The organism is Allobosea sp. P2_A10, from assembly GCF_056405115.1.
Genome location: NZ_JBFUCS010000015.1, coordinates 55,527 through 110,205 on the forward strand (window position 1 = coordinate 55,527; position 54,679 = coordinate 110,205).

Consider the following 54,679-nt stretch of genomic DNA (forward strand, 5'->3'; position numbering starts at 1 on the left):
CTGGCAAGGTGAGAGCCTTGGGCGTCAAAAGGGCGTGGACCATCTGCTGCGGCGGAGTGCCGCCTATATACGGCAAGGCGGGCTCCGGCCAACAGAAAGCGCGGGCAGGCTTGCCTTCGCCAGCCCGCCATGGCCGCAGCGCATGACCCGGCGTCGCCACGGGCTTTGACGCGGGCAGCATCAGCGTGCATGAGCCCGGCATGGTCCCGCTCACGCTCCCGCACCGGCTCATCCTCATCCGCCATGGCGAGACGGACTGGAATCGCGAGGGCCGCCTGCAGGGCGGGCAGGACATTCCGCTGAATGCGCTCGGCCGCGCTCAGGCCGCCGAGGCCGCCGGCCGCCTGCGCGATCTCGTGCCGGACTTCGCCGGCCTGTCCTATATCGGCTCGCCGATGCAGCGGGCGTGCGAGACCATGGACATCCTGCGCACGACCCTCGGCCTGCCACTGGGCGGCTACACCATAGACGAGCGCCTGCGCGAGCTGACCTTCGGTGCCTGGGAAGGCATGACCTGGCGTGAGGTTCGCAAGGCCGAGCGCGAGCAGGCGCAGGCGCGCGAGCGCGACAAATGGGGCTTCGTTCCGCCCGGCGGCGGCGAGAGCTACAGCATGCTGGCGCAGCGAATCAGGCCGGTGCTCGAGGAGCTGCGGCGGGAGACCGTGATCGTCAGCCATGGCGGCGTGGCGCGCGCGGTGCTGGCGCTTGTCGGCGCGGTTTCGCCGCAGAAGGCGTCCCTGGCCGAGATCTGGCAGGGCAAGATGCTGGTCGTCGTCGGCCATAAGGCCGACTGGGTCTGACGCCCGCCGCGTCGTTCATCGCGGGTTCAGTCGTGCTTTTGCATGAGGTTCATGTTAGCGGGACGACGTGCGGCGGCGTCTTGCTCGGCCGGGGGGCACAGCCGGAAAAGCGCATCGGGGGGTGTGCCTTTTTCGCGAATCTTAAAGGTGCGTCCTGAGAATGCGGGCTGCGCGGCTGCGGGACCATGACAGTCCCGGCCCGCGCAACCGTCTTTCGGGGCGCAGCGGGGCACGATGAACGACATCTCGATCCTGTCGGCCAAAGCGGCCGTGGCGGCTGCGAGCCCGCTGGCGGCGCTGGCCGGCGACAAGCGTCCCGACCTGATTCGAGACGAGGTTCTGGGCGAGATCTTCGCCGCGACCGTGGCGACGCGCGGACAGCATCCCGCTCTGGTCGATGGCGCTCGCAGCCTGAGCTATGACGCGGTCTGGGCTGCAGCCGGCACGCAGGCGCGCGGTCTGGCGCTGGCCGGCGTCGGTCCGGGCGACATGGTCGGCCTGTGGATGCCGCGTGGCATCGATCTCCTGATCGCCCAGATCGCGATCGCGCGCGCGGGCGCCGCCTGGGTGCCGTTCGACGCCGAGGCCCCGGTCGACAGGATCGCGATCTGCCTGAAGGACGCCGACGCCAAGGGCATCGTCACGGCTAGCAGTTGGCGCGGCAGGGCGGAAGGCACGGGCCGGACCGTCTGGACCCCCGACGATCTCGCGGCGCGCGACGACGGCGTCGCCATGCCGGCGCGCGCGGCGGGCCTGACCAAGGACCATCCGGCCTATCTGATCTACACCTCCGGCTCGACGGGCACGCCCAAGGCGATCGTCATCAGCCACCGCAACATCTGCCATTTCCTGCGCTCGGGTAACGCCTTCTACGAGATCGGCCCCGACGACGTCGTCTTTCAGGGCGCGTCGGTGGCCTTCGATCTGTCGATGGAGGAGATCTGGACGCCCTATCTCGTCGGCGGCACGCTTTATGTCGCCTCGCCCGAAACCATGGGCGACGCCGAGAAGCTGCCGGCGCTTTTGACGCAGGCCGGCGTCACCGTCATCGACACCGTGCCGACGCTGCTCGGCATCCTGCCGGCCGACGTGCCCTCGCTCAGGCTGATCCTGCTCGGCGGCGAGGCGCTGCCGCCGGCGATCGTGCAGAAATGGTCGCGGCCCGGGCGGCGCATCCTCAACACCTACGGGCCGACCGAAGCGACGGTGGTCGCAACCGCAGCCGAAGTGCTGCCCGGCGAGACCGTGACGATCGGCAAGCCGATCGCGAACTACACGGCCTATATCGTCAGCGAATCGATGAAACTCGTCGGTCCCGGCGAGCAGGGCGAATTGCTGATCGGCGGCCCCGGCGTCGCCAAAGGCTATCACGGCCGCCCGGAGCTGACGGCGGAGAAGTTCATCGCCAATCCGTTCGGCGACATCGACGACCCCGTACTCTACCGCTCGGGCGACGCGGTCAGCCTCGACGGCGCCGGCAACATCGTCTTCCACGGCCGCATCGACGACCAGATCAAGATCCGCGGCTTCCGGGTCGAGCTCGGCGAGATCGAATCCAAGCTCGCCGGCGAACCCGGGGTCAGCCAGGCGGCGGTGGTGCTGCGCACCGATGACGAGATCGAGCGGCTCGTCGCCTTCGTCGTGGCGGAACCCGGCATCGCGGTTGATGGCGCGGCGCTGCGGGCGTCGCTGCGTGACCAGTTGCCGCCCTATATGGTGCCTGCGCATTTCGAGGCCGTCGGTTCGCTGCCGCGCATGGTTTCGGGCAAGGTCGACCGCAAGATGCTGAAGGCCGCGCCGCTGACCGCGCCGGCCGCCGCAGGCGAGCAGGAGCCGCCGCGCAACGCGACCGAGGCCGCGCTGCTGGAGGCCGCCAAGCGGGTGCTCGGCGCGCAGACCCTGCCATTGGAAGCGGATTTCTTCGTCGATCTCGGCGGCCATTCGCTGCTGGCGGCGCGCTTTATCTCGATCGTGCGCGAAACGCCGGCCTATGCCGGCATCACGCTCCAGGACGTCTATGGCGCGCGCAGCTTGCGCGGCATGGCGGCGCTGCTCGACGGGCGCGGGGTCGCCGAGGCGCTGGACCTTTCCTTCACGCCGCCGCCCTTCATGCGCCGCTTCCTGTGCGGGCTGGCGCAGGCCGCCGTGCTGCCGATCATCATCAGCCTGTCGACGGCGCAGTGGCTCGGCATCTTCGTCACCTATCTGCTGATCTCCGGCGAGGACCTGTCGCTGGGCATGCAGATCCTGACGCTGCTCGGCGTCTACATGGCTTTGATGATCGCCACCGGGCTGATCTCGATCGCGCTGAAATGGATCGTGCTCGGGCGTACCAAACCCGGAATCTATCCGCTCTGGGGCGTTTATTATTTCCGCTGGTGGTTCGCCTCCCGCGTCGCCGGCCTCGTCCACATCAAATGGTTCCAGGGCACGCCGGTGATGCGGTTCTACTGGCGCCTGCTCGGCGCCAGGGTCGGACGCGACGTGCTGATCTCCGACTATGAGGCCGGCGCGGTCGACCTGATCACGATCGGGGAGGGCAGCACACTCGGCTCCAAGACCACCTTCGCCAATGGCGAGGCGATCGGCGACAAGTTCATCCTCGGGCCGATCACGCTCGGCCGGGACGTCTATGGCGGCTCCTCGGCCGTGTTCGGGCATGGCTGCGTCGTTGGCGACCATGCCGAAATCGGCGACCTGACCGCGCTGCCGCCGGGCACGATCGTCGGCGAGGCCGAAATCTGGGACGGCACGCCCGCCCGCAAGATCGGCATGGTCGACCTTACGGCGCTGCCGGAGCAGTCGCAGGCCAGCGCGCGCCGACGCTTCGCGATGACCTGCTTCTACATCCTGATGCTGTTCGTGCTGCCGCCGATCAGCCTTCTGCCGATCTTCCCGGCCTTCTGGCTGTTCGACAAGATCGACGACTGGATCTCGACCTGGTCCGACATCAGCTATCTCTGGTACCTGCCGATCCTGACCTGGCCGACCGCGATGGGGCTCGTCGCCTTCACCGTGTTTTTGATGGCGGGGCTGCGCTGGGCGATCCTGCCGCGCGTCACCACCGGCTCATGGTCGATCCATTCGAGCTTCTACGCCCGCAAATGGACGGTGGCGCTGGCGACCGAGGTGACGCTGGAGACGCTGTCCTCGCTGTTTGCCACGATCTACATGCGCGCCTGGTACCGGATCATGGGTGCAAGGATCGGCCATGGCGCCGAAATCTCGACCAACCTGTCGGGCCGCTACGATCTGACGGCGATCGGCGCGGGCAACTTCATCGCCGACGAGGTCGTGTTCGGCGACGAGGATCTCCGGCGCGGCTATATGCGCCTCGACATGACCCGCACCGGCAACCAGGTCTTCGTCGGCAACGACGCCGTCGTGCCGCCGGGCGCGGTCATTCCAGACCGGGTGCTGATCGGCATCAAGTCGAAGCCGCCGGCCAACGAGATGATGCAGGCCGGCGACACCTGGTTCGGCTCGCCGCCGATCAAGCTGCCGACCCGGCAGAAGGTCGATCTCGGGGCCGACTGGACCTATCTGCCATCGGCGGGCAAGCGCTGGGGCCGCGCCGTGTTCGAGGCGTTCCATACCTCGTTTCCGGCGATGCTGTTCATCTCCTTCGGCACGCTGGCGGTCGATCTCGTGCTGCAGCAGAAGATCGTCGATCGCGACTGGACCGGCCTCGTCCTGGCCTTCATCGCCGCCAGCGTCGTCATTGCGGTCGTGCAGGCGCTGATCTGCGCCGCGATCAAATGGCTGCTGATGGGCGTCTACAAGCCGGTGATGAAACCGATGTGGTCGTTCTGGGCGATGCGCACCGAGGCTGTCGCGGTGCTCTACTGGGGGCTCGGCGGCAAGGTGCTGTTCGACTATCTGCGCGGAACGCCATTCCTGCCCTGGTGCCTGAAGCTGTTCGGAGCGAAGTTCGGCCGCGGCTGCTGGCTCGATTCGACCGATATCACCGAGTTCGACTGCGTGCGGATGGGCGATTTCTGCTCGATCAACGCTCATTCGGCCCTGCAGACGCATCTCTACGAGGACCGCGTCATGAAGGTCGGGCGCGTCACGCTGGGCAACGGCGTCTGCGTCGGCGCGGGCGCGACCGTGCTCTACGACACCCATGTCGGCGACTTCGCCCAGATCGGCCTGCTCACCGTGATCATGAAGGGCGAGAACCTGCCGGCGCATACGCGCTGGGAAGGTGCCCCGGCGGTGCCGGCGAAGGCCCATTGAAGGCCGTCAGAGCAGGATCGTGCTGACGCCGAGTTTCGTGGCGGCGTCGGCCATTTGCTTGTCGCGGGTGCAAAGGGTCGCGAAGGCTGTGCTTGCGAGGGCGAGGTGCAATGCGTCGCCGGCTCTCAGCCCGGTCTCGCTGAGTTGGGCGAGACGAGATGCAAGTCGAAAATGGTCGGTTGAAACTTGCAGAACCTCCGCTGAATCGAGCGCCATTCTTGAAAATTGAGCCATCGCCTGGCGAACCTGGTCGGCACTGATTTTGTCGGCGCGCAGTTTCATCGAGAGTGCAGCGGAGAATTCTGTCGCAACCCACTCCGAAATGGCAATTTCGTCAGAGGCGCGCTCCTCGAGCCAGAACTGGACAGCTCGTGTTGTCGGCTCGGGCGTCATCGCCGTCACCAGCAAAGACGTGTCCAGATAGAGCATCAGTATTTGGCGTCGTCGCGCAGACGGCGCATGAACTCGCCGCCATCTTCGTCCTGCATCGGCATGGAGGCGGTCAGTCGCCTGAGCGCATCGACGTCGAGCGGCTTTTTGGTCTTGGCGGCGGTCAGATGTGCGACGGCCTTGCCGTGACGCGTGATGCAGACGGTCTCACCCGCCTCCGCTGCTTCGACCAATGCGCTGAGGTTTGCCTTGGCTTCCGCCATCGCTACCGTTTTCATCGCTACCTCCTGACTAGAATTCTAGTCATAATATGCGCCGCCTTGTTCGCCTTGCCAAGAGCAGTGCATCGGCCTGGTGGGGTTTCGCATCCGGGCAATGCAGCCTAAAGAACGCGGAGAAAACGCCTCGGGCCCACCCATGTCCCACAACACATTCGGCCATCTCTTCCGCGTCACCACCTTCGGCGAGAGCCATGGGCCGGCGATCGGCTGCGTCGTCGATGGCTGCCCGCCGCTGCTGCCGCTGGTCGAGGCCGATATCCAGGGCGATCTCGACCGCCGGCGGCCGGGCCAGTCGCGTTTTACGACGCAGCGGCAGGAACCCGACCAGGTCCGCATCGTCTCGGGCGTCTTTCCGCGCGAGAGCGACGGCGTCCAGGTCACGACGGGGACGTCGATCGGGCTGATGATCGACAATGTCGACCAGCGCTCGAAGGACTACTCCGAGATCAAGGACAAGTACCGGCCCGGCCATGCCGACTTCACCTATGACGTGAAATACGGCATCCGCGACTATCGCGGCGGCGGGCGCTCCTCGGCGCGCGAGACGGCGATGCGGGTGGCGGCCGGCGCGATCGCGCGCAAGATCATCCCCGGCATGGTGGTGCGCGGCGCGCTGGTGCAGATGGGGCCGCACAAGATCGACCGCGCCAACTGGGACTGGGATGAGGTCGGCAACAACCCGTTCTTCTGCCCCGACGCCAAGGCCGCTGCCCTGTTCGAGGGCTATCTCGATGGCATCAGGAAATCGGGCTCCTCGATCGGGGCTGTTCTGGAGATCGTCGCCGAGGGCGTGCCGGCGGGCTTGGGCGCGCCGATCTACGGCAAGCTCGATGCCGAGATCGCGGCTGCGCTGATGAGCATCAACGCGGTCAAGGGCGTCGAGATCGGCGAAGGTTTTGGTGCGGCCGAGCTCTCGGGCGAGGAGAACGCCGACGAGATGCGCGCCGGCAACGATGGCGCGCCGCTGTTTCTCTCGAACCATGCCGGCGGCATTCTCGGCGGCATCTCGACCGGGCAGCCGATCGTGGCGCGCTTTGCCGTGAAGCCGACCTCGTCGATTTTGGCGACACGCGCCACCGTCACCCGCACCGGCGGCGAGGCCGAGATGTTCACCAAGGGCCGGCACGACCCCTGCGTCGGCATCCGCGCCGTGCCTGTCGGCGAGGCGATGGTGGCTTGTGTGCTCGCGGACCAGTATCTGCGCCATCGCGCGCAGATTGGTCTGGTCGAGCCGCGCTGGCCATTTCAGACATAGCCCCTGTCTTCGTCGATCGCGATGCGCTATATGATACACATAGGGCATATCACGGGAGTGAGCGATGCGGGCCTTGATCGACATGAATGATGCTCAGGTCGAAGCCCTCGACAGCATTGCCAAACGAATGGGGCAATCGCGTGCTGCATTGATTAGGGCAGCGATTGACACTTACCTCGAGCGTCATCATCGCGAACAGGTCGAGAGTGGTTTCGGTTTGTGGGGTCAGCGCAAGGTCGATGGTCTGGCTTACCAGGAGAAAGCGCGTCGCGAATGGTAGGCGCGCTGTTCGACACCAATATCCTGATCGACCACCTGAACGCTGTTCCACAGGCCCGTGAGGAAATCGAGCGCTTCGACAGCCGGGCGGTCAGCATCATCACCTGGATGGAAGTGATGATCGGAGCGGATGCCGATCTCGTCGAGCCGACACGGCGTTTCCTGGAAGGCTTTGACGTCATCGCTCTCGATGACGAGATCGCCAGCCGTGCGGTGTCGCTGCGGCGAGCGCATCGCATCAAGCTGCCCGATGCGGTGATCTGGGCCACGGCGCAGATCGGCGGACGAATACTCGTGACCCGGAATACGAAAGATTTTCCGACTGATGACCCCGGGATAAGAGCGCCTTACGTCCTCTGACAAGACGCCGGCCCGAACGGCGGAAACGCACTTATGCGCCATTCAGCCATAGTGAAAATTGTTGGCTTCTTCATTGCAACTGAAATCTGCCAGTATTAGCTTGCCTGCATGAAGCTCGACGCTTGGCTCACGCAGAACAAGACCGGCCGCAGCGCCTTTGCGCGGCTGGTCGGCCTGTCGCCGGCCAGCGTCACGGCTCTCTGCAACGACCAGAGCGCCTGGATCTCGCGCGAAAGCGCCGAGCGCATCGCCGCCGCGACGGGCGGCGCCGTCACCCCCAATGATTTTCTCGGCCTCGTCGGGCCGCGCGAGGCTGTCATGTCCAGCAATGTCACCAAGACCATCGAGGCTTTCGCGCGGGGCGAGATCGTCATCGTCACCGATGACGACGATCGCGAGAACGAGGGCGACCTGATCGTCGCCGCCTCGCTGTGCACGCCGGAGAAAATGGCCTTCATCATCCGCAACACCTGCGGCATCGTCTGTGCGCCGCTGACGTCGGGCGAGGCGCGACGGTTGCGGCTCGATCCAATGGTCTCGTCGAACGATGCGCCGCTCGGCACCGCCTTCACCGTGACGGTCGACGTCAAGCATGGGCTGACCACCGGCATCTCGGCCGAGCAGCGCTGCAACACCGTGCGTGCGCTCGCCAACGGCAATATGGGCGCGACCGATTTCGTGCGGCCGGGCCATGTCTTCCCGCTGATCGCCAAGGATGGCGGCGTGCTGATGCGTTCGGGCCATACCGAGGCCGCGGTCGATCTGTGCAAGCTCGCCGAACTGCCGCAGGTCGGGGTGATCTGCGAACTCGCCAATGACGACGGCACGGTGATGAAGGGCGCGCAGATCACGGCCTTCGCAAGCAAGCACGGGCTGCAGCAGATCACGGTCGCCGATCTGATCGCTTATCGGCAGGCGCGCGAGAAGCTGGTCGAGCGGGTGCATTCCTTCCCGGTCAAGACCGCCTTCGGCGAGATGACCGGCCATGTCTATGTGACGCCGTTCGAGGACACCCAGCACTTCGCCTTCGTCATGGGCAAGATCGGCGATGGCGAAAAGGTGCCGGCACGGCTGCACCGGGCCGATGTCGTCTCGGATGTGCTCGGCGGAGGCGGCTCGATCCAGTGCGCGCTGAAGCGCTTCCAGCAGGACGGCAAGGGCGTGCTGATCTATCTGCGCGACGGGACGGCCGGCGTGCCGCTCAAGAGCGTCGAGGAGGGTTCCGACGCCCAGCGCACGCAGCAATGGCGCGAGGTCGGCCTGGGCGCGCAGATTCTGCGCGATCTCGGCGTCGGCTCGATCGTGAACCTCGCCTCGTCGCCGCGCGCCTTCGTCGGGCTCTCTGGCTTCGGCATCGAGATTGCGGCGACGGAGCCGCTGGAGTGAGCGGCTGCCGAGGTGCTTCTCACCTGAGCATCGGATTTGTCCGAAAAGTGCATTCCACTTTCCGGCCCGATGCTACTGCATCGGCGAGAAGAAGGCCGGCTTGATGATCTTGTTCTCCATCTTCTCGATATAGGCGCGCGTCTTCGGGATGAAGGCGAGCCATTCAGGGTCGGCCGCGAGCTGGTCACGCCGCTCCTCGCGCTGCTGGTAGCTGTCATAGCGCCAGATCATCATGACCTGATTGAGCTCGCCGACATCCGAATAGAACCACGCGGTCGTGGGGCCGAGCGAGCGGCAGTGAATGGCGAAGCCTTCGTCGTGATAGAGGCGCAGATAATCCTGCAGCAGGCCGACGCGGATCGTGTAGGTCCGCATTTCAAAGATCGCCATCGTCAGCCTCTCATCAGCGCCGTGACATGGGCCGCAGCCGAGCGCGACAGGCCGTCGAGATCGTAGCCGCCCTCCAGCACCGAGACTAGCCGGCCCTGGCAGCGCCTGTCAGCAATCGCCATCAACTGCTGCGTCGCCCAGGCGAAATCGGCTTCCTTCAGATTGAGATTGGCGAGCGGGTCGCGCCAATGCGCGTCGAAACCGGCCGAGATGATGATGAGGTCGGGCGCGAAGGCTTCGATGCGCGGCAGCAGCGCGGTTCCGAACGCGTCGCGGAATTCGTCGGAGCCGTCGCCGGCGCGCAAGGGCGCGTTGACGATGGTGCCGTGCTGGCCGCGCTCGGAGGCCGCGCCCGTGCCGGGATAGAGCGGCATCTCATGGGTCGAGGCGTAGAGCACGCTGGCATCGTCCCAGAAGATCTCCTGCGTGCCATTGCCGTGATGCACGTCCCAGTCGATCACGGCGACACGGCCTGCGCCATGGACGGTCTGGGCATGGCGGGCGGCGATTGCCGCGCTGTTGAAAAAGCAGAAGCCCATCGCCTTGACGCTCTCGGCATGGTGGCCGGGCGGACGGGTGGCGCAGAAGGCATTGGCCGCGCGGCCCTGCATGACCTCGTCGACGGCGTGCGTCGCGGCCCCGACCCCGCGCAAGGCGGCCTCGACCGTGCCCGGCGACATCAGCGTGTCCGCATCGATCTGGACGAGACCTAAATCAGGCGAGGCGGCGACGATCGCCTCGGCGAAAGCGCGCGGATGGCACAAGGCCACCTGATCGAGCGTGCCGAGCGGCGCGCTCATTCGACTCAGGGCCGCGAAACGCTCATCCTCCAGCGCGCGCTCGATGGCGCGCAGGCGCTCGGCGCGCTCTGGATGGCCGGGCGGGGTTTCATGTTGCAGGCTCGCCGGGTGGGTGATCAGCAGGGTCGTCAAGGGATTTCGCCTCGCTTGGGGTGCCCCGGGCCTGGAGGCGTGACCGCTTTGCCACGGTCGACAGGGAAGCGCCCGATTCCGCCATCATCAACGGAACCGGATTGCGCCATATTTGTTTCGGGCCTAGAGGTTTCGCGTCGCGGAAGTTGCGCTACCGGGCCTTGCCGACACGAAGCGTTAACTCCCGATTCATCATAAAGGTGGCCTTAGGGCAACTGGTGGACGTCATGAAACAGACCGCGATCATAGCTCTGGCCCTGTCGACCCTCCTGGGCGCCTGCCAGTACAAAGCCGTGAACGCGCCCGCGCTGTCGGCCCGCGATGCCGAATATATTGCGCTGGTTCCGAAGTTCGACACCTACCTGCCTTACCTGCCCTACGAGATCGCCGATCCGACCGGACAGGCGCCGGGCACGATCTACATCGATACCAAAGAGAAGTTCCTCTACTACGTCCTGCCGAACAAGAAGGCGGTCCGCTACGGCGTCGCCACCGGCGACGAGGCTTTCGGCTGGACTGGAGAGGCCGTGATCCAGCGCAAGGCCGAGTGGCCGCGCTGGACGCCTCCCGCCGAGATGATCAAGCGTTGGCCGCATCTCGCCCCGCGCGCCGGCGGCATGGAAGGCGGCCCGGAAAATCCGCTCGGAGCGCGCGCGCTCTATCTCTACCAGAACGGCCAGGACACGCTTTACCGCATCCACGGCACCAACGAGCCGGAGACGATCGGCCGCTCGGCCTCGTCGGGCTGCATCCGCATGCGCAATATCGATGTGATCGAGTTGTTCAACCGGGTGCCGGTCGGAACGAAGGTCGTCGTGGTCTGAGACCACGACGCCATGGTCGGGCTTGAGCCGACCATCTCATCGCCGAGCAATCTGCGGTTTCACACGTCCTGAGATGGCCGGGGGAAACCCGAGCGTGACCGATAGACCGTGCGTCTTTTGCTCGCAAACACGGCGTCATCCCGGACAAGCCGCGCAGGCGGCGCAGATCCGGGGTCCGTCATATGGTTCCGTCAGCCCAGTTCCACGAGCACGATCTCGGGCGGGACCCCGAGCCTGACCGGCACCTTGCTCGTCCCGATTCCTCCGGACACGATCAGGTCGCGCCCGTTCTCGCGGACATGGCCATAGGCGTAGCGGTTGCCATAGCGCGACGGCACGACTGGGGACCAGCCGAACAGTCTGATCTGTCCGCCATGGGTATGGCCCGACAGGGTCAGCGCGACGCGTGCCGGCATCCGCGCGAAGGCGTCCGGCTCGTGGGCCATCATGATCGCCGGGGCGCCGTCATCGGCGATCTGGGCCATGGTCCCCGCGAGATCGTCGACGCCGTAGCGCCTGCGCTGCCTCAGCGTCTCGAAGGCGATCTGGTCGCCCAGGCCCGCAAGCCAGAGCGGACCCGCGGCCGTGTCGAGCTTCACGGCCCGGTTCTCCAGCATCGGAATACCTGCAGCTTCGAGCGCTCGCCCGACCGCCGTCGGGCCGCCCTGGGCCGCGAGCGCCGGCTCGTCATGCCACCAGTCATGGTTGCCGAGGATCGCGAAGACGCCGTCGCGGGGGCGCAGCCTCGCCAGTTCGCCCGCCCATTCGGCCATGGCCGGATCGTTGGGCGCGCGGTCCCGGCTCGCGACGAAATCACCCAGCAGCAAGGTGAGGTCGGGCTGCAGTGCGTTTGTCTGCGCGACGATCTCCGCCGTGCGCGCGATGGTCATATAGGGGCCGCCGATATGCAGATCGGACAAAATCGCCAGCCTGAGCTTTCGCCCTGCCGGCCAGTCCTTCGGGGTCAGGCCATAACGGGTGACGCGCTGATGGGCGGGCTCCCACCCGGCGGCATAGCCGCCCGTGCCGAAGCCGGCCAAAAAAAGACCGGCGAGAGCCTGCGTGACTCTGCGCCGGTCAATCATTTTGGGTCTCGAAACGAAGGCTCAAGCGATCAGTCGTCGAAGTCGTTGCGAAGGACACCGGCAAGCCGGGATGGTTTATCCTTCGCGCTCTCATCCAACGCGACGGGAGCACGTCTTGTTCCAGCAGCAACCGCGGCAATTGCGATCGGACGGAACCACGAGGCATAGGCGTCCTTGGCCGAGGCATCGTGGAAACTCGCGGGGTTGATCGTCTTGCGACGGGGGCTGAGTACGGACATGGCTCCTGACATCTCGATCGTGGAAAATCCAGCACTACAAGCCGATGGTTCCTGGCCACCGACGACGATCAAGATGCAGGGCAATCCTGCCCGTCCAAGGGCGCGATCGTGATGTCTTCATGTCGATTTGTGTACGGCCGTAACCGGCCGCCACAATTCATCGACGAGGCGCGCTCAGGCCGCGAGCAGGCCTTCGGCCGTGGCCCAGTCGAGCGTCTTGTTCAGGGCACGCTCATAACGGTCGAACATTTCCTCGATCTGCGCCTCCGTGATGATCAACGGCGGGCAGAAGGCGACGCGGTCGCCCATGGCCCGGGTGATCAGGCCTTCCTCCTGCGCGAAGGAGACCGACTTGGCGCCGACGCCCTTCTTGGTCTCGAACGGAGCCTTCGTCAGTTTGTCCTTGACGAGTTCGACGCCACCGATCAGGCCGACGCCGCGCGCCTCGCCGACGAGCGGGTGCTCGGCCAACCTGTCAAGGCGCTTCAGGAAGGTCGGAGCGACCTTGCGGACATGCTCGACGATCTTGTCGCGCTGGTAGATTTCCAGCGTCTTGACCGCGACCGCGCAGCCGACCGGATGGCCGGCATAAGTGTTGCCGTGGCCGAAGACGCCGATCTTGCGGCTCTGGTCGACCAGGACCTCATAGACGCGCTCGTTCATCATCACGGCGCTGAGCGGGAAATAGGCCGAGGTGATCTGCTTGGCGCAGGAGATGGTGTCGGCGGCCATGCCGTAGGTCGTGGTGCCGAACATGTTGCCGGTACGGCCAAAGCCGGTGATGACCTCGTCGGCGATCAGGAGGATGTCGTATTTCTCCAGAACCGCGTTGATCTTCTCGAAATAGCCGTCCGGCGGGATGATCGCGCCGCCCGCGCCCATTACAGGCTCGGCGATGAAGGCGGCGACGGTGTCGGGCCCCTCGCGCAGGATCATCTCCTCCAGCTCGGCGGCCATGCGAGAGGAGAAATCCTGCTCGGTCTCGCCGGGCTCGGCGAAGCGGTAGTGATGCGGGCAGGAGGTGTGCAGGATGCCGGGCAGCGGCAGGTCGAAATCGATGTGGTTGTTGGGCAGGCCGGTCAGCGAGGCCGAGGCGACGGTGACGCCGTGATAGCCCTTGAGCCGCGAGATGATCTTCTTCTTCCGCGGCCGGCCGAGCGCATTGTTCATGTACCAGACGATCTTGACCTGGGTGTCGTTGGCGTCGGAGCCCGAGGCTCCGAAGAAGACCTTGGAGATCGGAACCGGCGCGATCTCCTTCAGCTTCTCGGCGAGCTCGATCGCCGGATCATGGCTCTTGCCGCCGAAGATGTGGGTGAAGGGCAGCTTCTTCATCTGCTCATACGCGGCCTCGACCAGCTCGTCGTTCGAGTAGCCGAGCGAGGTGCACCAGAGGCCCGCCATCGCCTCGATGTATTCCCTGCCGCTGGAATCATAGACGAAGATGCCCTTGCCGCTCTCCAGCACGAACGGGCCAACCTCGCGATGCACGGCGAGATTGGTGTAGGGGTGGACGAGGGTCTCGATGTCGCGGACGGCGAGGTTGGACAGCATCGCTCAGGCTCCCGGTCTTTATGAAATCCTGATGCGACCATAGCCCGGCCGCAACGCAAAAGCTGAGCGATTTTCCTGCAACGCAGCGCAGACTCTGCTGCGTGTCGGCCTGCCGCCGTCAGGATGTTGAGGCAAGGCCCGGCGGGGCGCGATATCCTGCGCCGAGGCGCTCCAGCATCGCCGCGACGGCGATCGCTGTACGGTCCTCGCCCACGCCCGCGACGATCTGCACGCCGAGCGGCAGCCCCGCCTGCGACAGCCAGACCGGGGCGCTCAATGCCGGCAGATCGGCGCCGGTCGCCAGCGAAGCCCAGAGCAGGAAATCGAGGTAGGGGCGGGGTTCGCCGTTCACGATCAGCCGCCGTGCATGGATGTCTGGGCCGTGATCGTGCGGAATCGCGGCGACGGGGGCGGGCGGGCAGAGCAGCACGTCATGGTGTTGGAAAAAGCTCGCCCAGCGTCGCTTCAGCGCCAGCCTCCGCTGCGAGACCTGCTGGTAGAGCCCCGGCGTCATACGGGCGCCGCGCGCCTGCAGCGACTGATGCGACAAATCGTTGGTGCTGTAGCTGGAGGCTTGCGCCTGGATGCGGGCGCGCACCTTCGGCGGCAGGCCATAGGCGACGACGGCGTGGTTCAGCAGCGCATAGACCTCGAACGCCTCCTCGAAGCGCAGCGAGGGGCGGGCCGTCTCGTCGACGATCGCGCCGGCGGCCCGCAGCAGTTCCGCAGCCTCCCGCACTGCCGCCGAGACCTCGGCATCGACCGGCGCAAACGGATCGTCGGCCCAGAGCGCGACGCGCAGGCCTTTTGGCGAGACGCATCGCGGCGCGGTCAGGGCCGAGCCGGGCATCGCGGCGTCGCGCGGGCCGGCCAGCACCGGCAGGATCAGGTCGAGATCCCCGGCCGCGCGCGTGATCGGGCCGGCCACCATCAGATCGACATTGCGCGGGGTGCGGCGCTCGGGCGGCGGCGGGATCGAACCCCAGGTCGAGACCAGCCCCCAGCTCGTCTTCAGGCCCAGCACGCCGCAGGCATGGGCCGGCCAGCGGATCGAGCCGCCGAGATCGGAGCCGAGCTCGAAGGCGGCCATGCCGGTCGCAACCACTGTGGCCGCGCCGCCAGACGAGCCGCCGGGCGAGAAGGCCGCGTTCCACGGGTTGTTGGTCACGCCATGGGCGGGATTGTAGCTCTGGAAATCGCCGGAGAAGACCGGGACGTTGGTCTTGCCGATGATGACCACGCCGGCCGCCCGCAGCCGGGCCACGGCGGCCGCGTCCTCGTCGGGCAGGCGCGCGCGATAGGCCGGCAGACCGCCCGAGGAGGGCAGGCCGGCGACGTCGAAGGCGTCCTTGATCGTGATCGGCAGCCCTTCGAGCGGGCGCGCGGTGCCGTTTACGAGCCTTGCGTCGGACGCCTGCGCCATCATGCGCGCGGCGTCGCGATCCTGCGCGACGATGGCGTTGAGGCCGGGGTTGAGCGCGTCGATGCGGGCAAACGTCGCTTCGAGCAGTTCGCTTGCGGAGAATTTGCGCGCCAGCAGCGCTGCGCGCAGGCTCGTCGCCGAGGCGGTGAGGTCGATCGTCATTCTGCGTCGACGGCCCGCGCCAGATCGCGCCAGGCGAGCACGAGGCGGTCGAGTTCGGCGAGATCTCGGCCGGGCAGCCGGCCAAGCGTCTGCGCGACGAAATCGCGCTGGGCGGCGATGCCGGCCTCGGCCAGCCTTCGCCCTTCCGGCGTCAGGTGCATCGCATAGGAGCGCCGGTCCCCGGCGATGGCGCGCCGCTCGACCAGGCCGGCCTGAACGAGGCGGTCAGCGAGACCCGACACATTACCCTTGGTGACATAGAGCCGCTCGGCCAGTTCGCTCTGGCTGATGCCCTCGCGCTCGGTCAGGGTCGAGAGCAGGTCGAATTGCGGGATCGAGAGGCCGAGCGCCCGGATGCGCGAGGTCATCTGGCCGAGCATGCGCTGGTGCAGCCGCATGAAGCGGAACCAGACGCGGTCGGGCTCGGCGGTGTCGCCGCCGGGGGCAGGTAGGGAGGCTGACACGGGCTTCTGGCTCTCCGGCGCGATAGATACGACCTAAACCATTCGTCTGGTTCAGGCGAGCCCCGCTTTCATCCGCGCGCCGCTTGGCGCTATCGTGCCGGCAACAAGACTTGAAAAGACATATGGAGAGAGACGCCCATGCTCGGCTTGATGCAGGACTGGCCGCTGCTGCTGCACCGGATCATCGACCATGCCGCGATCCAGCATGGCGGGCGCGAAGTCGTCAGCCGCGCGGTCGAGGACGGCTCGCTCAGGCGCACGACCTATGCCCAGGTCCGCCAGCGCGCCCTCAAGGCCGCCAAGCGGCTGGAGCGCGAGGGCGTCAAGGCCGGCGACCGGATTGCGACGCTGGCCTGGAACAGCGAGCGCCATCTCGAGCTCTGGTACGGCATCACCGGGATCGGTGCGATCACGCACACGGTCAATCCGCGACTCTTTCCCGAGCAGATCGCCTGGATCATGGATCATGCCGGCGACAAGATGCTGTTCCTCGACCTGACCTTCGTGAAGCTCGCCGAGCAGTTGCAGGACAAGCTGCCGAGCGTCGAGCGCTACGTCATCCTGACCGACGCCTTCCATATGCCCGACACCTCGCTGAAGGGCGCGATCCCCTATGAGGACTGGCTCGCCGAGGCCGATGACGATTTCGCCTGGGCCGCGTTCGACGAGAACACCGCGGCAGGGCTGTGCTACACCTCGGGCACCACCGGCGGCCCCAAGGGCGTGCTCTATTCGCACCGCTCGAACGTGCTGCACGCGCTCGCCTGCGCCGCGCCCGATTTCCTGAGCATCTCCTCGCGCGACACGGTCCTGCCCGTCGTGCCGCTGTTCCATGCCAACAGCTGGTCGCTGGCCTATTCCGCGCCGATGACCGGGGCCAAGCTCGTTATGCCCGGCGCGAAGCTCGACGGACCGTCGCTGATGGAATTGCTGGAAGGAGAGGGCGTGACGCTGACGGCCGCCGTGCCGACGGTCTGGCTCGGCCTGCTGCACCATCTGGAGACGACAGGTGCGCCGCTGACGAGCCTGAAGCGCGTCATGATCGGCGGCTCGGCCTGTCCACGCGCGATGACCGAGACCTTCGAGCGCAAATACGGCGTCACGGTCTCGCATGCCTGGGGCATGACCGAGATGAGCCCGGTCGGCTCGTTCTGCTCGGTCAAACCGCCTTACGCCCATCTCGAAGGCGAGGCGCTGCTCGACCTCAAGATGAAGCAGGGCCACCCGCCCTTCACCGTCGAGTTCCGCCTGACCGACGATGCAGGCGACGACACGCCTTGGGACGGCAAGACCTTCGGCCGCCTCAAGGTCAGCGGTCCGGCGGTCTCAAAGGCCTATTTCCGGCGCGAAGACGAGAACATTCTCGACGACAAGGGCTTCTTCGACACCGGCGATGTCGGCACCATCGACGAGCACGGCTATTTCCAGGTCACCGACCGCTCCAAGGACGTGATCAAGTCCGGCGGCGAATGGATTTCCTCGATCGATCTGGAGAACCTCGCCGTCGGTCACCCCGATGTCGCCGAGGCCGCCGTGATCGGCGTCGCCCATCCGAAATGGGACGAGCGGCCGCTGCTGGTGATCGTGCCCAAGCCAGGCAGGACGCCCGGCAAGGACGAGATGCTCGCCTTCATGACCGGCAAGATCGCGAAATGGTGGTTGCCCGACGATGTCGTGCTGGTCGAGGCGATCCCCCATACCGCCACCGGCAAGATCCAGAAGATGGCGCTGCGCGAGATGTTCAAGGATTATCGGCTGCCGGGGTGAGAAAGCCTCAGGGGCACGGGCCCTTGCGCTGGCCCTTCGTGACCATCACCCGCTTCGGCGCATCCTCGATGAGCATCGTCGTGGAGCCTTCATAGCTCGCGCCGGCATAGGTCATGACCGAGGTCAGGCTGGTGCCGTCGCAATCGGTCACGATGGTGACGCGCTGCCCTTCGACCTTGAGGTCCTTCAGCGTGCATTTGTTTTTGGCGTTCTCGGCATCGAGAAAAGCCTTGATCTCGGCCAGCGTGCCATTGGCGCTGCGGCCGTCCTGCGCGGTCACGCAGATGTCATTGGCGGGGCCGACCGGCGTTGCGCCGATCGTGGTCGTCACTGCCCAGAGCCCGGGTTGAAGCCGCTCCTGAGCCTGCGCGACGCTCCAGGCTGCAAGGAAACCGAACATCACGATCGCTGCGCGCTTCATCCGACAGGTCCTTCTATCGACTTATGGCGATACTCTAGGGCCGGCCCGACGGCTTGGCGAGGTCGATGGCCGTTCCGCCCTTGCCTTCCAGCAACCGTAGAGTCACCTAGACGGCCATGCATCGTCGTCTCGTCTTCGAGGAGCCTGTCTCGCGCGCCGCGCTCTGGAGCCGGCGGCTGGCGTGGTTTGCGCTGGCGGTGCTGCTGCTGGCCGCGCTGGTGTTCCGGACTTCCGAACCGAGTTTGCAGGGGCTGGCGCCGATCGCCGGAGCCTATGCCTTCGTGCTGCTGGCGCTGCTGCTGGCGGTCGCGGCGTTCCTGCGGATATGGCAGTCGGGCCATCGCGGCGTCGGCATGGCCGCGCAGGCCTTCCTGCTCTGCGTGCTGATGCTGCTGCCGGTCGGTTACGGCGTGTTCAAGGCGGTGACGCTGCCGGCGCTGACCGAGGTCTCGACCGATATCGACGACCCTCCCGCCTTCAGCCGTTCGCGCGTCGCGCTCGATGCGCGCAGGGGCCGCGTGCCGCCAGATGTGCCGGCCGAGCGCCGGCGGGTGCAGCGTCAGGCCTATCCCAAGGCGGTGCCGATCGTGCTGGAGATTCCAGCCGAGCTGGCCTTCGATATCGCGCGCAAGGCCGCGCTCAATCGCGGCTGGCAGGTGCTGGAATCGTCGCGGCCGGGCGGGCGCACCGGGGCGGGGCGGATCGAGGCCGTGGCCCGCACGCGCGTGCTGCGCTTTGCCGACGACATCACGATCCGGATCAGGCCGCGCGTCGATGGCAGCCGGATCGACATCCGCTCGGCCTCGCGCATCGGCGGGCATGATTTCGGCGCTAACGCGGCGCGGATCGCAGGCTTCGCCGAAGAGGTCGAACTGCTGAACGAGGCGCGCTGAGATTCGGGTTGTCGAACTGCTCCCGTTCGGCCGTCATCCTGGACAAGCGGGCAAGCCGCGCAGATCCGGGATCCATCGTAGAGCACAGTCGTTCCCTTACGGTGGATCCCGGCGCTCCGCTGCGCTGCGGCCAGGATGACGGCGCTGCTTGCGAGCGGAATAGCAAGCGTCAGATGCGCCGGTAGCGACTTGCCAGTTGCGGCAACGGTTCGTCGCAGGCCACGACGCCGCGCAGGACAAGGTCCTCCAGCTGCGCCAGCACCGAGAGCGCGGCCGCGCCATGCAGCGCCGGGGCCAGCCCCTGATAGATCGCCGGCACCATCGCGGCGATGGTCTCGTCGCCGGCCGCGAGACGGTTGAGGATCGCCGCCTCGCGCTGGCGGCGGTGCTGGACCAGCCCGCGCAGGAAAGCCTGGGGCGAGGTCACCGGGCCGCCATGGCCGGGCCGATAGAGCGCATGCTCCATGCCGCGCAGCTTCTCGACCGAGGCCATATAGGCCGCCATCGAGCCGTCGGGCGGCGCGACGATCGTGGTCGACCAGGCCATGACATGGTCGCCTGAGAACAATGTCGCCTCCTCGGCCAGGGTGAAGGCGAGGTGATTGGCGGTGTGGCCGGGCGTCGCGACGGCGCGCAGGCTCCAGCCGGGGCCCGACACCGCGTCGCCGTCGGCCATCTCCTGCTCGGGCGCATAGTCGCGGTCGGCGGCGGCGTCGAGCCGGTTGGTCTCGCCCTCAGCCAGTTCGCGGCTGGCGCGGTGGGGGCCGCAGCCGACCACGGTTGCGCCCGTCGCGGCCTTGAGCGCGGGCACGGCCGGCGAATGGTCGCGATGGGTGTGCGTCACCACGATATGGCTGACGGTTTCGCCCCTCACGGCCTCGACGAGGCGCGCGACATGGGCCGGGTCATCGGGGCCGGGGTCGATGATCGCCACCGTGCCGCGCCCGACGATGTAGCTGCAGGTGCCGGTGAAGGTCATCGGCCCGCCATTGCCGGCGATGACGCACCGGACCAGCGGCGACAGCTGCGCGATCTCGCCTGGCTGCGTCGTCGCGCTCCTGTCGAATTCGATCTCGTCGCTCATGCGTGGCCTCGTGTTCGGGTCTGCCCGTTTGCGCAGCTTGTGGGGCTTTGCCGCATTTCCTATAGACGGGGAAGATGGTCGCGCGCAGCGATCCTCCCGAACAGGACGAACGCGAATGGCCGAGATGCTCCCCCTTCAAGCCCCCACGCTTGCACACGCCGCGCTGCCGGCCGTATCGGGGCCTCGCGCCGCGATGCTGCGCAATGTCGCGCTCGCCGTCGCCGGCAGCCTGCTGATGATCGCCGCCGCCAAGATCAAGGTGCCGTTCTGGCCCGTGCCGATGACGCTGCAGACGCTGGCGGTTCTCGCCATTGGCGCGGCCTATGGCTCGCGGCTGGGCTCCGCGACGGTCGCGCTCTACATCGCCTATGGCCTCGCCGGCCTGCCTGTGTTCACCAATACGCCGCCGGTCGCGGCCGGGCTGTTCTATCTGATGGGGCCGACCGGAGGCTTCCTCGTCGGTTTCGTGCTGGCGGCATACGTTGCGGGCTGGGCGGCTTCGCGCGGAGCTTCGCTGCTGCGGCTGGCTTTGGGGCTGATCGCGGCCGATGCGCTGATCTTTGGCCTGGGCTTTGCCTGGCTGGCGCTTGGCGCGCAGATGACGGGCGGCGCGACCGGCGTCGGCTTCGCCAAGGCCTTCGCCTTCGGCGTGCAGCCCTTCCTGCTCGGCGACGCCCTCAAGCTCGCCCTGACGGGCTGCGCCGTCGCGGCCGGCTGGTCGCTGATCGAGCGTCGCGCCTGAGGTTTTCGCAGGCCTGACAGGCACGCATTCAAGACTAAAAAAGCCGGGGGAAACCCCGGCTTTTTCATGCCTCGCCGGTCAACCCGGCAAATGCGCGGCTCAGCCTGCAGGCTTGGTGTCGGTGCAGCTCTTGGGCAGTCCGAAGGGGCGCAGCGTATCGCCGCATTTGTCGCAGGCCGACAGCATGGTCGCCAGGCCGAGGATGGCGAGAAGAGACAAGGCGCGTTTCATGGTCGGTTGCGACTCCTGATTGTCGAAGCAAGCTTACAGGCGGCATTCGCCCTTCGCCATGGCTGAAATGGCGATGTCCGCGTCGCTGCCGAGAGGCTGAAAATTATGCGAGGCGCGGCAACCGGGAACCGCCAACCTCTTGAAACCAATGGTCGGAGTGGCAGGATTTGAACCTGCGACCCCTACGTCCCGAACGTAGTGCGCTACCAGACTGCGCTACACTCCGATCAACTGGTGGCCGGCTTATAGCCAGCGCCGCGCTGGTGCGCAACAGCGCGCTTGGCTTGCCGCGACGAATTCCTGCCGCCCCCCATTTCCAGCCGGCTGCCGGATTCCCGCGCCTCCCGCCGGAGCAGGTTGCACAAGGTCGCCACGCGTTCTAGAAGGCGCGGCGCATTGGGGCGTCGCCAAGTGGTAAGGCAGCGGTTTTTGATACCGCCATTCGGAGGTTCGAACCCTCCCGCCCCAGCCACGCATTCCGCCTGAACCGTAGATTTGGTCAGTCCGACATTTCTCGCGGTAGTGTCGGGGGGTGGCGGGCGAGGCCGGTCTGGCGACGCGCGACGGGCGGCTAAACCAGGGTGCTCAGCCGCTTTCTGCGTGACGGTCTGGGCCGCCCCTTTTTTCAGTTCCGCGGGAATATCGCCGAGACCGGTTCGCAGGCTTGTCGCCGCAGACAGGTTCGACAGATCGGCCGGACAACAAAATGCCCGCCACAAGCGGCGGGCTGGTTCACGTCCTGTCGCAAGCGTCAGTGAACGAGGATGCGGCTGTCCTCGCTCGCCCAGTCATGGGGCAGGGCAGCGGTCAGCCGGCTGATGGTGAGGTTGGCTGGTGCGGTGCCGTCGGCAATGGCGCGAATGATTTTTGGGGAGAGGCACGCCAGGGGCAGCAGCTTGCGGATATTGCGTTCGCCGACGCCTTCGCGAAGCGCGATCTCGTCGGTCGATGCCATCGAACGGTCGATGAGCCGGGTCATCCAACGCCTTGCCCTTGCAATCATCGCCAGGATCGCCTCGGCCGAGTCGTGATCGAGCCGGGGCTTTTGCGTGGACTGATGCGCGATGCCCTTGCGGCGGCCCTGAGGCTGCCAGGCGAAGGGAACGCTGATCGTGCTGGGCTCGCCGATATCATCGGCAGTTTTCAGCTCGATCAGGAGAGAATTGCGGTGCAGCGTGACGCGCTCGATCCGGTTTGGGATCGGAGCTGCCGCTGACACGGCAGCCTCGATCTCCGGCGCGGAGATTCGGGCAATCGAGCCGGCCCGCGCCTTGCGATATTGGATCAGCGCTTGCGAGACATAGTAGCGATAGCGCGCACCCTTCTTGCGGGAATGGCTCGGGGTCATCCGGTTGCCGGCATCGTCATGCAGGGGGCAATTCCGCTGAAAATCAACCGCCCAGCTTGAATGAATAGGTCGCGCCCAGGCCGAAGCTGACCTGGTCGCGCTGCCCGAGCACGCGGACGATGGGTGAGTGATCGGCGTCGCTCAGTAGGCGCTCATATTTGGTATAAACCGTGGTCTTCCATGTCGGTGACCATTGATAGTCGAGCGCCACGCCGACGCCGGCCGACTTGACGCCGCCCGTCGCCTTGAACGGCGTCAGCCGGCTATTGGCAAGCGCCTCGCCGGGCGAGACATCGAAGTTCCGACGCATGAAAGCTGTGTCGCCGAGCGCAAGACGCGGGCCGCCGGACAGCGTGAAGGCATCGAATTTTTCGACCCAGTCGGCCGAAAAATCCGCGACGACGCCGTGATGACCATGAAATCCCTGCCGGATCTCGACGCGCGTGCGCAAACGGTTCTGGATCGGCCAGAATTCGGCGAAGGCGCCGGCCTCGATCGTCCAGGGAACATCCCTCAAGCCGGTAAGCTTGCGATCGGTGCCGCTATAGCGGCCCGCGCGAAGGCTGGCCACCGGCCCGAAGCTGAAAACCTTGTTGTCGAAGACGGCATAGTCGAGACCGTCATCGGGAGCGCTGAAACCGGCCTCCTCGTTGGCGCGACGCCAGCTCAGCGACGGCAGGCCCGAGAAACCGGCCTTGCCGGCGCCGTCGTATTTGGGGCCGATCTGTCCCGACCCGCCCAGGGAAACGACCCAGGCGGAGGCCGGTTCAGCCGAAAGCAGCGCCGGGGCCGGCTCGGCCGCCATGGCGCCGCCAAACGCATGCACGCTTCCGATCAGGGCAAGGGCCGTCTTCGAACGCAACAACAGCGGAACTCCATCCAGCCTCATGCGCGATCCTTGGCACGATCGGCGCGATGCGCCAATGCCTCTTGCGCGAAACCGCTATTCCGAAGCAAGCCGGCCGACCTTGATGCCAAGCTTCTTGATGCGGTGCCACAGGCTCCGATCGGCGACACCGAGCAGTTGCGCGGCCTGAACCTGCTTACCGTTCGTGCGCCGGAGCGCTTCGAGGATAAAGCGCTTCTCGATGCGTCTGAGTTCGGCGTCGAGATCGGATGGCAGTGTGTCGCGCTCACGCAGGCGCGTCGTCGCCTCGAACAGGTCGCGCGGCAGATCGGGGACGTCGATGATCGGAGAGCGTGCGACGATGACCGCGCGTTCGACGCAGTTCTGCAGCTCGCGGATATTGCCGGGCCACGAATAGTTCGCCATTGCCGAGAGCGCCCCGGGCGTAAAGCCAGTCACACGCTTCCCGACGCTTTCGGCCAGAACGCCGAGGAAGTGGCCAGCGAGAATCGCGATGTCCTCGCTGCGCTCGCGCAGGGCCGGAAGCTGGATCGGGAAGACGTTGACGCGATAGAACAAGTCCTCGCGGAACTGGCCTGCGGTGACGGCCTGACGCAGGTCGCGATGCGTCGCGGCGATGATGCGGACATCCACCGTCTGGCTCTGATTGCCGCCGACCGGCTCGAAGCTGCGCTCCTGAATCGCGCGCAGAAGCTTGGCCTGGATCGCGACAGGCATGTCGCCGATCTCGTCGAGGAACAGCGTGCCGCCGTCCGCGGCGCCGAAACGGCCGATCCGGTTGGCGAGCGCGCCGGTGAACGCCCCCTTCACGTGACCGAAGAGTTCGCTCTCCAGCAGCGCTTCGGGGATCGCCGCGCAGTTTACGGCGACGAAGGGGCGCTTGCGCCTGGGGCTGTTGAAATGGATCGCCCTGGCAACGACTTCCTTGCCCGTGCCGCTCTCGCCGCTGAGCATCACGGTCGCCCGCGTCTCGCAGACCTCGGTGACCTGTTCGATCACTTTTCGGAACGGCAGGCTGCTACCGATCAGGTTCTCGAAGCTGTAGCGGCCTTCGAGCTCGCTGCGCAGACGGTCGTTGTCGCGCATCACCTCGTTGAGACGCAGCGCCCTGCCGATGGTCGCAGCGACGTCCTCGATCTCGAACGGCTTGGCGATATAGTCGAATGCACCTTCCTTGACGAGCTCGACCGCGTCTCGGACCGTAGCGAAGGCGGTGATGATCACCACCGGGATTTCCGGCCAGCGCTGGCGCACCTCGCCCATGAGCGCGCGGCCATCCATGCCCGGCAGCCGCAGGTCGGTCAGGACGAGATCGACCTGTTCCTGATCGAGAAGCGAGAGCGCCCCTTTGGCGCTGTCGGCGGCAAGGGCGCGATAGCCGAGATCCTGCAGCGCAGCCGTCAGGACGTCCGCGAGCCGGACCTCATCGTCGACGACCAGGATCGTCGGAGTCATGTCGTGCCTTCGGTGCGGACGCGGGGAAGCGTCAAGGTGAAGGCCGCGCCTTCGCCTTCGACGCTGGTGCAGCAGACCGTGCCGCCATGAGCGACAGCAACCGACTGGACCTTGGCAAGACCAAGGCCGGTGCCCTTGGTCTTGGTGGTGAAGAACGGGTTGAAGATCTGCGCGATGACCCTGGCGGGGATGCCGCCGCCATCGTCGGCGACCGTCAGGACCGCTTCGCCTCCGGTAGCGGCGAGCCTAACCGCGATGCGGCCGCCTTGCGGCATGGCGTCCATGGCGTTGAGCACCAGATTGAGGCAGGCCTGATGCAGCTGGTCGGGATCGCCCGAGATCATGACGCCCGAGACCTCTTCCACGACGTCCAGGGCGATCTCGCGTCTTGCCAGTTCGGGTGCGGCCAGGAAGCCGACCCGGTCGACCACCGAACGCAGCGGGAAGACGGTCTTGCTCGGCTCCTTGGGCTGGGCGAAATCGAGAAAGTCGCGCACCAGCGTCTCGATCCGGCGGACCTCGTCGATGACGTAACCCAGCATGCGATCTTCAGACGGGCCGAGCTTGGCGCGATTACGCACGACCTCGGTCGAAGTCTTGATGATGCCGAGCGGATTGCGGACCTCGTGGGCGATCACCATCGCCGCCTGGCCTAGCGCCGAAAGGCGATCGCGGCGGCGCAACTCCTCCTCCAGGGCGTGAACCTTCTCCAGCTGCTCGGCCATCACGTTGAAGCCCGTGGCCAGCTCGGCGATCTCGCGGCCGCCGCGCGCGGGCACGCGCTGATGGTACTCCCCGGCGGTGATCGCGCGGACGCCGCGCGTAACGGCCTGCAACGGCCGCACCAATATGCCCGACATGGCTGCCCCGACGAGGATGGAGAGGGCGCTGCCGAACAGGAATATCCCGACAAAAAGGCGCCAGCGACCGATCTGCTCGAAGAATCCCTCCCGGGCGGCCAGGCCGATGAAGGCGACCGCGACGAGATCCCCATCGACGCCGCGAAAGCCGGTATAGACGGCGCGATAGCCGCCATCATCGGCCTGCCGGTCGAAGATCGTCTCGACGCCGGCCGCGAGCTTGTCGCGGATGTCTTGCGGCACGGGCCGCGGCGGCGTCGCCCCCGGATGGGTCAGCAGGATCGGCGAAAAGCCGTTGCCGGTGTCGGCGAACAACCGGACATCCAGCGAAGTCACCACCTTGATGCCCCCGAGATAGGTATCGTCGAGCCAGGTCCCGACGAGGATATGCGCCTTGCGGCCCCGAACCTTAACAGTCTGGACGGCGCCGGCCATGATGTAGTGCTGGCCCTCGGTGGCGATCTGGAAGATGCCGCGGCGCGTCTCCACCGGCATTTTCCCGGTTATCGTGAACGGCCTGGATTCGTAGAGCTTTTCTTCATTGTCGGTGTAGATCGCGATGAGGTCGTAGCCGACCGAGGCCAGGATCGCGAGATCCTTCTCGATGATGGCGGGGTGCCTCAGTTCGTCATCCGTCGCGCTGTCGAGCCGCTGTGCGATCACGCTGGCGACGCGCTGGGCCTCCTGCGTCGCCTCGCGCACCTCGAGCTTGAAGAAGCGCGAGGTCTCGCCCAGCCATTGCTCGACATTGCTCTCGAAGGCGTTCGAGATCAGCCGCGCAGCGACATAGGCCGATGCCAGCATCGCCGGCACGCTGACGAGCAGGAAGCCGATGACGAGCCGCAACCTGAGCGTGGTCATGCGAACCCGCATCACGCTGGCCTCGCGATCACGGAGCGTGCCTCACGGGCGCCTCGTCCAGATGTCGTCATCGCAGATCAACCCGCCCATGACGCAGCCCTTCACCGATAGCGTCGTCTTCGACCGCAACTCAAGCGTCGTCTTGTAGCTACGTCCATCCTCGGGATTGTAGCCCTCGCCGCTCAGGGTCGCAGCCCCCTGATCGGGCCTGAAGCCCGAGAGCACGCGCAGGCCCATCAGGGAGCGGTTGCGCAAAGCCGGATCGGGATTCGACTTGTCGGCGCGCGGCTCCTTCAGCCAGACGATCGCGCCGCACAGGGCCGGGCCGCAGCGTGCGATCTCGATCTCCGATTCGCCGTCGGAATCGCGCCAGCGCCCGATGATGTCGGAGATCGGGTCGGCGCGCACCGGCCCGACGATCGCGGCAAACGCGAGCGAGGCGGCCAAAAGCATGCGAAGGGTCATCTCACTCTTTCTCCTGCGAGCCGAGCGCCACGACGCCGGCGACGATCAGGGCGATGCCGCAGGCGCGCGTCAGGTCGATGCGCTCCCCCAGAACCGCCCAGGCGAGCAATGGCACCGTGACATAGGCCAGCCCCGTCATCGGAAAGGCGCGGCTGAGCGGCATCATGCGCAGGATCGCCATCCAGACGACGAAGGTCCCGGCATAGCCGAGCGCGGCGAGCCAGACGCCGGGCAGGGTCAGCGCGCGGGCGATCATGCCCAAGCCGAAATCGAGATCGCCGAGCTGATCGGCGCCCCATTTGAAGGCGAGCTGCGTGAAGGTGTCGAGCGCGATGAAGGCGCCCCAGACCGCGAGCGTCCGCCAGGGAAAGGCCTTCTGCGCAATTTGGATCTGGCTCATGCGGCGCTCCGCTCTTGTGCGGCGCGATACGCCCTGAGCTCGGGATCCAGACGATCGAAAGCGAGCAGCGGGCTGATCGATTTCAGCGCCCAGTTGAAAACCGGCTGGCGGTGTCGGAAGAAGATCGCCGACGGCACGAGCCGGCTGCCGAAGCGCAATTTCGAGGCATAGGCCGTCTGCCCGCTCTGCAGCTGCGCGATGCCGTTGGCGAGACAGAAGCGGACATTGGCCATCCAGCTGACGGCGTAGAGATTGTGCTCGCGCGCCAGCGGGTAGCGCATGCCCAGAAACTTGTCGATCAAGCGACCGGGCTCGATCAGCAGCAGGTTGAAGGCGGCGAGCGTATCGCCGACCCAGTAGAGCGCGAACACGGCGGCATCGCCGAGCGCCTGCGAGACCGCGGCGAAATAGCCCGGCGGCAGCACCTCGAGATCGCCATAGTCGAGGCCGCTCTGCGCCCGCGTCGATTCGTAGAGCGCCGCGATCTCGTCCTCGATGCCGGCGATCGAGCAGCACATCTCGATGCGAACGTCCTTCGCTTTGGCGAGCTTGCGACGGATATCCTTGCGCGTCGCCGGCGACAGCGACGACAGATAGTCGGCCTCGTTGGCGAACGGCAGGTCGAGCACCGCGACCGGCAGGCTGCCGAGCCTTGCGAAACCATCCCCGGCCAGGCTTTCGCCAAAAGCCTGCGCGTCCGACGGCGACAGATCCTTCCAGGCGACGAGATGAGCACCGACGGCGCGCCCGCGTTCGGCCAGCGTCGCGCGCATGATGTCGAAGGTCGCGCGCCGCTCCGGCACGGAGAGACGCGGCGCGAAGCCGAGATGGCAGCGTTCGGCATAGGGCGAGCCGATGCAAAGCACCTTCAGCACCGCGAGGCCGGGCAGGCGCCGGGCGAGCTGCTCAGCGACGGCGCGCAGCCTGCCCTGCAGCGGCGTGTCGAGCCGGTAGTCCAGCTGGAAGAACGGCGCGACCGCGACCATGCCGGCCTCGTCCGCGACGCAGGCCGCGCCGATCCTGACGCCGATTCCGCTGGCGGCTGCCATTGCCTCGCAGGCGGCGTAATAGGCGTGGCTTTCGGCGTCGTCGGCGAAGCAGGCGTCCCAGCCGCGCGGCTCGATGTCGACGATGCTGGCGGCGACGATGCCGCGCAGCCCGGTCATTCGGCCGCGACGGCGTAGACGGTGCCGTTCTCCCGGGCGCCTGCCGCGAGCCGCCGCGCCAGCCCGAGCGAGCGGTCGATGACGACGTCGCGCTGCCGGTCGATGGTGACGAGATGGTAGCTGTCGTCGAGCACGACGGTGTCGACGAGGCCGCCGAGGCCGCGCTGGATATGGATCGCGTTGGAGAGACCCGCGACATCGTCGTGACGGGCATGGACGATCAGGGCGGGCTGCATGATTGCGCCCATGTTGCGCTTCACCTCGGCGATCAGCCGCCACATCTCGCGCAGCGCGCCCGACGGGGTGCCCAACAGGCCAGCCTCGGCGCTTTCGCCGCGCCCCATCGCGTGCACGATCATGGCGCGGATGCGCTCGTCCTTGATGCCGAAAGGATGGCGCTCGACGAAACGAAAGCGCCGGCCGATCGGCGTGTCGATCAGGAGCTTGAGCAGGAAGGAATACCAGGGGATCGACCAGCCATCATACCAGAGCGTGGGCGCATAGAGCGCCAAACCCTGGACATCTGCCGGACGCCTGCCGGCGATGTGCATCGCCATGACCGCGCCCATCGAGAGGCCGCCGACGATGACCGTGTCGCAATGGGTCCGGAGCTGGTCGAGCGCCGTCTCGACGCTTGCCGCCCAGTCCATCCAGGTCGTGGCTAGCAGATCGTCTTCGCTGCCGCAATGGCCGGCGAGCTGCGGGCAATGCACGGTATGGCCGGCGCGGTGCAACGCCCTGGCGACGAGGCGCAGCTCAACCGGCGTACCGCCGAGGCCGTGAATCAACAGGAACCCGGTCCGGTCACCGGAGAATCGAAGGCTGTGATCGGCGGGCGGCACGGGCGTTCCTCAGGTGGTGCGGGCGACGACGACAACGCCCAGCGTGATCAGGAGCGCACCCAGCCATTGCCGGCGGCCGACCGGCTCCTTGAGGAAGAGGGTGCTGGCGAGTGTCACGCCCAGAAAATTCAGGCTGGCGATGGGAAACGCGACGGAGAGCGGGACTTCAGCCAGGATGCGCAGCCAAACGAATATCTCGACGACATAGATCATGACGCCGCCGGCAATCCAGGCCGAGCCGAACAGGGCTTTCGCCATGTCGCGCATCCGCGCCTCGGGCAGAGCGTCGGCGCCGCGCTTCAGGCAGATCTGGCCGCCGACGTCGCAAAGGACGGACACCGCGAACCACAATGCAAGCGACGGGCTCATCTCAGAACCTTCTCGAAGCATTCGAGCAGGGCCGCGTTGACCCGTGCGTTCACGGCGAGATCGTCGGGGGTTGGCGAGGGTCGGTCCGGATGGTCGAAATAGGCCAGCGTCGCCCGCAGCGGATCGGAGAAGACAGCCGACGAATAGTCGCCGCAAACGTCGATGCCGACGATCTCGCAACCGGCCGCCAGCCGCTCGACCGCACTGAGCAGACGTGGGAGCGGCATGTCGCCCTGGTCCCAGTTGGTCGTGGCGTCAGCCCGATCCAGCACGTCCTTGTCGATGGTGATCCAGATCGCTTTGGTGGGCAGCCCGTCGATCAACTCGTCGAGAAAATCGTCCCAGCGCTCATCGGCGAGGTTGCGCCAGTGCAGATGGCCGCCTTCCTGCCGGTGGCAGGCGCCGTCGCGATAGCGGCCCCAGATCCGCGAGGGCGCGTGCCGCCAGGGATAGAGTTCGATGCGTCCCTCCGACAGGGCCGGCAGATTGGCGAATTGCAACTCGGGCCGGACGAGGTCGTCGCTGCACGGCCCAAGCGTCACGACGCGCCGGACATGGGGCAGTTCAAGCGCCCGGTTGACCCAGGCGCCGCAGTTGAAGGTCGGCGGGAAGCGCACCCAGTCCGGGTGGTTGTCGAAATGGATGACGCTGACATCGCGGTCGAGACCGGCGAGCAGGCCGGCCGTGACGTGGTGGAAGTCGCCGGAGCCATAGAAGGTCACGCAGGGTTCGTCGTCGGGCGCCGCGTTTTCGCGCAGACGCCCGACGAAGATGTCCATGGCCTTGCGGGTCGCGAGGATCCGCAGGGAGGACGCAAGATCAGTGGCATCGATGCGGGCGGCGGCTCCCGCATCGATGCGCCGGCGCAGCGGCTCCTGAGCCGCGACGCTGCCGTCGAGATCGATCACGCGCAGATGCACCATCGATCTCCCGGGCAATCAGGCTTTGGCGACGCGGGTGAACAGCTGGTCAAGCAGCGTGATCGCCAAGTCGATCTCGGCATGGCTCATGGTCAGGGCCGGTGCGAGCGTGATGACGTTCTTGTGGTAGCCGCCGATGTCGAGCACGAGGCCATAACGCTTTCCGCCCACCACGAGATCGGCCTTCATGCCTTCGTCGCACATCAGATCGACGAGGCGCTTGGACGGCGTGTAGCTGTCATGGGGCTCACAGATCTCGATGCGCAGGGCCATGCCGAGCCCGTCGACGTCGCCGACGATGGCGTGGCGGCGCTTCAGCTCCTCCAGCCCTTCCAGGAAATAGGCACCCTTCTCCATCACCATGGTCTCGTAGTCGTCCTCGGCCATCATCTTCATGGCCTCCAGTGCGACGGCGGTGCCCAGCGGATTGGCGTTGAAAGTCGAATGCGTCGAGCCCGGCGGGAAGATCGTCGGATTGATCAGCTTTTCCTTGGCCCAGACGCCAGACAGCGGGTTCAACCCGTTGGTCACGGCCTTGCCGAAGACGATGATGTCGGGCGTGACGCCGAAATGCTCGATCGACCAGAGTTTCCCGGTCCGGTAGAAGCCCATCTGGATCTCGTCGACCACCATCAGGATGCCGTGGTCGTCGAGTACTTTCTTCAGCCCGATGAAGAAGTTCTTCGGCGGGATGACGTAGCCGCCGGTGCCCTGCAGCGGCTCGACATAGAAGGCGGCATATTCCGCCTGACCCGTCTTGGGATCCCAGACGCCGTTGTATTCGCTCTCGAAGAGACGGGCGAACTGCTGCACGCAATGCTCGCCATACTCCTCCTTGCTCATGCCCTTGGGGCCCCGGAAATGGTAGGGGAAGGGAATGAAATGGGCGCGCTCGCCGAAATGGCCGAAGCGGCGGCGATACCGGTATGACGAGGTGATCGCGGACGCGCCCAGCGTGCGGCCGTGATAGCCGCCCTCGAAGGCGAACATCAGGCTCTTGCCGTTACTGGCGTTGCGCACGAGCTTGAGCGAATCCTCGACGGCCTGGGCGCCGCCGACATTGAAGTGGACGCGGCCCTTCTCGCCGAACTTGGCTTCGGCATCCTGCGCGATGAGCGCGGCGAGTTCGATCTTCTCGCGATGCAGATACTGGCTGGCGACCTGCGGCAGCGTGTCGATCTGGCGCTTGAGCGCGTTGTTCAGGCGGCGGTTGGCGTAGCCGAAATTGACGGCCGAGTACCACATCTGCAGGTCGAGGAAGCGGTTGCCCTCGTCGTCGAACATGAACGAGCCTTCGCAGCCCGAGAAGATCTTCGGGAACTGCGTGTAGTGGACCGTGTCGCCATGGGAGCAATACTGCGCTTCGAGCGCGAGCAGGCGGGCCTGTTCGTCCTTGTGGCTCGATTGGGGCTTCGCCGCGATCTCGGCCCGCGGGGCCCGGGCCGACAGAACGAGGGTGGTGCCGTCATCCATTGATCATGTCCTTGGTCTCGAGACGCGTCGCGACGGGGACACCCGCGCGAAGCAGATCCTCCAGAAGGCTCACGGCCTCGGAGAAATCGGTGAAAGGCTGATGAGGCAGGCCGTTGTCGCGGCAATGTGCGATCAGGCCCGCCTTGGCGAAGACGCGGTCGGCCTGCGCGGCGACGCAATGGTCGGATTTGCCATCACCGACCAGCAGGGTCAGAGGGCGATGCAGGCTGCTTGCGACGGCGCATTTGCAGGTGCCGCTCGCGCAGTCGCCGCTTGCGGCGGCGTGGGGCGAGGACAGCAGCCAGCGGTCGCCACCCACCGGTTCGAGGTGGTTGGCGACGATCGGCAGGTGACCGAGGCCGACCCGCTTGAGCACCTGCCTGATCGTCAGGTCGAGGCCGTCCGAGACGACGGTGAGCGGAACGTCGTAGCGCGCGCAGAGACGCACGAAGGACAGGAAGCCCCAATCGATCTCGATGCCGGCGATAAAGGCTTCGAGATCGTCAGGCGTGACGCGCAGCAACTCGACCTGACGCCGCATGCATTCGCTCGACCCGATGCGGCCGGCAATCCAGTCTTGCTCGATTTCCTGCCATTCAGGCAGCGCGAACCGTTCGAGAATCTGGTCGGTGGTATCGCGGCGCGTGATCGTGCCGTCGAAGTCGACGATAGCCTGCCATTCCATTCCAGAAGCCCGATCCGCCATTGTCACGGAAGCACGGATGGCAAGGCACGTGCCAGCAGACAACGTATTGAAAAATCTCGCTATTTCTGAATTCTACCCTCCTGCGTGGCACAATTTCCTGAAGGTTCCATCAAAATTTGGAGGTCGTTTGTCGAGGGTTGACCGGTCCTGCGCCTGCGCGCGAGGCGTTCACCAATGAAGCAGCAAGACCCGAATTTCGCGGTTATCGGCAGGATAGACCCCTGCCGGCCCGTATTTCCGGCCATTTCGGCCGAATTTCTGATAGCGCCCCGGCGCAGGACCCATGCCCGCCCCGATCTGGCACGGTTCCTGCGATTTCCGCTTCGCCGCGCGGCTCGCGCGGCTGGCCCGGAACACAGTCGATGTATCGCCTCCTTCAAGCCGTGCTTTCGCAGCTCGTCTCTCGCGGCGCGCTCGACGTGACGATGCCGGATGGCCGCAGTTTCTGGTGCGGGGACGGCGCGGGAGAGCCCGTTTCGATCCGTTTCACCGATCGAAGAGCGGTCCTGGCGTTCCTTCTCGATCCCGAGATGAAACTCGGCGAGCTGTTCATGGACGGCCGCCTCGTCGTCCAGCGAGGAACGATCCACGGCTTCCTCGCGCTCATCCTGGCCGGCGCTCGCGATCAGGCTCCCAGCTGGTGGGAGGGGGCGCTCGACTGGTGTCGCTATCTGTTGCGCCACCTCACCACGCTCAATACGCGCAGCCGCTCACGCGACAACGTCGCCCATCACTATGATCTCGACGACCGGCTATATGCGCTCTTCCTGGATCAGGACTGGCAATATTCCTGCGCCTATTTCGAGACACCCGACCAAGGCCTCGACGCAGCGCAGCTTGCAAAGAAGCGCCATATCGCCGCCAAGCTCGTCATCGAGCCGCGGCATCGCGTCCTTGATATCGGCAGCGGCTGGGGCGGCATGTGCCTCTACCTCACCGAGATCGCCCGGGCGCATGAAACACTTGGCGTGACGCTCTCCAGGGAGCAACTCGACGTCGCCAACCGCAGGGCTCAGGCTGCCGGCGCCCAAGACCGCGCGCGCTTCGCCCTGCAGGATTACCGCGACGTGACGGGCGTGTTCGACCGCATCGTCTCGGTTGGCATGTTCGAGCATATCGGCCCGCGCTTCTTCTCCGTGTTCTTCGAGACCTGCCGGCGCCTGCTGCACGAGGACGGTGTGATGCTGCTCCACACGATCGGCTGCTCGGACGGCCCCAACCACCCCAACCCCTGGCTCAACCGTTATATTTTTCCGGGCGGCTACCTGCCGGCCCTGTCGGAGATTCTCCCGGCGGCTGAGAAGGCCGGCCTGATCGTCACCGATATCGAAGTGCTGCGGCTTCATTATGCGAAAACGCTGCAGGCCTGGCGCGAGCGTTTCATGGCGCGCCGGGCAGAGGCTGCAGCACTGTATGACGAACGCTTCTGCCGGATGTGGGAGTTCTATCTGGCGATGAGCCAGGCTGCGTTCGAGCATCAGGACGTTGTCGTCTTCCAGCTCCAGATCGTGCGCAGGCAGGATGCCGTACCGCTTACGCGCGACTACCTGCAGCGCGAAGAGGAGCGGCTGCGCGAGGCCGAATCGCGTGGGGAAAGGGTCGTCGCACCACCGTTTCGCGCCTCACAGTCGGAGATGGCGCCGTAGCCCCATTGCGCCCGGCTGTCGGCTGCATTCGTAGAATGCGCCGGATTATGCGACGGAATGCTCATGCGTGTCCTCCTGGTCGAAGACAATCGAGAGCTGGCGGAATGGCTGGGGCGGCTGCTCCGGAAGAGCCGCTACATCGTCGATGCGGTTCATGACGGCGCTGATGCCGATGCCGTGCTGACGACGCAGAACTATGATCTCGTGATCCTCGACATGGCCTTGCCGGAGATGGGTGGGCTCGACGTGCTCAAGCGCTTCCGTGCCCGCAAGGGGCTGACGCCGGTCATCATCCTGACGGCCAACGACGCGATCACAAGCCGCATCGCCGGGCTCGACGCCGGCGCCGACGACTATCTCGTCAAGCCCTTCGACCCCCTGGAACTGGAAGCGCGCATGCGCGCCCAACTGCGGCGGCGACAGAGCGAAAAATCGCTGACCATCGCGTTTGGAGAGCTTGCACTCGAAACAAGCCAGCGCCTGTTTCATCTCGCGGGCGAACCGCTTTCTCTGACCCAACGCGAGTACGCGATGCTGGAATCGCTCATGCTGGCCAATGGGCGGATCGTCTCAAAGGTCGCGCTGACCGAGACAGTGTTCGGCTTTGAGGAGGACGCGAGCAGCAACGCGATCGAGATCCACATCCATCGGCTGCGGAAGAAGCTCGAAGGCAGCGCTGTCGGCATCGGGACGTTGCGCGGGCTGGGTTATGCGTTGAGGAAGCTCGATGGCTAGAAGCCTGCGCCTGGAATTGCTCGGCTGGGTGTTGCTGCCTCTGGCGGGCGTCGTCGGGTTCAACGCCTGGACGACCCGCACCAACGCCATGGCGACGGCGGATCTCATCACGGACAGGACGCTGCTGGCGGCGGCGCGCGTCATCGCCGAACAGGTGAAGGAGACCGATGGCAGCGTCGAGGCGCTGATCCCGCCTTCCGCACTCGAGATGTTCGCCTCGCCGGATCGCGACCGCGTGATTTACCGGGTGATGTCGCCGGCCGGCGAACTCATCGCCGGTTTTCCCGACGTGGCGATCCCTCCCCAGCCGCCGCGCGACCTTCAGCCCGTGTTCTTCGCGGATGTCTTCCGGACCGAAGAGATCCGGGCTGTGGCGATCGCCCAGCCGGTTGTCTCCAGGACCGCCGGCGGCAACGCGCTTGTCGTCATCGCCACGACCCTGCGGGGCCGCGACCGGCTCGTCGCCGGCCTCTGGTACGCCTCGCTGCGCGATCAGGCTCTTCTGGTCGGCATCGCGGCCATTCTCGCCTTGCTGGGGCTTCAGCGCGGACTCGCCCCACTGCTCGCCTTGCGCAAGGAACTGCGGGACCGCGAGCCCGGCTCTCTCCAACCGATCGAGCCGGGCCGACTCCAGAGCGAACTTCGCCCGCTGATCGAGGCGTTGAATCACGCTTTCGACCGCGTCCACGCCTACATCGCCCTGCAGCGGCGCTTCGTGGCGAACGCCTCGCATCAGATGCGGACGCCGCTGGCGGTGCTGAAGACGCAATCGACGGTCGGGCTTCGCGAAGCTGGGAGCGGGCCGAAAGACGAATCCCTCCGTGCGATCGACCGTGGCTTGGATGCGGTCAGCCGGCTAGTCAACCAGTTGCTGACGCTGGCGCGGGCCGAGCCCGGCGGCGATGCCCTGCGGAAGGAGGCGGTCGATTTCGGCGCCCTGACGCGCGCGGCCCTGGAGGGGCTGTCGCCACTCGCCTTTGAGCGCGACATCGACCTCGTCTTCGATGATGGGGGCGCGGCGGTGTTGATGAGCGGTCATGCCACCCTGCTGCGCGAGATGGTGACGAATCTCGTCGACAACGCGCTGCGCTACACGCCACGCGGCGGCTCGATCTGGGTTGCGCTTGCGAAAGAGGACGGCGGGTCTCGGCTCGTCGTCGAGGACAACGGGCCCGGCATCCCCAACGATGAAATGGAAAAGGTGTTCGAGCGCTTCTACCGCTTGCCCGGCAGCCCCGCCGACGGCACGGGGCTCGGCCTGCCGATCGTCCGCGAGATCGTAGCCGCCCATGGCGGCAGGATCACGCTGTCCAGGCGGGTCGGCGGCACCGGCCTGCGCGTCGACGTCAGGCTGGATGGTGCTGCCGTCGAATGACTGCCGACCAGACGCGAAAGCCCGCCACGTCGCGTGGCGGGCTTCGGCAGACGACAATAGTCGCCTATTGGGCGTCGTGCAGCGGAGCAGGGCGCCATTTGGCCAGGCTGCTTTCGAGCCGCGTCATCAGGAATTCGGCCAGGAGCGCGACGACCATGATGATGACGATGGCCGCATACATGCCAGCCGAGTCGAACGAGCCCTTCGCGATGTTGATCAGCAGGCCGATGCCATAGCGCGCACCGACGAACTCTCCGACGATCGCGCCGACGATGGCGAAGCCGAAGCTGACGTGCAGAGACGCGAAGATCCAGCTCATCGCCGAAGGCACGACCACGGATCGGGTCAGCTGCCAGTTCTTCGCGCCCAGGATCTGCGCATTGGCGATCAGGTTGCGGTCGGCCTCGCGCACGCCCTGGAAGGCGTTGGCGAAGACGACGAAGAACACCATCACGAACGACAGGGCGACTTTCGAGGCGAGGCCCAGTCCGAAGATCATGATGAAGATCGGCGCCAGCACGACGCGCGGGATCGAGTTGATCACCTTGATGTAGATCGAGAAGATGTCCGCCAGCATGCGGTTGCGCCCGAGCGCGATGCCGACGACGATCCCGGCGACCGAGCCGGTGACGAAGCCGATCAGCGATTCCTCCATCGTGACCCAGAGATGGAACCACAAGGGGCCTTCCGAGGTGCCTTCTGTCGTCCATTCGACGAGGCGCTCCCAGATCGCAAGCGGGCTCGAGAAGAAGAACGGGTCGATCACCTCGGTACGCGAAGCCAGCTCCCAACCGCCGAGGAAGGCGAGCAGGATGGCCCAGCGCCAGAACAGGACCATGTGCTTGCGATGGCGGTTGGCGCGGGCGGCGGCGGCCTCGATCTCCGCGTCCGAGGTTCCGGCGCGAAAGACGGCCGGTGATATGATGGCTGTGTCGGTCATGTCCGCCTCCTCACGCTGCGCGGGCTTCGTCGCGGGCGGCGCCGCGCGTGACTTCGTCGCGCAGGTCGTCCCAGATGGTCTTGGACAGGGCGATGAAATCGTCCTGATAGCGGATGTCGGCGACGACGCGCGGGCGCGGCAGCTCGACCGGATAGACCGACTTCACCGTCGCCGGTCCCGAGGTCAGCACATAGACCTTGTCGGCGAGCGCGATCGCCTCTTCGAGATCATGCGTGACGAAGACGACGGAGGCCTTGGCCTCCGACCAGAGATCGAGCAGCACGTCGTGCATCAGCACGCGGGTCTGGACGTCGAGCGCCGAGAAGGGCTCGTCCATCAGCAGGATCTGCGGCTCGTTGATGAAGGTCTGCGCCAGCGAGACGCGCTTGCGCATGCCACCCGAAAGCTGGTGGGGATATTTGGTCTCGTGACCGGTGAGATGGACGCGGGCGAGCCATGTCTTGGCCCTGGCATACGCCTCTTCGCGCGGCATGCCGCGGAAGAGCGGACCGGCCACGACATTGTCGATGACGTTGCGCCAGGGGAACAGCGCGTCGGTCTGGAAGGCGAAGCCGATGCGCGGGTCGATGCCGTCGACGGGGCCGCCGAACAGGCGGACCTCACCGCTCGAAGGACGGGCGAGGCCGGTGACGAGGTTCAGCGTCGTCGACTTGCCGCAGCCGGTAGGGCCGACGACGGCGACGAACTCGCCCCGCGCCACACTCATGTTGAAGTCGCGGATGGCCGTCATCGACTTGCCGTCTGGCGTGATGAACCGGCGGCTGACATTGATCAGCTCGATCGCAGGCGTTTCCTGAGCGTCCGATACGGACATGGCTCCTCCTTCGCCGGAGTGCCGGCGTTTGCTGGTTTCACAGATTGAGGAAGGCGGGGAGCAGGCGACGACCCCGGGGCCGCCGCCCGGGATTCACTGGCTCGGCTTGGCGTTCTTCACGAACTCTGTCGTGTAGGTCTTCGACAGGTCGATCTGCTTGCCCTTGATGTTCTTCGAGAAGCCGGAGAGGACGGCGAGCACCGTCTCGGGGCCGCCCTGGGGCATCACGCCGTCATTGGTGAACATCGCCTTGCCGTCGGCCAAGGCCTTGATATAGCTGTCCTTGTTGCCGGCGTAGTAATCCTTCGGCATCTTGTCCGCGATCTCGGCGGCGCTGTGGGTGTCGATGTATTTCAGCGTCTTGACGAAGGCGTTGGCGAGCTTCTGGACCAGCGGCTTGTTCTTCTCGACCCAGGCCGTCTGCATGTAGAGCGAGGCGGCCGGATAGGTCCCGCCCAGCGCTTCCTTGGTCTTCTCGACCGTGCGCATGTCGACGAGGATGCGGGCCTCGCCGGTGGCGAGCAGGCGCGAGATCGTCGGTTCCGTGGTCATGCCGGCCTGGATCTTGTCCTGCTGCATGGCCGCGATGAAAGTCGTGCCGGCGCCAACCGGGAGCGTGGTGTAATCGGCCGGCTTCACGCCCTGCTTCAGCATCAGATACTGGCTGAGGAAGTTGGTCGAGGAACCCAGCCCGGTGACGCCGAGGTTCTTGCCCTTGAGGTCGGCCATCGACTTTACGTCGGGATATTTCGACGAGACGAGTTCGACCTCGCCCGGAGCCTGGCTGAACTGGACCACGGACATGACGTATTTGCCCTTGGCCTGCAGGTCGACGCAGTGGTCGTAGAAGCCTACGACGGCCTGGACGGCGCCGGCCAGCATTTCATTCTCGGCATCGACGCCGGCTGCCTCGTTCAGGAGCTCGACCTCGAGACCCTCGTCCTTGAAATAGCCGAGGCTTTCGGTGAGCTTGGCGGGAAGGTAGATCTGCTTCTCGTAGCCGCCGACCATGATGGTGACCTTGTCGGCGGCCAAAGCCGAGCCGGCCGCTGCGAGAAGCGCGGCGAAAGCGATGGATGTGCTGAGAATGCGAGCGCGCATTGGCGTCTCTCCTTGACGTGACGTTTCCCGAGGCGCGTCATTTCTGCCTTATCTGGCGGATTGCATGACGTGCGAACGGGGCAGCGATAGCCCTCCAACCTTTCGCGAAACTTTCAGCGACGGGAGGGAGTACGGCAGGCGGCGCGCATGACGACATGACTCGCAGATCGTTCTCTCACACTGGCCGTTCCAGAACGGAATGTCCGCTCCGGGGCAGGGAGCCAGGTTCGGCAATTGTGATGGGTTTCGGATGCCGGCCCCGTGCGGCGGGTTTGGACCGGGCTGAGGGCCGGCGTCGTAAAGCCTCCAGTGGAGGAAGCCGCGGCCCCGGGGCCGTACGCTATGGGGATTTCGCGGCGCGGCGTGGTCTGCGGGATCGTGCGATGCGCAGGTCGGCGGGCGCGGCGGCTCGCCGCGCGGGACATCAATGCGCCGCCATGGTCCGCCGACAGCGTCAAATCTCATTGAAGCGCGGCCAGGCGACTATCGATCGTTCCCGCCCAGCCATGGCTGAAACCGTGGGCTGCCATAGGGATAATAGTCGGTCAGCGTGAGGTTCTCGTAGGGCAGGGCGTCGAGATGGACCGTGCCCATGAACGGTTTCGGCGGCTCCACCAGCAGGATCGTCTTCGCAAAGCCGCTGTCGTCGAAGCCCCGGCGAAAATGCGCGCGTGACTTGATCGCGATCACGTCGAATTCATCAGGGTCGAGGCCGAGCTCCCAGAGTTCGGACGGCTCCATGATCTGGACGAGAAACGGGCTGAGCACCAGCATATTGCCCTTGCCGAAGCTGACGCAGAGCCATTCATTGCCCTTGCCGCGCGCGGTCGTGGCCGCGCTGATGTCACGTATGGCACCAGTGATACGCACTGCCTCTCCAGCCGATTCGTCGAACAGGCCGCCGATCTCGGCATCGAACGCGTCGCCTGGTTTCGCGCCGGCCGCCAGCACCGAGCGTATTGCGTCGGGCGAGGCGATGGTCGCGATCAGGGTGCGTTCGAGCTTTTGCGCTACTATCTCCCGCAATAGCCAGGTCGCGTAGCCGGAGCGGTCGCTGTAGTCGGCGAGCACGACGGGCGACTTGCCGGCCGCCACCGCTTCGCGGGCAAGAGCGACGCCCTGCTGCATGGAGTGGATCTGAACCGTGTTGAGCAGGGCCTCGCGCCGCCGCCAGATCCATTCGGCCATGTCGCGGATCACGCGTTCGGCGAGTTTCGGGTCGCCATTGGTCAGGACCTGCAGGCCCATGCCGGCATCGGGCACGTCCGACCAGGGAAAGCCGAAGAAGACGTTGACGAAGACATCCGGCTCGCGCGCCTCCCAGATCAGCGCGCGCTGGATCAGGTCGGACCAGGGCGAGGCGCCGGTCCACATCACCACCGTCGGTGCGATGATCGGGATCCGCAGCGACCGATGCACCGGCTTGAAGCTGCCGCGGATCGCCCTGACCAGCATCCGCGCGGCGCGCTCGCCCTGCAGATGCATGTCGTAATGGGGGAAATACTTGACGCAGAAGGCCATGTCGGCCTGCGCGAGGAAGGCCTCGTCCTCGTTGCCGTGCGGATCGAAAGTCGACGAGATGAAGACACCCCGGCCCACGACCTCGCGGACGCGCCTTGCGATATCGGCCTCGGGGCGCGGCACGCCGCGCACGGCGAGTGCGCCGTGCAGCGCCAGATAGACGCCGTCGAGCCCGGCTTGAGCCTTTAGCTCCGCGATGATGATGCCGAGGAAATGCTCGTAGGCATCCTGTGTGATCCAGCCGGAGCCGGTTCCGGTTTTCGGCCAAAGCGGCGAGGTGATGCCGATCAGCTCGACATCGTCATATTCGCGCGCAACCTGCACGAAGCCGCCCATATAGCCCTTCGGGTCGGTCGCGAGCAGCGCCTCGCCGCCCGCCGGCGAGCCCGGATAGATGAAATCCTCCCGCGTCGTGTCGTTGGGGAGGAAGGTGACGGTCTCGTGGGCGAACTGGAGGACGGCGATCCGCATCGGCTGGTGCTTCAGGCCGGCTTGACGTCGTAGAATTGCGGGAAGCCGATCCGCATGCCGGTCAGTCCGCGAAAGGCCGTCTTCTCGTAGTAAGCGCCGAGCGGGATATAGGGCACATCGGAGAAGAACTGCTTCTGGATCTCGGCGCAGATCGCCTTCTGCGCGGCGATGTCCTTGGCGGCAAACCAATCGGTTCGCAGTTCTTCCAGGCGCGGCGATTTAGGCCAGCCGAACCAGGCCTGTTCGCCATTGCCGCGAATGCCGAGCTGGCTTGCGGGATCGAAGTTGTTGGTCCCGTTGAGATAGGTGAAGAAGATGTTCCAGCCGCCCTTGTCGATCGGCTGCTTGCTGGCGCGGCGCTGCACGACCGTGCCCCAGTCGCTCGAGATCATGTCGACGTTGACGCCGCTTTTCTGCAGCACGTCGGCGGCCACCTGCGCCAGCGCGTGGGTCGAAGGGTAGTCGGTCGGGTCGAGCAGCACGACGCGCTCGCCCTTGTAGCCGGCCGCCGCGAGCTCGCGCTTGACCGCCGCGAAGTCGCGCTTGCCGACGAGAACCTCGGTTCCGACTGTGGTCGCCATAGGCGTGTCCGGGCTGAATACGCCGACATGGTCCTTCCACAGGGAGCGCTCGTCGCCTGCGACCGCCGTCATGAAGTCGGTCTGGTCGATCGCACCGAGCAGCGCCCGCCGGATCGCCGGATTGTCGAAGGGCGGGATGAGCGAGTTGAAGCGCAGGCAGCCGATGCCGCCCGCAGGGTCGAGCCCTTCGACCTTGACGCCGGCCTTGCTCTTCAGAATGGCCTGGAGATCGGGCGTCGGGTTCTGCCACCAGTCGACCTCGCCTGCGCCAAGCGCATTGGCGGCCGTCGACGGGTCGGGAATGATGCGCCATTCGACACGGTCGAAGAAGACGTTCTTGGGACCGGCGGTGAAGCTGGCCGAGCCGTCCGGGCGTGGAACGTAGCCGGCGAATTTCTCGTAGACGGTCAGTGCGCCGGGGACCCGCTCGCTGACCTTGAAGCGGAACGGGCCGCTGCCGATCATCTCCGTGACCTGCTTGTTGGGGTCGGTCACCGCGAAGCGTTCCGGCATGATGCAGGGCATCGAGGTTCCGGTCTTGCCGAGCGCTGCCGGCAGCAGCGGGAACGGCCGCTTCAGGCGGAATTTCACGACACGGTCGGATTCGGCGGAGAGTTCGTCGGTCGCCTCCATCAGCGCGCGGCCGAAGGCGTCGCGGGCGGCGAAACGGCGCACGCTGGGCACGACATCCTGAGCCCGCACCGGCTCGCCGTCGTGGAAGCGCAGGCCTTCCCGCAGGGTCAGCCGCCAGGTCTTGCCGTCATCCTCGATGGTATGGCCGGCGACCATCTGCGGTTCGAAATTATAGTCGGCGGTCTGCCCGTAGAGCGTATCGAAGACGAGATAGCCGTGGTTGCGAGTCACCGTCGCCGTCGTCCAGACCGGATCGACGATCGCGACATCCGACTCGGGGATGAATTTCAGCACCTTGGCCGGCTGCGCAATACTGGGCCTTGCAAGCGCTGAGACGGCCGCGCCGGCAGCGGCGCCCAGAAATGTACGACGCTTCATGCCTGTAACCTTCTGTTGGTGCAGATGGAGTGGTTGCGCCGCAGCGATGTCGGTCAGTCGATCCTAGAGTGCCGGAAATGGCGCGCGCAAGCCGAAGCGCGAGACGAAGCCGATTTGAACGACCGTCGTCTGCGCAAATGTTGGTCGCATGCATGCCGAGCATCGCTGCTGATACGGCGTCCGTTCGCGCAAGCACTCGACCTCTCGCCCGGTTGGCTATATCCATTCGTATCGAGCGAACCGCAATCCAACAAGGACGAGAACCGTGATGATCCGTCGACGCGTACTGGCTCTTGCCGCCGCAGTCCTCGTTGGGCTTGCGCCTGCGACCGGCTCCGCGCAGGCGCAGCCGAGGGACCTCGTGATCTTCGCCGCCGCCAGCCTGAAGAACGCGCTCGACGAAACCGCCGCCGCCTGGGTCAGGGAGACCGGCAAGCCAGCGCCCAAAATCTCCTATGCGGCGAGCAACGTGCTGGCCAAGCAACTCGAACAGGGCGCGCCGGCCGACCTCTTTCTCTCGGCCGATCTCGACTGGATGGACTATGCGGCGGGCAAGGGCCTGATCAGGCCGGAAACCCGCGTCACGCTGCTCGCCAATCGGATCGCGCTGATCGCGCCGTCGGATTCGACTGCGACCGTCGCGCTCGCGGCCGGCGTCGATCTCTCCGTCGCGCTCGGCCAGGGCCGTCTCGCCATCGGCAATGTCGATTCCGTGCCGGCCGGCAAATACGGCAAGGCGGCGCTGGAGAAGCTCGGCGGCTGGGACAAGATCAAGGACAAGATCGCGCAGGCCGACAATGTCCGCGCCGCGCTGCTTCTGGTCTCGCGCGGCGAGGCGCCGCTCGGCATCGTCTACACGACGGATGCCGCCGCCGATCCGAAGGTCAAGGTCGTCGCGACCTTCCCCGAGGATTCGCATCCGCCGATCCTCTACCCCGTGGCGGTGACGAAGGATTCCGGCAATGCCGATGCGCAGGGCTTCCTGAGCTATCTGCGCGGCGCAGGTTCCAAGGCCGCGTTCGAGAAGCAGGGCTTCACCGTCCTGAACAAACCCGCGAACGCGTCCTGATCCGTTCGTGAGCGGCTGGCTTTCGCCCGAGGAGTGGACGGCGGTCCGGCTCAGCCTGATCGTCGCGACGACGGCCATGCTGGCGAGCCTGCCGCTTGGGCTCGCCGTCGCCTTCGTGCTGGCGCGCGGGCGGTTCTGGGGCAAGTCGGCGCTGGATGCGCTCGTCCATCTGCCGCTGATCATGCCGCCGGTCGTTACCGGCTATCTGCTCCTGATCGGCTTTGGCCGGCGCGGGCCGATCGGCCAATGGCTCTATGACTGGTTCGGCATCGTCCTGTCATTCCGCTGGACCGGGGCGGTGCTGGCCAGCGCCGTGATGGGTTTCCCGCTGATGGTGCGCGCGATCAGGCTCTCGATCGAGGCGGTCGACCGCAAGCTCGAGGACGCGGCCGGCACGCTCGGCGCTAGCCCTGCCTGGGTGTTTCTGGTGGTGACGCTGCCGCTCTGCCTGCCGGGCATTCTCGTCGGCATGATCTTGTGCTTCGCCAAGGCGATGGGCGAGTTCGGCGCGACGATCACCTTCGTCTCCAACATCCCCGGCGAGACGCAGACCCTGCCTTCGGCGATCTACACTTTCACGCAGGTGCCCAATGGCGACGCCGGCGCGATGCGGCTCACGCTGATCTCGATCGCGATCTCGGTTGCGGCCCTGCTCGTCTCGGAGTGGATGGCGCGGCTCGTCGGCCGCCGGATCGCCGTCGAATGAGCCCGCTCATAGAGGTCGCGGTCAGGCATCGGCTCGGCGCGTTCCAGCTTGACGCCGCGTTTGCGTCGGAGGGGCGGCTGACGGCGCTGTTTGGGCGCTCCGGCTCCGGCAAGACCTCGCTCGTCAACATCATCGCCGGGCTGATCGCGCCCGAAAGCGGACGCGTCGTGATCGACGGCGAGGTGCTGCTCGACACGCAGGCCGGCATCTTCCTGCCCAGGCATCGCCGCCGCATCGGCTACGTCTTTCAGGAGGCGCGGCTCTTCCCGCATCTGAGCGTGCGCCAGAACCTGCTGTTCGGGCGCTGGTTCTCGCCGCGAAAGGCCGCCGCCAGCAGCGATCTCGACGGCGTGCTCGGGCTTCTCGGCATCGCCCATCTGCTGGAGCGTCGGCCGGGCGCGCTGTCTGGCGGCGAAAAACAGCGCGTCGCGATCGGCCGGGCCTTGCTGGCCAATCCGCGCCTTCTGCTGATGGACGAGCCGCTCGCCTCGCTGGACGAAGGCCGCAAGGCCGAAATCCTGCCCTATATCGAGCGGCTGCGCGACGAGATCGGCGTCCCCGTGATCTATGTCTCGCATTCGGTCGCCGAGGTGGCGCGGCTGGCGACCACTCTGGTGACCGTCGATCAGGGCCGCGTCACGGCCTGCGGGCCGACCGCACAGGTGATGTCGCGGCTCGATGTCGCCGGCTTCTCCGCCGCAGCCGAGGCGGGTTCCATCCTCGAGGCGCGGATCACCGGTCACGACGAGGCCTATGGCCTGACCATGCTGGAGACGCGGGCCGGACCGTTGCAGGTTGCGCGGATCGCGATGTCGCCCGGGGCGAACGTCCGGGTGCGCGTTCTTGCACGCGACGTGCTGATCAGCCTGACGCGGCCGGTCGGCGTCAGCGCGCTCAACATCCTGCCGAGCATGATCGTCGAGATCGGACAACGCCATTCGGGAGGCGTCGTCGAAGTGCTGATCGATTGCGGCGGAGAAAATTTACTCGCTCGCCTGACCGCCAAATCCATTGATGCGCTGGCGCTTGCGCCCGGCAGCGCCGTCCATGCCGTGGTGAAGAGCGTGTCGATCGACGCATCGTGACGGCGTGAACCAGTTGGCATCGCGGACGATGCCACGGATGAAAAAACGTTTAGAATGAGAGGCGTGTAAAGGACATCGCCATGGCTTCACCATCCGCGCAAAGGCGTGCCGCCCTGATCAGCGTTAGGATCGATCTGGCGCCGACCGGGAGGCTCGGGCCGGGCAAGGTCGATCTGCTCGAAGCGATCGAGGACACCGGCTCGATCTCGGGCGCGGGCCGCGCAATGAAGATGTCCTACCGCCGGGCCTGGCTCCTGGTCGACGAACTCAACCGGATGTTCCGGCAGCCGCTGGTCGAGGCCTCGCCCGGCGGGGCCAATGGTGGCGGCGCGCATCTGACCGCGCTTGGACGCGAGGTCGTGGCCCATTACCGCGCCATCGAGAGCAAGGCGCTGAAGGCGGCCTCGCTCCATATCGAGGCGCTGCAGGGTGTGGCGGCGGAGCCGACACCGGGCTCCTGAGCAGGACCGCCACTTTGGTCTTCCAGAGCACCGGCTTCTGGCTTCGCTATTCTCAAATGAATACAGCGTAGCGTTCCGCCCGAAGACGTCTGGGCCACCTGCGTTCGGCGTCGGTCGATTACTGCTCCGACACGACCAGTCTCAGCGATCCGTCGAAACTCGGCTGGCGGCGCAGCCGCGCATGCCTGGCGTCCCAGCCGCCATCGGCGAGATCGCGGCGAAGATGGTCGACATAGACTGCGGCGGTATCCGCGCTGACGAAGCTCCAGGCTGAACACGCGGCGCGGGCGCCGGCGTCCAGCAACATGTCCGGCCGGCGGTAATAAGCCTCGTTGAAGCCGTCCCGGCACGCCAAGGGAATGGCGACGGGGAGAATGCGCGCGTTGCCGCCAAGCAGTGTGCCGATGTGGCTCAGGCCCGGATAGCGGCGGGCCTCGGTCGAGAGAACCTCCGGCGCATAGTCGTTCAGCCAGAAATCCTGCACGAGATCGGGATCGCAGCTCATGACGACGACCGGCCCCCGCGTGACGCGCCGCATCTCGGCAAGCCCGCTGTCGAGATTCTTCCACTGATGCACCGTGAAGGTGGCCATGCTCGCGTCGAAATGACCGTCCGGGAAGGGCAGTTTTTCGGCGACGGCGTCGATGGCGATGGAGAGGTGGGCCGGGCGTTGCGCGCGCATCGAGGCTGATGGCTCGACCGCCGTGACCTCGCGGTCCCCGGGCTCGTAGGAGCCTGCTCCCGCGCCGACGTTCAAAACCGTCCGCGCCGTGCCGAGAGCCTGCTGGATCTGGGCCGCTATCGCCGGCTCGGGCTGGCGGTAGGAGGTATAGGCCRCGCCGATGACGCCGTAATTGGCGTCGCCCGCGCTGCCGTCGGCCTGTCTCGTGGTCATGTCGATCTCCTGACGCGATGGGGCGTGCTGACGGCTGCGATCCCTCCATACGGAGCGGTCGCCGGTCTGACCGGCAATCGTCGTCGGGAGCGATGGCTGGCGCCTGGGAGCGCTTAGCATCTGGTGGACGAACTGACCAACGCCGTTGACAAACCAGGCAGAGCATCGAATTATTCCATTATAGCGGAATTCGAGCGCCCGATGCCAACCCACAACCGTTCCCACGGACGCGCCGTGCCAGAGCCGATCGTCGCGGCGGCATGAACTATCGCTGGAACTGGTCGATCCTGCTGCAGGAGCCCTATACGGAGTGGCTCTGGAGCGGGCTGCAATGGACGGTTGCGATCAGCCTCGTGAGCTGGGCGATCGCGCTCTCGGTCGGCCTCGTCGTCGGCGTGGTGCGCAGCCTGCCGAGCGGCATCCTGCGGATCATTGCCGGCGCCTATATCGACGTCTTCCGCAACATCCCGCCGCTGGTCCAGCTCTTCCTCTGGTTCTTCGTCCTGCCCGAGATCGTGCCGGAGACGTTCGGCCTCTGGCTGAAACGAGACATGCCCTCTCCCGAATTCGTCACGGCCGTGGTCGCGATCGGGCTGTTCGCCGGCTCGCGCGTCGCCGAGCAGGTCCGCGCCGGCATCGAGTCGGTCGGCGCGCATCTGATGCCGGCGGCGCTCGCGACGGGGCTTCGGCCGATGCAGGCGTTCCGGCTGGTGGTTGTGCCGCTGGGCCTGCGCGCTATCGTCGGGCCGCTGACCTCGGAGTTCCTGGTCACGGTCAAAATGTCGTCGCTCAGCCTGACGATCGGCATTCTCGAACTGACGGCGCAGAGCCGGCATATCGAGAACTACACCTTTCAGGGGCTGGAGGCCTTCACGGTCGCGACCATCGGCTATCTCGTCATCGGGCTTTGCGTCACCGGGCTGATGCGCCTGATCGACGACAGGCTCGGTGGCGCGGCCTTGCGAAAGGCGTCGTCGTGAGCGATTTCGACTGGGGCGTCATCGCAAGGTCGTGGAGCTTCCTCGCCGGGGGCATGGCGCTCAGCGCGCTGCTCGTACTGGTCGCGACGATCGGTGGGCTCGTCATCGGGTTTGGCCTGGCGCTGATGCGGCTGTCCTCGAATCCGCTGATCTCGGGGCCGGCGACGGGTTACGTGACGGTGATGCGCTCGCTGCCGCTCGTGCTGGTGCTGTTCTGGTTCTATTTTCTGGTGCCGCTGGCGATCGGCCGGCCGATCGGCTCGCTGGCCTCGGCGCTGATCGCCTTCGTGATGTTCGAGGCGGCGTTCTATTGCGAGATCATCCGCGCCGGCATCGGCAATGTCCGCAGCGGCCAGACCGAGGCGGGGCTCGCCACCGGCCTGACGCGCGCGCAGGTGATGCGCCACATCGTCATGCCGCAGGCGCTGAAGGCGATGACGCCGCTGGTGCTGAACCAGATCATCATCGTCTTCCAGGACACCTCGCTGGTCTATGTCGTGGCGCTGCACGACTTCCTGACGACGGCGAGCATCGTGGCGGCCCGCGATGGCCGGCCGACCGAGATGTATACGCTCGTCGCCGTGGTCTACCTGATCATCTGCCTGACATCGAGCAAGGCGCTGGACTACTACCGGAAGGGCCGCGCGGCATGATCGTTCTCGAAGGCGTGCACAAATCCTATGGCAAGCAGAAGATCCTGCGTGGCTGCTCGGCTAGCGTGAAGCTTGGCGAGGTCGTGGTGGTCTGCGGCCCCTCGGGCTCGGGCAAGAGCACGCTGATCAAATGCGTCAACGGCCTCGTGCCGTTCGAGCAGGGCACGATCACGGTCGACGGTGTCTCGGTCTCGGACAAGAAGACCGACCTGCCGGCGCTGCGCTCGCGGATCGGCATGGTGTTCCAGAATTTCGAGCTCTATCCGCACATGACCGCGCTGGAGAATGTCAGCCTCGCGCAGATCCATGTGCTGAAGCGCTCGAAGGCGGAGGCCGATGCGCGCTCGCAGGCGCTGCTGACGCGGGTCGGGCTTGCCGACAAGCTCGCGAGCCGGCCGAGCCAGCTCTCGGGCGGCCAGCAGCAGCGCGTCTCGATCGCGCGTGCGCTGGCGATGGACCCCAAGGCGATGCTGTTCGACGAGCCGACCTCGGCGCTCGACCCCGAGATGATCAACGAGGTGCTGGAAGTCATGCAGGCGCTGGCGCTGGAGGGCATGACCATGATGGTGGTGACGCATGAGATGGGCTTCGCCCAGCGCGTTGCAGACCGCGTGCTGTTCATGGATGGCGGCGAAATCCTGGAGGACACGCCCAAGGCGCAGTTCTTCACCGCGCCTGCGACGGAGCGCGCCAAGCAGTTCCTGACCAAGGTCCTGACGCACTAGGCCGCAGTCATGACCGAACCAGCCGCCCCCCTCATCGGCCCGATCATCCAGCGCCAGCGCAAGGCGCGAGGACTGACGCTGCAGCAACTGGCGGCGTTGTCGGGCGTCTCCAAATCGATGCTGTCGCAGATCGAGCGCGGGCAGGCCAACCCGACCTTTGCCGTGTTGTGGAGCCTGACGCAGGGGCTGAAGCTCGATTTTGCGGCGCTGCTGCAGGGCGGTCAGGCGGTGCCGAGCGATACTACCATCGAGATCGTCCCCTCCGAGCATACGCCGGAGATCCGCAGCGCCGACGGCTCCTGCCAGTTGCGCATCCTCAGCCCGCCGAGCCTTGCCGGCATGACCGAATGGTACGACGTCGAGATCGCCGGTGGCGGCAGGCTCGACAGCGCCCCGCACGCGCCGGGCGCCTGCGAGCACTTCACCGCGCTGTCGGGCCAGTTCCTGATCACGAGTGGCGTCTCGACCTATCCGGTCAAGGCCGGCGAGACGGCGCGCTACCCCGTCGACGTGCCCCATTCCATCGCCAACGCCTCGAACCGGCCGGCACGTGGCCTGATGGTGCTGCTATACGGAAAAAATGCGGCAGGGCAGGGGAGGTCGGCTTGACTCATTTCCGCTATAGCGGATTATCGTGGTCGATCGGGACGCACTCGCTTCCCGGAGCATTCAGGCTCGTATCCGTTCGTTTCGACCGTCCGATTTCCCGGGATCGAGCAAAGGCCTTGGCTTCATGCGCGTAAGCATTCTTGGCGCCGGCGGCGCGGCCTATGGCGCCGCGGCCCAGCTCTTCGCCTGCGGGCACGATCCGATGCTGTGGTCGCCCTCGGGCCAGAGCACGCTGGAATTGGCAGCCGGCGCGCCCTTGCGCGCGACGACGGCGATCGAGGCGAGCTTTCATCCCCGTATCGCGTCTAGCGCCGAAGAGGCCGTGACCAATGCCGACGTGGTCATGCTGGTGATGCCCGGCAACGCCCACAAGATGGCTCTGGAAGCGACGGCCCGGCACCTGCGGGAGGGCCAGCCGGTCATCATCAGCTCGCACGCCTCGTTTGGGGCACTTTATCTTTCGAAGCTGCTGGCGGCGCGGGGCGTGCGCGCGCCGATCATCGCCTGGGGCACGACGCTGACGACCGGCCGCAAGCAGACGCCGACGCAGGTCAATGTTGGTTCGCTGCGATCGAAGATCGACATGGCGAGCGTGCCCGAAAGCGGGCTCGAAGATGGGCATGCGCTCTGCACGGCCCTGTTCGGCGATCGCTTCGTCAAGCGCGACGGGCTGCTCGCGATCGCGCTGAGCAACCTCAATCCGCAAAACCATCTCGCGATCGCGCTGTTCAACCTGACCCGGATGGAGCGCGGCGAAAGCTGGGGGCAGGCCGAATACGTCACGACCGCCGTCGGACGCGTCATGGAGGCGCTCGATGCCGAGCGGCTGGCGATCGCGGACGCCTTCGGGCTATCGGTCCGCACGATCAGGGAGCATTATGCCTTCTCCTATCATCTGCCGGTCGCCAGTATCGCCGAGATGAACGCCGACCTGCACGCCCAGGGCCGCGGTGGTTTCGGTCCGACCACGCTGGAGAGCCGCTATGTGCTCGAAGACGCGCCATTCGGGATGTTTCCGACGGTTCTGCTCGGGAGACTCGTCGGCCGTCCGGCCACGCTCCACGATGCCGGCCTGACCATGCTTTCGGGCGCCTATGGCCGTGATTTTGCAGATGATAACGATCTGCTGCCCACGCTGGATTTCGCTGAGATGACGCGCGAGGAGCTGCAGAAGCGGGCGCGCCTGGGATTTTGACAAAGCCGTTTTTCACGGACGGAACGACGACCTCGACGATCACGATAAACGGGAGATGACCATGCGACTGAACCTTGTCACCGTCACGGGCGCGCTGTTCGCGTTCGGTCTGGCGGCTTCCGCGCAGGCGCAGGAGGTCGATGCGATCGTCAAGAAGCTGCGCGACACCAAGACGATCACCATGGGCATCCGCGAGACGCTCTACCCCTATGGCTTCATCGACAACGACAAGAAGCCCGCCGGCTATTCGGTCGAGTTCTGCCAGCGCATCATCGAGGAGATCAAGGCCGAGCTGAAGCTGCCGGAGATCCAGGTCAAATACGTTCCGGTCAACATCCAGAACCGCCAGGCGCTTGTCGCCAACGGCACCGTCGATCTCGAATGCGGCGGCACCGTCAACACCTTCGGCCGCAACAAGCAGGTCGATTTCTCCTCGGTATCCTATGTCTCGACCAGCCAGCTTTTGGTGCTCAAGAACTCCGGCATCACGAAATACGAGGACCTCAACAACAAGATCGTCGCCGTCGCGACCGGCGGCAGCAGCGAGCCGGATCTGAAGAAGCTGATCGCCGAGAAGAAGCTCAACATCCGCATCCAGAATGTCGACGACCACGCCGCTGCGCTGATCTCGGTCGAGACCCGCCGCGCCGACGCCTATTTCAGCGACAATGGCGCGTTCTACAGCCTGATCCGGCAGTCGAAGAACCCCGATGCGCTGACCATCGTCGGCGAGGAATACGGCTATGCGCCGCAGGGCTTCATGGTGCCCAAGCTCAACCCGACGATCCTGTGGATCGTCAACCACGCCATGGGCAAGATGTTCAAGTCCGGCGAGGCCGAAGCGCTGTTCGACAAATGGTTCGGGCCATTCGGCGTCAAGGTCGGGCCACGCCTGCGCGGCGCCTGGGCGACGCAGTCCTACGCGGAGTGAGCAGGGCGGCCGGTCTGGGGTAGGGCGGTGGCTTGATCAGCGACGCGCCCTATCCGAGCTCGAGGCTGGTCACGCCGTACAGTTCGGGCGCGAGCGGGATCGGCGCGCCCTGATACATGCGCGTCGTCTCGAAGCCGGGCTGGAGACCGCAGGCCATGAGATAATCCATGAAGCTTTGCCGCGCGGCGGGAACGTCGAGATAGACTTCGCCGTCGACGGTCGAGGCCAGACGCCTGACAAGCGCGGCCGCGGTTGCGTCGTCCAGAGCGGATAGACCGCCGATCTTCCAACCGGCGCGGCATGTCCGGATGACGCCGTAGCCTGTGACGGAGCCGTGCGAGATCGCGACGCAGGCGCGATGCGGCGGCGTCAGCCAGCGCGTCAGAAAGGTATCGCGGGCCGCCGGGAAACTCCTGCGATCGAACGCCATGATCGCGGGCATGAGATCGGGTGTGATGCCGGCAACCTTGGGGCCGTCGGTTGGCTTGCCCGAGAAGACGCCGCCGAAGCGGATGGTCCGGTAGGCCGGCGCAAAGCCTTTCCGACGATAATTGTCGAACTGCTCGTCGACGCCGTCGAGCCCGATGGTGCGCCCGGCAAGCCGCGCCATGCCGGCATCCCAGACGGCCTTGCCATGGCCCTGGCCACGCATGTCCGCGCGGCTGATATAGAGCCCGATGAAGCCGTAGGTTGCGCCATAGGCGACAGCAGAGATGCCGGCGACCATCTCGCCACCGACGAAGGCGCCGATAAACCCGTCTGGGTCGGTGGCATGGAATGCGGCTGCGTCATCGAGCCCGGGATTCCAGCCCTCGCCGGCCGCCCGGTCGATAAGCTGTGCGACTTCGGTCAGGTCGAGCCGGCGAACGATGCGACCGGTCATCGTGTACGGAGCGGTTGCGAGATGGGGATCGTCATGGGTCCATCCTAGCGTTCCAGGACCCGCATTGCCCAGGCGTCGCGTCAGCCGGCAGGCTGGCGAAGCCTGCCGCCCTGCATGATCGCGAAGCAGACGAGGCCGGAGCAGGCGCAGAGCAGGAAGCCGATGTCGAAACGCCCGGTCAGAGTCAGCAGCACGGCGAAAAGGGATGGCGCTATGACATAGCCGAGGAAGATGATAAGGGTCGCGCCGGCCGAGGCTTCCCTGACCAGATGGGCGGGACAGGCGCGCGCGACCTCCGAAAGCTGGACGCCGTTCCAGCTGGAGACGCAGATCCCGGCGACCGCCGCCAGCGCGCAGACGGAGAGATACGACCATCCCGGCCCGACGAAGGCCATGGTCAGCGATGTCAGGCCCGACGCCAGGCCGATCAGGCCAAGGAGCCGCCGCGGCGAACCGAAGCGGTCGGCCAGCCAGCCGAGCAGGATGCGCCCGACGACGCTCGTCGCCTGCATGATGGCGAAGGCGACGCCGGCCGCCTTGAGGTCATAACCCAGCACCGAGACGGCGAAGGTCATCAGATAGGCAAACCAGATGCCCTGGCCGACCGCGAGGCAGGCCCCTGCCGCCGCAAGCCTGAACAGGGAGGCCGACGCCGTCAGCGCTGAAAGCGGCGTCAGCAGATTGGCCGGCGAGATAAAGGTCCGCACCGTCAGCGACTGGTCGCGCGCGCGTCCGGCGTCGAGGCCCGCGCGCATGGGCTGCACTGCGAGGATCACCACGAGGACGAACGCGCCCGCGACCAGAAGCGAAACACGCCAGCCGAAATTCTGGACGATCGGGGGCAGCAGGAGCCCGGCGATGATGCCGCCCACCGGCACTCCGGCCTGCTTGATCGAGAAGATCATCGCACGCCGGCGCGGCGGCGCGGTCCGGTGCAGGACATCGTTGCCCGCCGGCGAGGACGGGCCGTAGCCCAGCCCGATCAGGAGAGAGGCCATCGCGGCGGTCGCCGAGAAGGGCGGCAGAAGCAGCGTCAGCCCGAGGATGCCGAAAACGAGACCCGTCTGCAGGGCCCGCACCGAACCCAGCCGGCGCAGAAAGGGCGCGCCGAGTGCAAGAAACAGGATCGAGCCCAGCGTGTTCAGGCTTGCGAGATAGCCAACGACCGCATCCGACCAGCCGCGTTCGGCTGCGAGCGCCGGCGCGAGGGTCGGCGGAATGCGGGACAGGAAAGCCGTCGCCATCTGCACGGCGACCATCGTCGCCAGTGCCAGCAGCCATGACGGTTCCCTGTCGACCAGCTTGCCGTCCGGCTGCGCATTCATGCAGCCTGCTCG

57 protein-coding genes and 2 tRNA genes (2 of these 59 only partly in view) are annotated in these 54,679 nt (G+C 66.1%); 24 read left to right on the plus strand and 35 right to left on the minus strand.

The features are described 5' to 3' along the window. Nucleotides 1–43, minus strand: partial view of a dihydropteroate synthase gene (gene folP / locus AC1DZY_RS19690; RefSeq protein WP_476821924.1) — the beginning only. The gene continues 815 nt to the left of window position 1, outside the view; the window shows 43 of its 858 coding nt (coding positions 1–43); its start codon is at nt 41–43; its stop codon lies off the left edge, out of view. Between the two features lie 157 nt (nt 44–200). Here folP and AC1DZY_RS19695 point away from each other — a divergent pair, with 157 nt between their 5' ends. Further along, a complete protein-coding gene (locus AC1DZY_RS19695; RefSeq protein WP_476821843.1) occupies nt 201–800 on the plus strand; it encodes a histidine phosphatase family protein in 600 nt (199 codons plus the stop codon). A 234-nt stretch (nt 801–1,034) separates the two neighbouring features. Continuing rightward, on the plus strand, nt 1,035–5,039 hold the full coding sequence (locus tag AC1DZY_RS19700) for a Pls/PosA family non-ribosomal peptide synthetase (RefSeq protein ID WP_476821844.1): 4,005 nt from the start codon (nt 1,035–1,037) through the stop codon (nt 5,037–5,039). Nucleotides 5,040–5,045: 6 nt separating this feature from the next. On the opposite strand, the gene AC1DZY_RS19705 is transcribed toward AC1DZY_RS19700, so the two are convergent. Then, a complete protein-coding gene (locus AC1DZY_RS19705) occupies nt 5,046–5,468 on the minus strand; it encodes a type II toxin-antitoxin system VapC family toxin (RefSeq protein ID WP_476821845.1) in 423 nt (140 codons plus the stop codon). Beyond that, entirely contained in the window at nt 5,468–5,707 is a 240-nt protein-coding gene (locus AC1DZY_RS19710) for a type II toxin-antitoxin system Phd/YefM family antitoxin (protein ID WP_476821846.1), read from the minus strand. The genes AC1DZY_RS19705 and AC1DZY_RS19710 overlap by 1 nt, the downstream gene beginning before the upstream one ends. A 139-nt stretch (nt 5,708–5,846) precedes the next feature. Between AC1DZY_RS19710 and aroC the strand changes: the two genes are divergently transcribed. The 4 genes from aroC to ribB all read left to right on the plus strand — a co-directional run bounded on the left by aroC (nt 5,847) and on the right by ribB (nt 8,990). Next, nucleotides 5,847–6,965, plus strand: coding sequence for a chorismate synthase (aroC, locus tag AC1DZY_RS19715; protein ID WP_476821847.1), 1,119 nt, complete (start codon nt 5,847–5,849; stop codon nt 6,963–6,965). Between the two features lie 64 nt (nt 6,966–7,029). Beyond that, on the plus strand, nt 7,030–7,245 hold the full coding sequence (locus AC1DZY_RS19720) for a ribbon-helix-helix domain-containing protein (RefSeq protein ID WP_476821848.1): 216 nt from the start codon (nt 7,030–7,032) through the stop codon (nt 7,243–7,245). Continuing rightward, nucleotides 7,239–7,604 (plus strand): PIN domain-containing protein, encoded by a 366-nt coding sequence (locus AC1DZY_RS19725; RefSeq protein ID WP_476821849.1) that lies wholly within the window; start codon nt 7,239–7,241, stop codon nt 7,602–7,604. Before AC1DZY_RS19720 ends, AC1DZY_RS19725 begins: the two co-directional genes overlap by 7 nt. Before the next feature lie 108 nt (nt 7,605–7,712). Continuing rightward, nucleotides 7,713–8,990 (plus strand): 3,4-dihydroxy-2-butanone-4-phosphate synthase, encoded by a 1,278-nt coding sequence (ribB, locus tag AC1DZY_RS19730; RefSeq protein ID WP_476821850.1) that lies wholly within the window; start codon nt 7,713–7,715, stop codon nt 8,988–8,990. 72 nt (nt 8,991–9,062) lie between these two features. Here ribB and AC1DZY_RS19735 read toward each other — a convergent pair whose 3' ends face one another. Further along, the gene (locus tag AC1DZY_RS19735) at nt 9,063–9,380 is read right to left on the minus strand and encodes an NIPSNAP family protein (RefSeq protein ID WP_476821851.1); all 318 of its coding nucleotides are present in this window, start codon (nt 9,378–9,380) and stop codon (nt 9,063–9,065) included. 2 nt (nt 9,381–9,382) lie between these two features. Continuing rightward, nucleotides 9,383–10,312 carry a histone deacetylase family protein gene (locus AC1DZY_RS19740; protein ID WP_476821852.1) on the minus strand — a complete coding sequence of 310 codons (930 nt, stop codon included), beginning with the start codon at nt 10,310–10,312 and terminating at the stop codon, nt 9,383–9,385. 227 nt (nt 10,313–10,539) lie between these two features. Between AC1DZY_RS19740 and AC1DZY_RS19745 the strand changes: the two genes are divergently transcribed. After that, nucleotides 10,540–11,136, plus strand: a complete 597-nt coding sequence (locus AC1DZY_RS19745) for a L,D-transpeptidase (RefSeq protein WP_476821853.1) — start codon at nt 10,540–10,542, stop codon at nt 11,134–11,136. Nucleotides 11,137–11,327: 191 nt separating this feature from the next. On the opposite strand, the gene AC1DZY_RS19750 is transcribed toward AC1DZY_RS19745, so the two are convergent. The 5 genes from AC1DZY_RS19750 to AC1DZY_RS19770 form a co-directional block, all read right to left on the minus strand. After that, nucleotides 11,328–12,221 (minus strand): metallophosphoesterase, encoded by an 894-nt coding sequence (locus AC1DZY_RS19750; RefSeq protein ID WP_476821854.1) that lies wholly within the window; start codon nt 12,219–12,221, stop codon nt 11,328–11,330. A 29-nt stretch (nt 12,222–12,250) separates the two neighbouring features. After that, complete coding sequence (locus AC1DZY_RS19755) at nt 12,251–12,532, minus strand: hypothetical protein (protein ID WP_476821855.1); 282 nt, start codon at nt 12,530–12,532, stop codon at nt 12,251–12,253. A gap of 102 nt (nt 12,533–12,634) precedes the next feature. Continuing rightward, nucleotides 12,635–14,014 (minus strand): aspartate aminotransferase family protein, encoded by a 1,380-nt coding sequence (locus AC1DZY_RS19760; protein ID WP_476821856.1) that lies wholly within the window; start codon nt 14,012–14,014, stop codon nt 12,635–12,637. Between the two features lie 118 nt (nt 14,015–14,132). Beyond that, nucleotides 14,133–15,599, minus strand: coding sequence for an amidase family protein (locus tag AC1DZY_RS19765; protein WP_476821857.1), 1,467 nt, complete (start codon nt 15,597–15,599; stop codon nt 14,133–14,135). Next, nucleotides 15,596–15,997: a MarR family winged helix-turn-helix transcriptional regulator gene (locus AC1DZY_RS19770; RefSeq protein WP_476821925.1), complete on the minus strand. Its 402-nt coding sequence runs from the start codon at nt 15,995–15,997 to the stop codon at nt 15,596–15,598. Before AC1DZY_RS19770 ends, AC1DZY_RS19765 begins: the two co-directional genes overlap by 4 nt. A gap of 204 nt (nt 15,998–16,201) precedes the next feature. Here AC1DZY_RS19770 and AC1DZY_RS19775 point away from each other — a divergent pair, with 204 nt between their 5' ends. Continuing rightward, nucleotides 16,202–17,830, plus strand: a complete 1,629-nt coding sequence (locus AC1DZY_RS19775) for a long-chain-fatty-acid--CoA ligase (protein WP_476821858.1) — start codon at nt 16,202–16,204, stop codon at nt 17,828–17,830. A 7-nt stretch (nt 17,831–17,837) separates the two neighbouring features. Here the strand turns inward: AC1DZY_RS19775 and AC1DZY_RS19780 are convergent, their stop codons facing one another. Further along, nucleotides 17,838–18,251 carry a DUF3617 domain-containing protein gene (locus tag AC1DZY_RS19780; protein ID WP_476821859.1) on the minus strand — a complete coding sequence of 138 codons (414 nt, stop codon included), beginning with the start codon at nt 18,249–18,251 and terminating at the stop codon, nt 17,838–17,840. A 116-nt stretch (nt 18,252–18,367) separates the two neighbouring features. Between AC1DZY_RS19780 and AC1DZY_RS19785 the strand changes: the two genes are divergently transcribed. After that, nucleotides 18,368–19,144, plus strand: a complete 777-nt coding sequence (locus AC1DZY_RS19785; protein ID WP_476821860.1) for a DUF1499 domain-containing protein — start codon at nt 18,368–18,370, stop codon at nt 19,142–19,144. A 169-nt stretch (nt 19,145–19,313) separates the two neighbouring features. Here the strand turns inward: AC1DZY_RS19785 and AC1DZY_RS19790 are convergent, their stop codons facing one another. Then, nucleotides 19,314–20,228 carry an MBL fold metallo-hydrolase gene (locus tag AC1DZY_RS19790; RefSeq protein ID WP_476821861.1) on the minus strand — a complete coding sequence of 305 codons (915 nt, stop codon included), beginning with the start codon at nt 20,226–20,228 and terminating at the stop codon, nt 19,314–19,316. A gap of 115 nt (nt 20,229–20,343) precedes the next feature. Here AC1DZY_RS19790 and AC1DZY_RS19795 point away from each other — a divergent pair, with 115 nt between their 5' ends. Beyond that, complete coding sequence (locus tag AC1DZY_RS19795; protein WP_476821862.1) at nt 20,344–20,970, plus strand: biotin transporter BioY; 627 nt, start codon at nt 20,344–20,346, stop codon at nt 20,968–20,970. 99 nt (nt 20,971–21,069) lie between these two features. Here the strand turns inward: AC1DZY_RS19795 and AC1DZY_RS19800 are convergent, their stop codons facing one another. Both AC1DZY_RS19800 and AC1DZY_RS19805 read right to left on the minus strand, forming a co-directional pair. After that, nucleotides 21,070–21,201, minus strand: coding sequence for a hypothetical protein (locus AC1DZY_RS19800; protein WP_476821863.1), 132 nt, complete (start codon nt 21,199–21,201; stop codon nt 21,070–21,072). Between the two features lie 149 nt (nt 21,202–21,350). Continuing rightward, nucleotides 21,351–21,427 (minus strand) — tRNA-Pro (locus AC1DZY_RS19805). A gap of 171 nt (nt 21,428–21,598) precedes the next feature. Between AC1DZY_RS19805 and AC1DZY_RS19810 the strand changes: the two genes are divergently transcribed. Continuing rightward, nucleotides 21,599–21,673 (plus strand) — tRNA-Gln (locus AC1DZY_RS19810). A 279-nt stretch (nt 21,674–21,952) separates the two neighbouring features. Here the strand turns inward: AC1DZY_RS19810 and AC1DZY_RS19815 are convergent. The 12 genes from AC1DZY_RS19815 to AC1DZY_RS19870 all read right to left on the minus strand — a co-directional run bounded on the left by AC1DZY_RS19815 (nt 21,953) and on the right by AC1DZY_RS19870 (nt 32,913). Beyond that, entirely contained in the window at nt 21,953–22,549 is a 597-nt protein-coding gene (locus tag AC1DZY_RS19815; protein WP_476821864.1) for a hypothetical protein, read from the minus strand. Between the two features lie 43 nt (nt 22,550–22,592). Continuing rightward, nucleotides 22,593–23,414 (minus strand): MipA/OmpV family protein, encoded by an 822-nt coding sequence (locus tag AC1DZY_RS19820; protein WP_476821865.1) that lies wholly within the window; start codon nt 23,412–23,414, stop codon nt 22,593–22,595. Between the two features lie 78 nt (nt 23,415–23,492). Then, nucleotides 23,493–24,872 carry a sigma-54-dependent transcriptional regulator gene (locus AC1DZY_RS19825; protein ID WP_476821866.1) on the minus strand — a complete coding sequence of 460 codons (1,380 nt, stop codon included), beginning with the start codon at nt 24,870–24,872 and terminating at the stop codon, nt 23,493–23,495. After that, on the minus strand, nt 24,869–26,593 hold the full coding sequence (locus tag AC1DZY_RS19830; RefSeq protein ID WP_476821867.1) for a sensor histidine kinase: 1,725 nt from the start codon (nt 26,591–26,593) through the stop codon (nt 24,869–24,871). The genes AC1DZY_RS19825 and AC1DZY_RS19830 overlap by 4 nt, the downstream gene beginning before the upstream one ends. Nucleotides 26,594–26,635: 42 nt before the next feature. Beyond that, nucleotides 26,636–27,058 carry a DUF2147 domain-containing protein gene (locus AC1DZY_RS19835; protein WP_476821868.1) on the minus strand — a complete coding sequence of 141 codons (423 nt, stop codon included), beginning with the start codon at nt 27,056–27,058 and terminating at the stop codon, nt 26,636–26,638. Nucleotide 27,059: 1 nt separating this feature from the next. Beyond that, nucleotides 27,060–27,458, minus strand: a complete 399-nt coding sequence (locus tag AC1DZY_RS19840; protein WP_476821869.1) for an EamA family transporter — start codon at nt 27,456–27,458, stop codon at nt 27,060–27,062. Continuing rightward, nucleotides 27,455–28,624 (minus strand): GNAT family N-acetyltransferase, encoded by a 1,170-nt coding sequence (locus AC1DZY_RS19845; RefSeq protein ID WP_476821870.1) that lies wholly within the window; start codon nt 28,622–28,624, stop codon nt 27,455–27,457. Before AC1DZY_RS19845 ends, AC1DZY_RS19840 begins: the two co-directional genes overlap by 4 nt. Continuing rightward, the gene (locus AC1DZY_RS19850) at nt 28,621–29,412 is read right to left on the minus strand and encodes an alpha/beta hydrolase (protein ID WP_476821871.1); all 792 of its coding nucleotides are present in this window, start codon (nt 29,410–29,412) and stop codon (nt 28,621–28,623) included. The genes AC1DZY_RS19845 and AC1DZY_RS19850 overlap by 4 nt, the downstream gene beginning before the upstream one ends. A gap of 63 nt (nt 29,413–29,475) precedes the next feature. Continuing rightward, nucleotides 29,476–29,835, minus strand: a complete 360-nt coding sequence (locus AC1DZY_RS19855; protein WP_476821872.1) for an EamA family transporter — start codon at nt 29,833–29,835, stop codon at nt 29,476–29,478. Beyond that, a complete protein-coding gene (locus AC1DZY_RS19860) occupies nt 29,832–30,758 on the minus strand; it encodes an arginase family protein (protein ID WP_476821873.1) in 927 nt (308 codons plus the stop codon). Before AC1DZY_RS19860 ends, AC1DZY_RS19855 begins: the two co-directional genes overlap by 4 nt. 15 nt (nt 30,759–30,773) lie before the next feature. After that, a complete protein-coding gene (locus AC1DZY_RS19865; RefSeq protein WP_476821874.1) occupies nt 30,774–32,228 on the minus strand; it encodes an aspartate aminotransferase family protein in 1,455 nt (484 codons plus the stop codon). Continuing rightward, a complete protein-coding gene (locus AC1DZY_RS19870; RefSeq protein WP_476821875.1) occupies nt 32,221–32,913 on the minus strand; it encodes an MtnX-like HAD-IB family phosphatase in 693 nt (230 codons plus the stop codon). The genes AC1DZY_RS19865 and AC1DZY_RS19870 overlap by 8 nt, the downstream gene beginning before the upstream one ends. A gap of 383 nt (nt 32,914–33,296) precedes the next feature. Here AC1DZY_RS19870 and AC1DZY_RS19875 point away from each other — a divergent pair, with 383 nt between their 5' ends. From AC1DZY_RS19875 to AC1DZY_RS19885, 3 genes are all read left to right on the plus strand, one after another. Further along, on the plus strand, nt 33,297–34,580 hold the full coding sequence (locus AC1DZY_RS19875; RefSeq protein ID WP_476821926.1) for a class I SAM-dependent methyltransferase: 1,284 nt from the start codon (nt 33,297–33,299) through the stop codon (nt 34,578–34,580). A 63-nt stretch (nt 34,581–34,643) separates the two neighbouring features. Beyond that, the gene (locus AC1DZY_RS19880; RefSeq protein WP_476821876.1) at nt 34,644–35,315 is read left to right on the plus strand and encodes a response regulator; all 672 of its coding nucleotides are present in this window, start codon (nt 34,644–34,646) and stop codon (nt 35,313–35,315) included. Further along, nucleotides 35,308–36,690, plus strand: a complete 1,383-nt coding sequence (locus AC1DZY_RS19885) for a sensor histidine kinase N-terminal domain-containing protein (RefSeq protein ID WP_476821877.1) — start codon at nt 35,308–35,310, stop codon at nt 36,688–36,690. The genes AC1DZY_RS19880 and AC1DZY_RS19885 overlap by 8 nt, the downstream gene beginning before the upstream one ends. 64 nt (nt 36,691–36,754) lie before the next feature. Here AC1DZY_RS19885 and AC1DZY_RS19890 read toward each other — a convergent pair whose 3' ends face one another. From AC1DZY_RS19890 to AC1DZY_RS19910, 5 genes are all read right to left on the minus strand, one after another. Beyond that, entirely contained in the window at nt 36,755–37,630 is an 876-nt protein-coding gene (locus AC1DZY_RS19890; protein ID WP_476821878.1) for an ABC transporter permease, read from the minus strand. Between the two features lie 10 nt (nt 37,631–37,640). Then, the gene (locus AC1DZY_RS19895; protein ID WP_476821879.1) at nt 37,641–38,465 is read right to left on the minus strand and encodes an ABC transporter ATP-binding protein; all 825 of its coding nucleotides are present in this window, start codon (nt 38,463–38,465) and stop codon (nt 37,641–37,643) included. 93 nt (nt 38,466–38,558) lie between these two features. After that, a complete protein-coding gene (locus AC1DZY_RS19900) occupies nt 38,559–39,566 on the minus strand; it encodes an ABC transporter substrate-binding protein (protein ID WP_476821880.1) in 1,008 nt (335 codons plus the stop codon). 483 nt (nt 39,567–40,049) lie between these two features. Beyond that, the gene (locus tag AC1DZY_RS19905) at nt 40,050–41,558 is read right to left on the minus strand and encodes a M81 family metallopeptidase (protein ID WP_476821881.1); all 1,509 of its coding nucleotides are present in this window, start codon (nt 41,556–41,558) and stop codon (nt 40,050–40,052) included. Nucleotides 41,559–41,569: 11 nt separating this feature from the next. Next, entirely contained in the window at nt 41,570–43,150 is a 1,581-nt protein-coding gene (locus tag AC1DZY_RS19910; RefSeq protein ID WP_476821882.1) for an ABC transporter substrate-binding protein, read from the minus strand. 268 nt (nt 43,151–43,418) lie between these two features. On the opposite strand from AC1DZY_RS19910, the gene modA reads away from it, so the two are divergent. From modA to AC1DZY_RS19930, 4 genes are all read left to right on the plus strand, one after another. Continuing rightward, nucleotides 43,419–44,219: a molybdate ABC transporter substrate-binding protein gene (modA, locus tag AC1DZY_RS19915; protein ID WP_476821883.1), complete on the plus strand. Its 801-nt coding sequence runs from the start codon at nt 43,419–43,421 to the stop codon at nt 44,217–44,219. 7 nt (nt 44,220–44,226) lie between these two features. Next, on the plus strand, nt 44,227–44,925 hold the full coding sequence (modB, locus tag AC1DZY_RS19920; protein WP_476821884.1) for a molybdate ABC transporter permease subunit: 699 nt from the start codon (nt 44,227–44,229) through the stop codon (nt 44,923–44,925). Next, nucleotides 44,922–46,010 (plus strand): molybdenum ABC transporter ATP-binding protein, encoded by a 1,089-nt coding sequence (modC, locus tag AC1DZY_RS19925; RefSeq protein ID WP_476821885.1) that lies wholly within the window; start codon nt 44,922–44,924, stop codon nt 46,008–46,010. Before modB ends, modC begins: the two co-directional genes overlap by 4 nt. An 80-nt stretch (nt 46,011–46,090) precedes the next feature. Beyond that, nucleotides 46,091–46,471 carry a winged helix-turn-helix domain-containing protein gene (locus tag AC1DZY_RS19930; RefSeq protein ID WP_476821886.1) on the plus strand — a complete coding sequence of 127 codons (381 nt, stop codon included), beginning with the start codon at nt 46,091–46,093 and terminating at the stop codon, nt 46,469–46,471. Between the two features lie 118 nt (nt 46,472–46,589). Here AC1DZY_RS19930 and AC1DZY_RS19935 read toward each other — a convergent pair whose 3' ends face one another. Next, nucleotides 46,590–47,366 (minus strand): class I SAM-dependent methyltransferase, encoded by a 777-nt coding sequence (locus AC1DZY_RS19935; RefSeq protein ID WP_476821887.1) that lies wholly within the window; start codon nt 47,364–47,366, stop codon nt 46,590–46,592. 260 nt (nt 47,367–47,626) lie between these two features. On the opposite strand from AC1DZY_RS19935, the gene AC1DZY_RS19940 reads away from it, so the two are divergent. From AC1DZY_RS19940 to AC1DZY_RS19965, 6 genes are all read left to right on the plus strand, one after another. After that, entirely contained in the window at nt 47,627–48,346 is a 720-nt protein-coding gene (locus AC1DZY_RS19940) for an amino acid ABC transporter permease (protein ID WP_476821888.1), read from the plus strand. Then, the gene (locus AC1DZY_RS19945) at nt 48,343–48,999 is read left to right on the plus strand and encodes an amino acid ABC transporter permease (protein WP_476821889.1); all 657 of its coding nucleotides are present in this window, start codon (nt 48,343–48,345) and stop codon (nt 48,997–48,999) included. The genes AC1DZY_RS19940 and AC1DZY_RS19945 overlap by 4 nt, the downstream gene beginning before the upstream one ends. Continuing rightward, on the plus strand, nt 48,996–49,724 hold the full coding sequence (locus AC1DZY_RS19950) for an amino acid ABC transporter ATP-binding protein (protein ID WP_476821890.1): 729 nt from the start codon (nt 48,996–48,998) through the stop codon (nt 49,722–49,724). Before AC1DZY_RS19945 ends, AC1DZY_RS19950 begins: the two co-directional genes overlap by 4 nt. Nucleotides 49,725–49,733: 9 nt before the next feature. Beyond that, nucleotides 49,734–50,333 (plus strand): helix-turn-helix domain-containing protein, encoded by a 600-nt coding sequence (locus AC1DZY_RS19955; protein ID WP_476821891.1) that lies wholly within the window; start codon nt 49,734–49,736, stop codon nt 50,331–50,333. A gap of 124 nt (nt 50,334–50,457) precedes the next feature. Next, on the plus strand, nt 50,458–51,528 hold the full coding sequence (locus AC1DZY_RS19960) for an NAD/NADP octopine/nopaline dehydrogenase family protein (RefSeq protein ID WP_476821892.1): 1,071 nt from the start codon (nt 50,458–50,460) through the stop codon (nt 51,526–51,528). A gap of 61 nt (nt 51,529–51,589) precedes the next feature. After that, nucleotides 51,590–52,459, plus strand: coding sequence for an amino acid ABC transporter substrate-binding protein (locus AC1DZY_RS19965; protein ID WP_476821893.1), 870 nt, complete (start codon nt 51,590–51,592; stop codon nt 52,457–52,459). A gap of 49 nt (nt 52,460–52,508) precedes the next feature. Here the strand turns inward: AC1DZY_RS19965 and AC1DZY_RS19970 are convergent, their stop codons facing one another. From AC1DZY_RS19970 to AC1DZY_RS19980, 3 genes are all read right to left on the minus strand, one after another. After that, complete coding sequence (locus tag AC1DZY_RS19970; RefSeq protein WP_476821894.1) at nt 52,509–53,342, minus strand: GNAT family N-acetyltransferase; 834 nt, start codon at nt 53,340–53,342, stop codon at nt 52,509–52,511. Nucleotides 53,343–53,422: 80 nt separating this feature from the next. Next, nucleotides 53,423–54,667 (minus strand): MFS transporter, encoded by a 1,245-nt coding sequence (locus AC1DZY_RS19975; RefSeq protein WP_476821895.1) that lies wholly within the window; start codon nt 54,665–54,667, stop codon nt 53,423–53,425. Continuing rightward, nucleotides 54,664–54,679, minus strand: the final stretch of a protein-coding gene (locus tag AC1DZY_RS19980; protein WP_476821896.1) for an ABC transporter ATP-binding protein. It continues 971 nt past the right edge of the window; the window shows 16 of its 987 coding nt (coding positions 972–987); the start codon falls outside the window, past its right edge; the stop codon is at nt 54,664–54,666. Before AC1DZY_RS19980 ends, AC1DZY_RS19975 begins: the two co-directional genes overlap by 4 nt.

Coding starts and splice junctions, on each gene's coding strand:
- AC1DZY_RS19705 (WP_476821845.1), bottom strand. CDS start 5,468: ATGCTCTATCTGGACACGTCTTTGCTGGTGACGGCGATGACGCCCGAG.
- AC1DZY_RS19795 (WP_476821862.1), top strand. CDS start 20,344: ATGGCCGAGATGCTCCCCCTTCAAGCCCCCACGCTTGCACACGCCGCG.
- AC1DZY_RS19780 (WP_476821859.1), bottom strand. CDS start 18,251: ATGAAGCGCGCAGCGATCGTGATGTTCGGTTTCCTTGCAGCCTGGAGC.
- AC1DZY_RS19790 (WP_476821861.1), bottom strand. CDS start 20,228: ATGAGCGACGAGATCGAATTCGACAGGAGCGCGACGACGCAGCCAGGC.
- AC1DZY_RS19855 (WP_476821872.1), bottom strand. CDS start 29,835: ATGAGCCCGTCGCTTGCATTGTGGTTCGCGGTGTCCGTCCTTTGCGAC.
- AC1DZY_RS19720 (WP_476821848.1), top strand. CDS start 7,030: ATGCGGGCCTTGATCGACATGAATGATGCTCAGGTCGAAGCCCTCGAC.
- AC1DZY_RS19785 (WP_476821860.1), top strand. CDS start 18,368: ATGCATCGTCGTCTCGTCTTCGAGGAGCCTGTCTCGCGCGCCGCGCTC.
- AC1DZY_RS19860 (WP_476821873.1), bottom strand. CDS start 30,758: ATGGTGCATCTGCGCGTGATCGATCTCGACGGCAGCGTCGCGGCTCAG.
- AC1DZY_RS19750 (WP_476821854.1), bottom strand. CDS start 12,221: ATGATTGACCGGCGCAGAGTCACGCAGGCTCTCGCCGGTCTTTTTTTG.
- AC1DZY_RS19815 (WP_476821864.1), bottom strand. CDS start 22,549: ATGACCCCGAGCCATTCCCGCAAGAAGGGTGCGCGCTATCGCTACTAT.
- AC1DZY_RS19865 (WP_476821874.1), bottom strand. CDS start 32,228: ATGGATGACGGCACCACCCTCGTTCTGTCGGCCCGGGCCCCGCGGGCC.
- AC1DZY_RS19695 (WP_476821843.1), top strand. CDS start 201: ATGGTCCCGCTCACGCTCCCGCACCGGCTCATCCTCATCCGCCATGGC.
- ribB (WP_476821850.1), top strand. CDS start 7,713: ATGAAGCTCGACGCTTGGCTCACGCAGAACAAGACCGGCCGCAGCGCC.
- AC1DZY_RS19950 (WP_476821890.1), top strand. CDS start 48,996: ATGATCGTTCTCGAAGGCGTGCACAAATCCTATGGCAAGCAGAAGATC.
- AC1DZY_RS19840 (WP_476821869.1), bottom strand. CDS start 27,458: ATGAGCCAGATCCAAATTGCGCAGAAGGCCTTTCCCTGGCGGACGCTC.
- AC1DZY_RS19775 (WP_476821858.1), top strand. CDS start 16,202: ATGCTCGGCTTGATGCAGGACTGGCCGCTGCTGCTGCACCGGATCATC.
- AC1DZY_RS19770 (WP_476821925.1), bottom strand. CDS start 15,997: ATGCGGCTGCACCAGCGCATGCTCGGCCAGATGACCTCGCGCATCCGG.
- AC1DZY_RS19725 (WP_476821849.1), top strand. CDS start 7,239: ATGGTAGGCGCGCTGTTCGACACCAATATCCTGATCGACCACCTGAAC.
- AC1DZY_RS19955 (WP_476821891.1), top strand. CDS start 49,734: ATGACCGAACCAGCCGCCCCCCTCATCGGCCCGATCATCCAGCGCCAG.
- modC (WP_476821885.1), top strand. CDS start 44,922: ATGAGCCCGCTCATAGAGGTCGCGGTCAGGCATCGGCTCGGCGCGTTC.
- AC1DZY_RS19745 (WP_476821853.1), top strand. CDS start 10,540: ATGAAACAGACCGCGATCATAGCTCTGGCCCTGTCGACCCTCCTGGGC.
- AC1DZY_RS19960 (WP_476821892.1), top strand. CDS start 50,458: ATGCGCGTAAGCATTCTTGGCGCCGGCGGCGCGGCCTATGGCGCCGCG.
- modA (WP_476821883.1), top strand. CDS start 43,419: ATGATCCGTCGACGCGTACTGGCTCTTGCCGCCGCAGTCCTCGTTGGG.
- AC1DZY_RS19800 (WP_476821863.1), bottom strand. CDS start 21,201: ATGAAACGCGCCTTGTCTCTTCTCGCCATCCTCGGCCTGGCGACCATG.
- AC1DZY_RS19875 (WP_476821926.1), top strand. CDS start 33,297: ATGTATCGCCTCCTTCAAGCCGTGCTTTCGCAGCTCGTCTCTCGCGGC.
- AC1DZY_RS19910 (WP_476821882.1), bottom strand. CDS start 43,150: ATGAAGCGTCGTACATTTCTGGGCGCCGCTGCCGGCGCGGCCGTCTCA.
- AC1DZY_RS19760 (WP_476821856.1), bottom strand. CDS start 14,014: ATGCTGTCCAACCTCGCCGTCCGCGACATCGAGACCCTCGTCCACCCC.
- AC1DZY_RS19905 (WP_476821881.1), bottom strand. CDS start 41,558: ATGCGGATCGCCGTCCTCCAGTTCGCCCACGAGACCGTCACCTTCCTC.
- AC1DZY_RS19975 (WP_476821895.1), bottom strand. CDS start 54,667: ATGAATGCGCAGCCGGACGGCAAGCTGGTCGACAGGGAACCGTCATGG.
- AC1DZY_RS19830 (WP_476821867.1), bottom strand. CDS start 26,593: ATGACCACGCTCAGGTTGCGGCTCGTCATCGGCTTCCTGCTCGTCAGC.
- AC1DZY_RS19970 (WP_476821894.1), bottom strand. CDS start 53,342: ATGACCGGTCGCATCGTTCGCCGGCTCGACCTGACCGAAGTCGCACAG.
- AC1DZY_RS19930 (WP_476821886.1), top strand. CDS start 46,091: ATGGCTTCACCATCCGCGCAAAGGCGTGCCGCCCTGATCAGCGTTAGG.
- AC1DZY_RS19965 (WP_476821893.1), top strand. CDS start 51,590: ATGCGACTGAACCTTGTCACCGTCACGGGCGCGCTGTTCGCGTTCGGT.
- AC1DZY_RS19735 (WP_476821851.1), bottom strand. CDS start 9,380: ATGGCGATCTTTGAAATGCGGACCTACACGATCCGCGTCGGCCTGCTG.
- AC1DZY_RS19900 (WP_476821880.1), bottom strand. CDS start 39,566: ATGCGCGCTCGCATTCTCAGCACATCCATCGCTTTCGCCGCGCTTCTC.
- AC1DZY_RS19880 (WP_476821876.1), top strand. CDS start 34,644: ATGCGTGTCCTCCTGGTCGAAGACAATCGAGAGCTGGCGGAATGGCTG.
- AC1DZY_RS19940 (WP_476821888.1), top strand. CDS start 47,627: ATGAACTATCGCTGGAACTGGTCGATCCTGCTGCAGGAGCCCTATACG.
- aroC (WP_476821847.1), top strand. CDS start 5,847: ATGTCCCACAACACATTCGGCCATCTCTTCCGCGTCACCACCTTCGGC.
- AC1DZY_RS19890 (WP_476821878.1), bottom strand. CDS start 37,630: ATGACCGACACAGCCATCATATCACCGGCCGTCTTTCGCGCCGGAACC.
- AC1DZY_RS19765 (WP_476821857.1), bottom strand. CDS start 15,599: ATGACGATCGACCTCACCGCCTCGGCGACGAGCCTGCGCGCAGCGCTG.
- AC1DZY_RS19835 (WP_476821868.1), bottom strand. CDS start 27,058: ATGACCCTTCGCATGCTTTTGGCCGCCTCGCTCGCGTTTGCCGCGATC.
- AC1DZY_RS19895 (WP_476821879.1), bottom strand. CDS start 38,465: ATGTCCGTATCGGACGCTCAGGAAACGCCTGCGATCGAGCTGATCAAT.
- AC1DZY_RS19710 (WP_476821846.1), bottom strand. CDS start 5,707: ATGAAAACGGTAGCGATGGCGGAAGCCAAGGCAAACCTCAGCGCATTG.
- AC1DZY_RS19885 (WP_476821877.1), top strand. CDS start 35,308: ATGGCTAGAAGCCTGCGCCTGGAATTGCTCGGCTGGGTGTTGCTGCCT.
- AC1DZY_RS19870 (WP_476821875.1), bottom strand. CDS start 32,913: ATGGAATGGCAGGCTATCGTCGACTTCGACGGCACGATCACGCGCCGC.
- AC1DZY_RS19700 (WP_476821844.1), top strand. CDS start 1,035: ATGAACGACATCTCGATCCTGTCGGCCAAAGCGGCCGTGGCGGCTGCG.
- AC1DZY_RS19845 (WP_476821870.1), bottom strand. CDS start 28,624: ATGACCGGGCTGCGCGGCATCGTCGCCGCCAGCATCGTCGACATCGAG.
- AC1DZY_RS19825 (WP_476821866.1), bottom strand. CDS start 24,872: ATGACTCCGACGATCCTGGTCGTCGACGATGAGGTCCGGCTCGCGGAC.